Genomic DNA, 55,888 nt, shown 5'->3' with positions numbered 1-55,888 from the left:
CTGCCGGTCACACAGTGGACGACCCGGTAGGGCAGATGGATGACTGGATCGGTGGCGGATTCGGGTACGCTGTGATCGAACTGGGGCCGGGCTAGACGACGATAGGACAGCGGCGCTCATATGCCGCCATTACGGGTGAGTGAAAGACTGCCATGACACGGCTACCAATCGACAGATGCAAAGTCCCACAGGCCTTTTGGCGCGCTGTAGAGCGGGCTGGCATCTCACCAGCGGCATTGTTGAGGCAAGCTCGGTTGCCTGCGACCCTCCACATTTCCGAAGACGCTTGGGTCAATACCGCTCAATACTTCGAACTCTGGCAAGCACTGGAGGAGCTATCGGGCGACCCTGCGATCGGGCTGCATATCACAGTTGCGGCAGATACATCGGTCCATCCCCCCGCGACCATGTCGGCCTTCTTCGCCAAGGATTTCCGTGACGGCCTCAACCGTCTTGCCAGGTTCAAGCGGCTTTGCACCCCGGAAGAGCTGCACGTGATAGAACGTGATGGTGAGGCTTTTGTCAGCTTCGACTGGATCCACGCCGTTGGCACGGAGCCTGACGTAGCGGTCGATGTGACGTTTGCAGCAATCCTTGAACTGGGACGACGCGGAACAGGTCGTCACATCGTCCCGCTGCGAGTGGACATGACCCGAAAAGGCCCGACGACCCGAGCGCACAAGGAGTACCTCGGAGCGCCAATAACCTTCGGGGCGCCCAAGAACCAGCTGGTGCTGCGTGCCGATGATCTGGATCGACCGTTCGCTGGGCACAACCCCGAACTGCTCGCCATCCTTACACCGGCACTGTTGGCCTCGCTCGACGAGATCGATGCGCAAAGCTCGTTGCCAGAACAAGTGAAGATTGTCCTGAAGCGGCGGTTGGCCAGCGGCAAGCCCGAACTATCGGACGTGGCCAACGTCCTGGGGATGAGCGAACGCACGCTGCAGCGCCGTATTTCGGAATCTGGGACAAGTTTCAGGCTGCTACTGGAGGCTTCCCGCCAGGAACTCGGTCGCGAAATGCTGGCCAGCGGCGCGAACGCGGCTGATGAGATTGCCTATCTATTAGGGTATCAGGATACCAGCTCGTTCTATCGCGCCTTCCGCGAATGGGAAGGTGTCACCCCCGCACGGTGGCGCGAGCAGAACACCGAGGCCTCTCGCCTAAACTAGAGATTGGCGCCCATCGCCAGTTTTCTGTCGCAACCTGCAAATGAATTCGACAGGGGGCCTGCCTACCTCAAGAGAAGTGCCCAATGGCACGCAACCATGAGGTAGATCGATGTCGAAAGTCTGGTTCATTACAGGCGCCAACCGTGGCTTTGGTCGAGTGTGGGCGGAAGCCGCACTCGAGCGCGGCGACAGGGTTGCCGCGACGAGCCGGCAGCCTGAGGCCTTGCAGGATCTCGTCACTCAATTCCGCGATGCGGTCCTGCCCCTGCGGCTGGATGTGACCGATCGCGCCGCCGCAATTGCCGCTGTCGGACAGGCTGCCAAAACATTTGGTGGTCTCGACGTTGTCGTCAACAATGCGGGCTACGGCCTTTTCGGTGCGGTCGAAGAAGTCACGGAGCAGCAGGTGCGCGATCAGCTCGAAGTGAATTTCTTCGGTGTGCTGAACGTCACGCAGGCTGTCTTGCCCATCCTGCGCAAGCAGGGGCATGGCCATATCATCCAGGTGTCCAGCATCGGTGGCCTGATGTCCTACCCCAATCTGGGGGCCTATCACGCCTCCAAGTGGGCGGTCGAAGGCCTCACCGAGTCGCTGGCGCAGGAGGTTGCCCCGTTCGGCATCAAAGTGACCTTGGTGGAACCGGGCGGCTATGCCACCGACTGGGGCAGGGGCTCGGCCGTCCACGCCAACCCGGCGCCGCAGTATGACCCTCTGCGCCGTGGCCAGGCAGACATCTGGGCCAACCTGCCCGCGGAGTTCATTGGCGAACCGACGGCGACGGGTCCGGCGATCCTGCAGGTCGTCGATGCCGCCGAGCCCCCGACCCGGATCTTTTTCGGGCTCACCCCAACCAAGACCATCGTGGATATCTACGCCAAGCGCCTCCAGACCTGGAAGGATTGGGAGGCGGTTTCGATCGCGGCCAACGGCCACTGAAGCAGCAGCCTGCGGGGCCTGCCGATTGGCGGCCCCGCACAGGTCAAACGACCGCCACTGACCGCTTCCAATCGGGCATTGAGGTAGCTCCAACGTTCGCCTCCGCTTCGTTTCGTCCTGCGCGGGTCACGCTTTTTTCGTGGTCGGATAGCGGCGCGCGCCGAAGCTGCCACAAGCATTGGTCGGATCGGCTCGGGGTGCCTTGCTTTTGGACGCGCTATGATGCGCAGCAGACAGTTGCGGCGTTGCCCCGGCGAAAGAACGGCAGCTATTGGGAAGTCGCCGAGGCGGCTTGGACGGCCGAAATAGGGCGCTAACCCGCCGCCCCACTCCCCCATGGGCCATGGAAAGCGCCCTGCCCGTCGATGCGCTCGAAGCCGTGCGCGCCGAAGAAATCGCGTTGCGCCTGGATCAGGTTCGAAGTGCCGCGGCCCTGCCGGTAACTGTCGAAATAGGCAAGTGCCGATGACAGGGCCGGCACCGGCGAGCCGGCTTCGGCTGCCCTTGCCACGACACGGCGAAGCGACGGATGTGCCTCCTGCATCAATGAAACGAAAGCCGGCGCCATCAACAGGTTGGTGGCTGCGCCGCCGGCGCCGAAGGCCTCCGCCATCGTATCCAGCAATTGCGAGCGTATGATGCAGCCGGCCCGCCAGATCTTGGCGATGACCGGCATCGGCAGGTTCCAGTTGAATTCCTTCGACGCGCCGCTCATCACCGCGAAGCCTTGCGCGTAGGCGGCGATCTTGCCGGCAAACAGCGCCAGCTCGAGATCGGCGAGCAGGGCGTCCCTGTCTCCGGAAATCTTGCTCACGCCGCCGCCATAGACCTTTTCGGCGGCCAGCCGCTCGTCCTTGATCGACGACAGCACGCGTGCCGCCACCGCCGCCTCGATTGCGGTGGCCGGGATGCCGAGCTGCTGCGCTTCGATCACCGACCATTTGCCGGTGCCCTTCTGGCCGGCGCGGTCGAGAATGATGTCGACCACCGGTTTGCCGGTCTTGGGGTCGTCGGCGGCCAGCACCTTGGCGGTGATCTCGATCAGGTACGAGTTGAGCCTGCCCGTGTTCCACTGGGAAAACACCTCAGTGATCTCTTTCGGCCCCATGCCTAGCCCGTCACGCAAGATGCCGTAGATCTCGGCGATCATCTGCATATCGGCATATTCGATGCCGTTGTGGATGGTCTTGACGAAATGGCCGGCGCCGTCGGTGCCAAGCCACGCCGCGCAAGGCTCGCCCTTGAACTTGGCCGAGATTGCGGTCAGCACTCTTTCGACGCGCCTCCAGGACTCTTCGGTGCCGCCGACCATGATCGAGGGACCGTGGCGTGCGCCCTCCTCGCCGCCGGACACGCCCATGCCGATGAAGGTCAGGCCCGAATCGGTAAGCTCCGAGAAGCGCCGCATCGTATCGCGGAAATTGGCATTACCGGCGTCGATGACGATGTCGTTGGCCGACAGCACGCCGCGCAATGCCGTGATCTGCTCGTCGACCGGCTTGCCGGCCAGCACCATGATGATGATCGGCCGCGGCGGCCGGATCGCGGCGGCCAGTTCCTCGAGGCTATAGCAGGGCACCACCCTATCTCTGAGCGCGCCGGCATTTTCGACAAAGGCATCGGTGCGCGCCGCGGTGCGGTTGAAGACGGCGATGCGGTGCCCCTTCTCGGCGATATTGAGCGCCAGGTTGGAGCCCATCGTGCCAAGGCCGATCAGGCCGATTTCGGCTTTTTCCATCGTTTCTTCCCTGCTTTCGGATCTTGTTGGTTTGAGCCCGCGATTGGGTTGGATGCCCATTCTTGATGACGATGATTGACGGGCCTTCAAGGCCGCGTCAACCGTCTCGCCGAATTGTGTTGCGCAGACCAGCGCCGTCTTCATGGCCGGATATCGATCGGCGCTTCGATCTTCACCATCTCGAAATCCGAGACCAGGATATCGAGCCGCGCTGTCCACCGGCCGGCGACCGGAATGACGAGATCGTCGACGCGCCAGGTGCCGTCGCCGGGCTTCGTCGCAGGGCGTTTTATCGGCTCGATGCCGGAATCGGGCTTTGACAGCACCAGCGTCACCTGCTTGGCGTCGAGCGGGCCGAAATCGCCGCTCATGATGAAGATCGAAGCAGCAACAGGTCCGGTGTGGCCGGGCGCAATGCTGAGATCGGCCATCGCTTGCTGCGTGTGGATATGCACCGATGCCGGCTGTGCCGCGGCGATTGCCAGCGCCCGCGGCGGCGGCGTGAAGCGCCAGCCGGCGCCAACTCCGAAGATCGCCACCACGATCAGCACCTCGATGGCGATCGAGCGGGCCAGCCGCCGCTGGACTTCCGTATTTCCTGCCTCGGCCGAGGCCGTGAGCTTGAAGCGGTTGACGGCGGCGAGCGTGAACAGAAAGACGAGTAGCACGAGCTTGAGCAGCAGCAGCCGGCCATAAGCGGTGTGGACCAGCGCCGACGGCGTTTGCACCTGGATGACGGCGAGCACGATGCCGGCTGCCGCAAGCACGGCCACGACGAACAGGATCGCTCGCGAAAACCGTCGCAGCAATGGCCCGGCTTTGGCCGGCTGCCGTTTCAAGGCAAGACCAAGCGGCGCCAGCGCCCCGGCCCAGACGGCGATACCAGTTCCGTGCAGAAACACCATCGGCCTGGTCAGCCATTGCGGCTCGGCGGCACTGGCATGCCCGCTGGCGGCAAGTGCTGCGCCGACGCCAGCCAGTCCGGCCAAGGCGAGCGGCTTTGCGTCGGCGGGCGGCACGACCAGCGATAATAGGCTGAGGCCGAGCGCCATCAGCGCGATCAGCACCGTCCAGCCGAAGCTGGTGCCCAGCCCGGTCTGCCAGATGACCGGCTGCGCCAGCCGGGCAAGCGGCGCGCCAAGCGCATCCAGCCCCTGCAGGCCGAGCGACAGCGTTGCGGCGGCCAGCCCGCACAGGATTGCCGCGACGATCAGGCGCTGGCCGGATCGCCCGCCTTGCGCCAGCCAGGCCAGCGCAAAGGCACCCCCGACGCCGAAAAACAGGCCGATATATAGAAAAATCTTGCCGATCCAGATCGCCGTTCGAAGCACCCGGTCGACGGCTTCGGAGGCGGCCGGCGCAGCACTCGGTGCGCCGACCGAGAACAGCACCGAGCCGCCGACCGGATGCCCGTCGGCGGAGATCACTCGCCAGCTCAGCACATGCGTGCCGGATGTCAGCGCCTGCGGATTGTCGATCTCGACGGTCTGGCCGCTGAGCTGGAAAGAGCTCAGCGGGACCGCCGTGCCGTCGGGCCGCACCAGCGTCAGCACCAGCGGCGAAACCGGCTCGCTGAAGGTCAGCGACATCTGCGACGGGCTCTGCGCCAGCACCGCACCGTCAGCCGGCTCGGCCTTGATCAGCGCCGCATGGGCGAAGGCCGGATCAGGCATGGCAATTACGGCGAGCAGCACGATGGCGGCGAGCAGGCCAGCCACAAGCCGGCCAGAATGGTTGCCGGCCATGCAAGCTCGCCGCAGGAAGGATGCCGCGCTCATCTCACCGCCAAGAGCAGCGGCGCGCTCATCCGCCAAAGCGCGCCGCTGGAGCTCACTTCTTCGGCAGCAGCTTGAGGCCGGGCGCCGGAAATTCCAGCGCGTCCTCAGCCTGCCCGACCGCCGGAATTTCAATCCAGCGATCGGCGACGCCGTCACATTCCTGCACCACCGGGAAATGCAGCGTCTGGCCTGCCGGCAGGTCGGACGCCAGTGTCGTGCGAAAGACGAATTCGTCGTAGAATTCGTCCGGCAGGCTGCCGGCGCTCCAGTCGACCTCCTTGACGCCGCTGGTCACTGCCTGGCCGTAGAGCTGGTAGGACTTCTCGTATTTGCCGTTCTTGACCTGCAGCGTCCAGCCCGGCTTCGGCATCGGTTTGACCGAGAGCACCCCTTCCGGGATCTGCACGCGCAAGGCGGTCGTTGCCTTGCCCTCGCAGCCATGCGGCACCCGAAGAACCGCCTTGTAGGTCGAGCCGACCGCCGCCTCCGGCGTTTCGAGCGTGATGTGGGCGAAGGCCGCGCTGGTCCCGAGAACAAGAAGCACGCAGCCGGGCAAAAGAGATTTCTTCATGATGGTACCTCTCGAAGCGGCCAAGTCAGTCGTCGTCCTGGGGTGCCGCACTGCCGATGCCTTGCACGGCGAATTCAATCTGCACGGGCCCGGCTTTCTCGAAGGTCAGCGTGGCGGAGAACATTTCGCCCTCCTTGGGCCGCCGCTTCAAATCCATGAACATCAAATGATAGCCCTTAGGCGCCAGCGCGACCTTGCCGCCGGCCGGGATTTCGAGGCCGCCGGTGACCGGCCGCATGGTCATGACGCCATTGCTGACGCCCATCTCGTGCAGTTCGGCCTTAACCGAAATGTCGGAGGTGATCGACAGCAGGCGATCCGGCGCACTGCCGGTGTTGGTGATGGTGAAGTAGCCGCCGGCTACCTTGGCGCCGGCTGGCGTGGCGCGCGACCAGGGGTGCCCGATCTCGAGACCGCCAAGCTTGAACTCATGTGCCAACACCGTCTGGGCGTTGGCGAACAGGAGGGCAAGAACGCAAAGGGCGACGCCGAGACGCTGCTCGAAACTACCCAGTGAGAAGCGCCTGCGGCTGGATGCGGCAGCGCGAAAAGAGTGAGACATGATTGCTCCGTGGATTTTAAGAGATCGCGCCGATGCCGGTCGCGAACGATGTCGATAAACGCGCCGGCCAAGGGTGTGCGCGGCGCAAACCAGAACGGATCAGGCCGTCGCCGGTGGTGCGCGCGGATTGGACGGAGTGCGGGCGCGGGCGAAATCGCGATGCCGGAAGGCCGGCAGGAAAAAGGCGATGGTTTCGACGGAAGGGCTGCGAGACAGGCTCCCGGTGGCATCGGGCGGCGCGTAGACCGCCGAAACGAGGTTGCAGCCAAGCATGCAGCAAGCCGGCATGTGCTGCTGATGCGGATCCCCGGCCGGGAGTTGCGCCGCACCGTCATGGGTGCAGATCGTGTTGCCGAAAGCATCGAATTGCGAGGCGTTCGGCTCGATGCCGGAAGCAAACGCGCCGAACATCGACTGGAGCACGAAAAGCCAGGCCGCGGCGAACGCGACCGGCATGCTCCATCGTCTCCGGCGTATGGTCAAGAACCAGCCTCTTCACGCAGCAACGTCAGCTCTCTAGCACGGAGCCGGCGGCCGGAAAATCGCCAAAACGTTGCTGCGGCAACGCAACACAATCACGCGCGCAGCGGCTGCCTGCCCTCCGGGATCGACGTCAGCAGCGTGTGGCGGGCCGATTTCAGGTGCTTGCGGCAGGCGGCGTCGACCTTGGCGAGATCGCGCGATTTGAGCGCGGCGATATAGGCGAGATGCTCCTGGACCGCGACTTCGTTGCGCTCGCGCTCCTGCGCCTTGTTCCACTGGTAGTGGTAGTGGAAGATCATGGCGATGACGTCGTAGAAATCGACGATGAAGCGGTTGTGCGAGGCGCGGTGGATCAGCCGGTGAAAGCGCTCGTCGAGCTCGGAGAACGCGTTGAAGCGCACGGCGATCTCGCGCGCCAGCAGGCGATGCTCGTCTTCCAGGCTGTCGAGGTCGGCCCAGACCGGGCTGTCCTCGGGCAGAGCGGCAAAGGCGGCGGCCGAGCGCAGTTCGAACATCTCGCGGATTTCGGTCAGCTCCAGCGCGAAGGCGCGGGTAAAGCCTTTCAGCACCCAATGACTGTTGCGGCGCTTCTCGATCAGGCCGAAGCGCGAGAAGCGGATCAGGAATTCGCGCACGCTGGTGGTGCCGACGCCGATCTCGCGCGCCAGTTCGAGTTCGTTGATCTGCATGCCGGCCTCGGCGCCACCGGCAAGCAGCCGCCGCATGAAGGAGCGTTCGATGATCTCGGCCAGCGTGTCGGTCTCTTCCTCGGGAAAAAAATCGTCCGGCCGCGGCTCGCGCAGAACCGTCTTGCTGCGCTTGTTCCAATCGATCAGCCCGGTCTCTTCCATGCGGGCAAGGATGGTGCGGACGGTCGTGCGGCTGACGCCGAGCAGCGTGCCCAGCTCCGGCTCCGAAGGCAGGCTCCTGGTTTCGTCGAGCAGCCTAAGACCGCGATTATAGGCGTCCTTGTATACGTTGTTGCTCTTCGACATCCCCTGCCCCGTGGCGCGCCGGCGTTGCGGCCGGCGTGAAGCTTTTCTCGCGCATGAAATCGGAATCGCTTCGGAAAACATCATGCGCAACGCTAGTTTTGGTTGTAGAGCCTACGTCGCGCATCCAAAAGACGCGTCGCGCTCTGGCGAAAAAACAATTGACGCAAAAATGTTTTTTCACGATAAAAGACATTATATGTTAAGAGCGGCGTGTCAATCCGCTCGCGCACCCAGGAACATACCCAGGAAGCTCCCGTGAACGCCGCAAACAGCATTCTTCTGTCTCCCGCCGACAATGTCGCGGTCGCCAATGGCCGCATCGAGATCGGCACCGTACTGCCGGGTGGCGCCGTCGCCGCCGCGCTGATCGAGCCGGGCCACAAGGTGGCGATCAAGCCGATTGCCGCCGGCGAAGCCGTGGTCAAATACGCCCAGGCAATCGGCCGCGCCACGCAGGACATCGCGCCCGGCGAGCATGTCCATTCGCACAATCTGGTCTTCGAAAGCGGGCGTTTGCCGGTGGTGCCGCCGAGCGAGGCCGTGCACGCGACCGAGGCCGACCGCGCCCGCACCTTCATGGGCTACCGCCGTGCCGACGGCCGTGCCGGCACGCGCAACTTCATCGGCATTCTCGCCAGCGTCAATTGCTCGGCCACCGTCTGCCATGCCATCGCCGACGCGGCGAACCGCACGCTTCTGCCGCAATATCCCGGCATCGACGGCTTCGTCCCGATCGTCCACGGCCAGGGCTGCGGCATGAGCGCCACCGGCGATGGCATGATGGTGCTGCACCGCACGCTGGCCGGCTATGCACGTCATCCGAATTTCGGCGGCGTGCTGATGGTCGGGCTCGGCTGCGAGGTCAACCAGCTCACCCTCTATGGCCAGAAGGGCGTCGCCGCGGGAAAACGCCATTTCAACATCCAGGAAGCCGGCGGCTCGCGCAAATCGGTCGAGAAGGCGCTGGTCGTGCTGGCCGAGATCGCCGAAGAGGTCGGCAAGCTTCAGCGTGAGCCGATCCCGGTCAGCGAGATCGTCGTCGGCCTGCAATGCGGCGGCTCCGACGGCATGTCCGGCATCACTGCCAACCCGGCGCTGGGTGCGGCCGTCGACATTTTGGCCGGCGTCGGCGGCGTCGGCATCCTCTCCGAAACGACGGAGATCTACGGCGCCGAGCACCTGCTTGCCTATCGCGCCGCAACTCCCGAGATCGCCGCCAAGCTCGACGGCTACGTGAAATGGTGGGAAGACCATGTCGCCAAGCATGGCGCATCCATCGACAACAATCCCTCGCCGGGCAACAAGCGCGGCGGCCTGACCACCATCCTGGAAAAGTCGCTCGGCGCGGTCGCCAAGGGCGGCCAGACGCCGCTCAACGGCGTCTTCGGCTATGCCGAAAAGGTCACCGGGCACGGGCTGGTGTTCATGGACACGCCCGGCTACGACCCGGTCTCGGCCACCGGCCAGGTGGCGGGTGGCGCGAACGTCATCGTCTTCACCACCGGCCGCGGCTCCTGCTTCGGCTGCCGGCCGACGCCGTCGATCAAGGTCGCCAGCAACTCGACCATGTACCACACCATGGAAGAGGACATGGACGTGAATTGCGGCGTCATCGCCTCGGGCGAAAAGACCATTGCCGGCATGGGCCGCGAGATCTTCGAACTGATCGTCGAGACAGCTTCGGGCCGCAAGACCAAGAGCGAGGAATTCGGCTACGGCGACAACGAGTTCGTGCCGTGGCACCTCGGTGCGACGCTCTAAGCCGGACCGCTCGCGACAGTCGCGAACACCTGACGTGATCGCCAGGTGTCGCAGTTCGTACATCCCCGAAAAAAGAATGAACATTCCATATTGACTGAGTGATGGAATTAATATTCCATGCGACATATTGGAGGAGATTGGCAGCGGAGTTCCGACAGAAAAAACTCTTCCGCCCAGCCATCCGAGGCAGGCATCAAACAGCGCTTGCGCCTACCAAGATGATGCATTATCAAAATGCGGTAAATGTTTTTTATTGATAAAGTTCCGTTTCGGCCGCGCCATCCGAATGGAGCTTCCATAACATTCACCGGGCGACTTAGGGAGGACTCCTAATGAAATTCGTGACCAGCATTCTCAATCGCCGCGCCTTCGTGGCACTCACAGCCGCCTCGATGCTTGCCGGCGTGATGCATTCGGCCCCGGCATCCGCGGCCGACGTGACCATTCCGATCATCGTCAAGGACACCACGTCCTTCTACTGGCAGATCGTTCTGGCCGGCGCCCGCAAGGCCGGCAAGGACCTGGGCGTCAACGTGCCGGAGCTCGGCGCCCAGGCCGAGACCGACGTCAACGGCCAGATCTCGATCCTCGAAAATGCCGTCGCCGGCAACCCGGCCGCCGTCGTCATCGCGCCGACCGAAGCCAAGGCGCTCGGCAAGCCGATCGACGAGGCCGCCACCAAGGTCAAGATCATCGGTATCGACTCCGGTGCCGACTCCAAGGCCTTCACCTCGTTCCTGACCACCGACAACATTCAGGGCGGCCGCGTCGCCGCTGACGGCCTTGCCGCAGCCATCGGCGAAGCCAATGGCGGCAAGGTCGAGGGCGACGTCGCCCTGATCACCGCGCTTCCGGGCGCCGGCTCGCTCGAACAGCGCGCCCAGGGTTTTAAGGAACAGCTCGCCGCCAAATATCCCGGCCTCAAGCTGGTCGCCGACAAATACGCCGACGGCCAGGCCACCACCGGCCTCAACATCGCCACCGACCTGATCACCGCCAACCCCAACCTCAAGGGCATCTTCGCCTCCAACCTGATCATGGCGCAGGGCGTCGGTCAGGCGATCGCCGAGAACAGCCTCGCAGGCAAGGTCGGGCTGGTCGGCTTCGACAGCGACGAGAAGCTGATCAAGTTCCTCAATGACGGCGTCATTTCGGCGCTCGTCGTCCAGGATCCGTACCGGATGGGCTATGACGGCGTCAAGACGGCGCTTGCCGCCTCGAAGGGCGAGAAGGTCGAAGCCAATGTCGACACCGGCGCCAACCTGGTTACCAAGGCCAACATGAAGGATCCGAAGATCGACGCGCTGCTCAACCCGAAGCTCGACTGAGCATCGCCGCTGTGAACTGTTTCCGGGGCCTTTTCGCCCCGGAAACATCCCACTCGTGCCAATCGCGAGGCCAATCTTTGGGGGTCAATCTGGGAGGATTGTCATGATGTCGACGGCGCAGGAACTCCATCCGGCTCCAACGCTTGAACCGGGCAGGACCATCCTCGAACTCCGCGGGCTGGAAAAGCGCTATCCCGGCACTCACGCGCTGAAGCCGGTCGACCTCGCCTTCAAGGCCGGCGAGATCCACGCCATCGTCGGCGAGAACGGCGCCGGCAAATCCACCCTGATCAAGCTTCTGACCGGCGTCATGCCGCGCACCTCCGGCGACGTCATCTGGGAGGGCAAGCCTGCCGCATTGGCGACGCCGCATGAGGCGATGGCGCTCGGCATCAATGCCGTGCATCAGGAAGTCGTCCTGTGCCGCCATCTCACCGTCGCCGCCAACATGTTCCTCGGCGAGGAGGATTCCCGTTTCGGTATCCTGCAGCAGCGGGCGATGGTCAGGCAGGCGCAGAAGATCATCGACGATCTCGGCTTCGACCTGCCGGCGCATGTCAAGCTGGGTGACCTGACCATCGGTCAGCAGCAGTTGATCGCCGCCGCCCGCGCCACCGTGCGCGGCACCAAATTCCTGATCTTCGACGAACCGACCGCCTACCTCACCCGCAAGGAGGCCGACCAGCTGTTCACGCTGATCCGCCGGCTGAAGGGCGAAGGCGTCACCATCATCTACATCAGCCATCGCATGGAAGAAGTGTTCGAGCTCGCCGACCGCGTCTCGGTGCTGCGCGACGGCACGCTGGTCGGCACCAGGAATATCGCCGAGACCAATGACGCCGAGCTGGTCAAGATGATGATCAACCGCTCGATCGAGCAGGTCTACCACAAGGAGCATTTCACCCCGGGCGCGATGCTTGTAGAAACCAGGAACCTGTCCGGCAAGGGTTTCGAAAATGTCTCGATGTCCGTCCGCGCCGGCGAGATCGTCGGCCTCTACGGGCTGATCGGCGCCGGCCGCAGCGAGTTCGTCACCACGCTCTATGGCCGCCACCGCAAGGCGGCCGGCCAGATCCTCTGGGAGGGCAAGGAGGTCAAGGTCAATTCAGAACATGACGCGATCAGGCTCGGCATGGCGCTGGCCCCGGAAAGCCGCCGCGACCAGGGCCTCTGCCTCAACCTGCCGGTCGGGCTCAACCTCAATCTGCCGATCTACAAGCGCATCTCAAGCAATCTGCTGATCTCCCGCGCGCAGGAAAAAGCCCAGGCCGATCGCCAGATCGCCGACCTGCGCATCAAGACGCCGACGCGAAGTGCGCTGGCCTCCAGCCTGTCCGGCGGCAATCAGCAGAAGATCGTCATCGGCAAATGGCTCGCGCACGGCGCCAAGCTGTTCATCTTCGACGAGCCGACCGTCGGCGTCGATGTCGGCACCAAGGCCGAGATCTACCGCCTGTTTGGCGCGCTGTTATCCAAGGGCGCCGGCATCATCCTGATCTCGTCCTACCTGCCCGAGGTCTATGAGCTCGCCGACACGCTGCACGTGTTCCGGCGCGGCAAGCTGGTGGCCACGCATGGGTTTCATACCGCTGATCACGAGGAGATCCTCACCCAGGCGCTGGCCGAGAAACAAGAAAGACCGGGAGGACGGATATGAGCACCGAGGCGATCGCTGCCGAAAGGCCGAAACGCAACTACAACGCCCTGTTCGGGCTGACACTGCTGGCACTGCTGGTTCTTTTGTGGATCATCTTGTCGGTGGCGACGCCGAGCTTCGCCTCGGCCAACAACATCTCGAACCTGTTGCGGCAAGGGTCGATGATCGCCATCCTGGCGGTCGGCCAGACCTTCGTAATCATCACCGGCGGCATCGACCTTTCCGTCGGCGCCGTTGTCGGCTTCGCCACCGTCATCGTCGCGATGCTGATCAACGCCGGCGCACCGGTTTTCCTAGCCATCCTGATTACCTTGCTGGTCGGCGTCGCCATTGGCATGTTCCATGGCTTCGGCATCGTCAAGATGGGCTTGCCACCCTTCATCATCACCCTGGCGACGCTGACCTCGCTGCGCGGCATCGGCCTGTTGATGACCAACGGCAACTCGATCTCGATCAACAACGACGCCTTTCAGACGTTCTCGCGCAGTTCCTTCGTCGGCGTCCCCAATCTGTTCTGGATGGTGATCCTGGTCGGCATTCCGGCCTACATCTTCCTGCACCACAGCCGCTGGGGCCGTTACCTGTTCTCGGTCGGCTCCAACGCCGAGGCATCGCGTCTGTCGGGCGTCAACGTCCAGCGCACAATCTACATGGCCTATACGTTGTCGGGGCTGTGTGCGGCCTTCGTCGGCGTGCTGCTCGCGTCGCGCATCGGCATCGGCAATCCGACGCAGGCCGAGGGCTGGGAATTGCAGGCGATCGCTTCTTCGGTGATCGGCGGCACGTCGCTGTTCGGCGCTGTCGGCTCCGTGCACGGGCCGCTGCTCGGCGCCTTCATCCTTGCCACCATCAACAACGGCGCCAATCTGCTCAACGTCAACGCCTTCTGGCAGCGCATCATCACCGGGGTGCTGATCATCGTCATCGTCTATTTCGACGGGCTGCGCCGCCGCGGCAAATAGATCGCCCCCTAACAGCCGCCGGCCTCGCAACAGCAGAGCCGGCGGTGCCATGAACCGACTGGATTGAAGCATGAAAGCCGTCGTCTGCCGCTCGCCCGGCGAACTTGTCCTGGAAGATCGCCCGGCGCCTGGCGCGCCGCCCTCGGGCTGGGCGCTGGTCGCGGTCAACCATGTCGGCATCTGCGGCACCGATTATCACATTTTCGACGGCAAGCACCCGTTCCTCGCCTATCCCCGCATCATGGGCCACGAGGTTTCGGGCACCGTGATCGAGGTTGGCGAGGGCGTCGATCTCACCGTCGGCGAGCCGGTGATCGTCAATCCCTATCTCGCCTGCGGCAAATGCATCGCCTGCCGGCAAGGCAAGCCGAATTGCTGCGTCAGGATCGAGGTGCTCGGTGTCCATCGCGACGGCGCCATGTGCGAGCAGATCCTGGTGCCGGCGCAAAATCTTTATCCGGCAAACGGCCTGTCGCTGGGCGATGCGGCAGCCGTCGAATTCCTAGCGATTGGCGCCCATGCCGTGCGGCGCTCGCTGGCTGATCCAGGTGCGCGCACGCTGGTCATCGGCGCCGGCCCGATCGGGCTCGGCACGGCGCTGTTCGCCCGCATCGCCGGGCTCGACGTGACGCTGCTCGACATGAGTGCCGAGAGGCTGGGTTTCGCCGAAAGCGAACTCGGCTTCGCGACCCTCAACGGCTCGCAGGGCGCCGCCGCTGATCTGGTGCGGCAGGCGACCGACGGCGATGGTTTTGACGCGGTCTTCGACGCCACCGGCAACACCCAGTCGGTGCAGTCGGCCTTCGCCCATGTCGCGCATGGCGGCACGCTGGTGCTGGTCAGCGTCGTCAAGGACGACATCGCCTTTTCCGATCCCGAATTCCACAAGCGCGAGATGATGCTGATCGGCAGCCGCAACGCTCTGCGCGCCGATTTCGACCATGTCGCCGCTTCAATCCGCAACGGTGCGGTGCCGCTGGCAAAGCTAGTCACCCACCGCACCACGCTTGGCGAGACGCCGCGCGACCTCGCCCGCTGGGCACATGAGAAATCCGGGCTGATCAAGGCGGTCATCCAGGTCGGATGACACAACGATAGCCGCGTCTCAAAGCGCCGACAGTTTGAGTTCGATGCGCTCGGCCGGGAAGCGCGACTCCGAAAACTGGATCGGCTGACCGTCGGGCGTGACGTTGACGGCGACCGTCACCAGCACGATGGCGCCGGGCTGCAGGTCGAGGTCGGCAAGGTCGGCGGCATCGGCATGGCGCGCCGACAGCACGGTCGATTGCCGGAGATAGTCGTCGATGCCGAAACGTGCCAGCGATGCCGTGATCGAACCGGTTTCTGCCATGGCAGCATCGATGCCGGCAAAGCGCCTGGCATCGAACCAGCCGGCAGCGCGGGACACCGGCATTCCATCGGCTTCGCCCCGCGTTTCCAGGCGTATCACGTCGGCCCCCTGCGCAAGGCCTAAGCCCTCTGCGACACGACGGTTGGCCGGCTCGACCGATGAGGCGAGCAAGGTGATATGCCGCTCGGACGCCTGTCCTTGCAATCCCTCGGAAAAGCGGGTGCGGGCGCCGATCGGATAGGACAGCCGCTTTCGCGACAGCACGAAGGTGCCACGCCCTTGCTCCGCCTTGAGCACACCCTCCTGCACCAGGGCTGCGATAGCGCTGCGCACCGTATGGCGGTTGACGCCATAGCGTTCGGCAAGTGCCACCTCCGGCGGCAGCGCGGCATTCTCGGGAAAATCGCCAACGGCGATCGAGTGCAGGATCTGGTCGGCGATCTGCCGCCATAGCGCGACACCGCTGCGCCGCTCGATGCTGTTTGCTTGCCCGATCATTCCCGCCCCAATCTTTGCGCCGACCTTTTGGCCCGTGTCACGTACACGTCATAGACACGCGCTAGATAATAGATATAATTTGTATAGTTGTCTATATCAATCGACAAATGCACGCAGACGAGGAGTAGCGGCCATGCGAGGACGGGAAGCGCGAGAGCAGGCCGAGCGCAAGGCCGTAATGGCGACGCTGGCGCAATCGGCCGGGGACGACATTGTCCGCCTCTGGGACGAAGCCGGCCTGCCTTGTGAAGCGGAACTTCTGCGTGGCCCCGAAACCGGCCTGGTTACCGTGCGCGGCCGCATCGGCGGCAGCGGCGCGCCGTTCAATGTCGGCGAGGCGACGGTCACCCGTGCCACGGTGCGGCTTGCGTCCGGCCATGTCGGCCACTGCTATGCGCTCGGCCGCGACAAGCAGAAGGCAAGGCTGGCAGCAATCGCCGATGCGCTGTGGCAGGACCCGGCCCACCGCAACGGGGTCGAGACCAGGCTCGTCGCGCCCTTGCAGGCGGCACTGGCCAAGGCCCGTGACCAGCGCCGCGCCGAGACGGCGGCGACCAAGGTCGATTTCTTCACAATGGTGCGCGGAGAAGACTGATGGACCTCGCCACTCAATCGATCGAAGGCGGCTTCGCCGATCCGGTATTCAACGCGCAGACCGTATTCCGCGCTGTGATGGACGCGATGGCGCGGCCGGGCAGCGTGCAGCCCTTGCCGGCCCTCGCCCACCCCCCCGTGCCGCTGTCGGCCACCGCCGGTGCCATTGCTCTGGCGCTGTGCGACAACGACACGCCGCTCTGGCTCGACCCGGCTTTGCAGGGGTCGGCGGCGGTGAAATCCTGGCTTGGCTTCCATACCGGCGCGCCGCTGGCCAACACCCCGGCCGACGCACATTTCGCGCTGATTGCCACGCCGGCCGAGATGATGGCGCTCGACGGGTTTTCGCAAGGCACCCAGGATTATCCCGATCGTTCGACGACGCTGATCCTTGAGGTCGGCGATCTCGTCTCCGGCGCTCCGCTGCTGCTCGAAGGCCCGGGCATCGAGAAGACGGCGACGATCGCGCCGGCGCAAATGCCGCGTCATTTCGTCGAGCAATGGAAGCAGAACAATCAGCGCTTTCCGCGGGGTGTCGACATCATCCTCGCCACGTCCGACGCAATTGCCTGCCTGCCGCGCACGACGCGCATTAAGACGATGGAGGCGTAGGATGTATGTCGCGGTAAAAGGCGGTGAAGCGGCCATCCGCAACGCCCACAAATTGCTCGCCGACCGCCGGCGCGGCGATCGCTCGGTGCCCGCACTTCGGCTCGACCAGATCGTCGAGCAGCTGGCGCTCGGCGTCGACCGGGTGATGAGCGAAGGTTCGCTCTACGACAGGGAATTGGCGGCACTCGCCATCGTCCAGGCGCGCGGCGACATGATCGAGGCGATCTTCCTGGTTCGCGCCTATCGCACGACGCTGCCGCGCTTCGGCTATACCAGGGCGATCGAAACCGGCTCGATGCTGGTCGAACGGCGCGTGTCGGCGACCTACAAGGACCTGCCCGGCGGGCAGTTGCTCGGCCCGACTTTCGACTACACCCACCGGCTGCTCGATCCCGAGCTTGCCGCCGGCGGCGAAGTCGCCAAACCGGAGCAGCGTGCAGGCGAAGCGGAGGCGATGCCGCGCGTCTCGGCCATCCTCGCTCGCGAAGGCCTGATCGAGCCCGACGGCGACATGCCCGGGGATCATGTCCCCGGCGACATCACCCGCGAGCCGCTCGAATTCCCGATGGCGCGTGATATCCGCCTGCAGGCGCTGTCGCGCGGTGACGAGGGGTTTCTGCTGGCGCTCGGCTATTCCACCCAGCGCGGCTATGCGCGCAACCATCCTTTCGTCGGCGAGGTTCGTATCGGCGAGGTCGAACTGGAACTGGACGTGCCGGAACTGCCCTTTGCCGTGCCGCTCGGCAGCATCCGCGTCACCGAATGCCAGATGGTCAACCAGTTCAAGGGCTCGGCCAAGGCGCCGCCGCAATTCACCCGCGGGTACGGCCTCGTCTTCGGCCAGAGCGAGCGCAAGGCGATGGCCATGGCGCTATGCGACCGCGCTCTTCGTGCAACCGAATTCGGCGAAGATGTCGTCGCCGCCGCGCAAGACGAAGAGTTCGTCATCTCGCATTCCGACAATGTCCAGGCGACCGGCTTCGTCGAGCATTTGAAGCTGCCACACTATGTTGATTTTCAGGCCGAGCTCGACCTCGTGCGCCGCATGCGCGCCGCGCACGACGCCCGCGAAAACGCCGGCAAGGCCGACGAGAAAAGGCAGGCCGCGGAATGACCGGACAACCGACCGACATCGCCACCTACAACTTCGCCTATCTCGACGAGCAGACCAAGCGGATGATCCGCCGCGCCATCCTCAAGGGCATCGCCATCCCCGGCTATCAGGTGCCGTTCGCCTCGCGCGAGATGCCGATGCCCTATGGCTGGGGCACCGGCGGCGTCCAGGTCACGGCGTCGATCATCGGACCGGACGATGTTCTCAAGGTCATCGACCAGGGCGCCGACGACACCACCAATGCCGTCTCGATCCGCGCCTTCTTCAAGAAGGTCGCCAATGTCGCGGTCACCACCGAGACGGCCAAGGCGACCATCATCCAGACCCGCCATCGCATCCCTGAACATCCGCTGAGTGCCGGTCAGGTGCTGGTCTATCAGGTGCCGATCCCCGAGCCGCTGCGCTTCCTCGAGCCGCGCGAAACGGAGACGCGCAAAATGCATGCGCTTGAGGAATACGGCCTCATGCATGTGAAGCTCTACGAGGACATCGCCAGGCACGGCCGCATCGCCACCACCTATGCCTACCCGGTCAAGGTCGAAGGCCGCTATGTGATGGATCCGTCGCCGACGCCGAAATTCGACAATCCCAAGATGCACCGTTCGCCGGCTCTGCAGTTGTTCGGCGCCGGCCGCGAAAAACGCATCTATGCGCTGCCGCCCTTTACCGAGGTGGTCAGCCTCGACTTCGAGGATCATCCCTTCGAAGTGCAGACCTTCGACCAGCCCTGCGCGCTGTGCGCGGCCGAGAACGTCTATCTCGACGAGGTCATCCTCGACGACCATGGCGGCCACATGTTCGTCTGCTCCGACACCGATTATTGCGAGAAGCGGCGCGCCGAAGGCCACCGCGGCCATCTCGCGCCCGAGACCCATCTTGCCCCAGGAAAAATGGAGCCGGCTGAATGACCGACGAACCGCTGCTGCGCGTTTCGGCGCTGTCCAAATTCTACGGCTCGCGCGTCGGCTGCGAGAACGTCACCTTTGATCTGTGGCCGGGCGAAGTGCTGGCGGTGGTCGGCGAATCCGGTTCCGGCAAGACGACTTTGCTCAACTGCCTGTCGACTCGGCTGCTGCCCTCTTCCGGCACCGCCAGCTACCGCATGCGCGACGGCCAGTTCCGTGAGCTTTACCGCATGAGCGAGGCCGAGCGCCGCTTCCTGATGCGCACCGACTGGGGCTTTGTCCATCAGAACCCCGCCGACGGGCTGCGCATGACGGTGTCGGCCGGCGCCAATGTCGGCGAACGGCTGATGGCGGTCGGCGACCGCCACTATGGCAGGATCCGCGCGACGGCGGTCGACTGGCTGTCGCGCGTCGAGATCGACGAGGACCGCATCGACGACGAGCCGCGCGCCTTCTCCGGCGGCATGCGCCAGCGCCTGCAGATCGCCCGCAACCTGGTCACAGGGCCGCGGCTGGTGTTCATGGACGAGCCGACCGGTGGCCTCGACGTTTCGGTACAGGCACGCCTGCTCGATCTGCTGTGGGGGCTGGTCACCGATCTCGGCCTGGCGGCCATCGTCGTCACCCACGATCTCGCCGTGGCGCGGCTGTTGTCGCAGCGCATGATGGTGATGAAGGACGGCCGTGTTGTCGAAAGCGGCCTCACCGACCGCGTCCTCGACGATCCGCGCGCGCCCTACACCCAGTTGCTTGTCTCCTCGATTCTGCAGGTGTGACGATGATTGCTCCGGCGTACCCCCCTCTGGCCTGCCGACCATCTCCCCCTCAAGGGGGGAGATCGGCAGCTTTTATGTCCCGCCCGTTCTGCGACACAGGAGAATGGCGAAACCGAATGCGACAGCCAATCTCCCCCCCTGAGGGGGAGATGGCCGGCAGGCCAGAGGGGGGTGTTGGCCCGCAAACGACTGGCGAATGGAGCACCCTCTGATGGCAACCCCGCTCGTCGTCTCCGATGTCGCCAAGAGCTTCACCATGCATCTGCGCGACGGCATCAAACTGCCTGTCGTCGCCGGTGTCTCTTTCGCGATCAGGGCCGGCGAATGCTCCGTGCTCGGCGGCCCGTCCGGCGCCGGCAAGAGCTCGATCCTGAAAATGCTCTACGGCAATTATGCCGTCGACGCAGGCCAGATCATCGTCCAGCACGAGGACGGGCTCATCGATCTCGCCACGGCCAGCCCGCGCACCGTGCTAGCCGTGCGCCGGCTCACGATCGGCTATGTCAGCCAGTTCCTGCGCACCGTGCCGCGCGTCTCGGCGCTCGATGTCGTCGCCGAACCGCTGGTCGAGCGCGGCGAGGAGCGCGAAGCCGCGCGCGGCAAGGCACGCGACTTGCTGGCCCAATTGAACCTGCCGGAAAAACTCTGGGCGCTGCCGCCGGCGACGTTCTCCGGCGGCGAACAGCAGCGCGTCAACATCGCGCGCGGCTTCATCACCGAGCATCCGATCCTGCTGCTCGACGAGCCGACCGCTTCGCTTGATGCGAAGAACCGGGACGTGGTGATTTCCCTGATCGCTGCCAAGAAGGCGGCGGGCGTCGCTTTGCTCGGCATCTTCCACGATTACGACGTGCGCGAAGCCGTCGCCGATCGCATCATAGACGTGACCGCCTTCGCCGCTGGGAAAATCGCCGCATGACCAGGAAATTGTCGGAGGCCCCGCTGGTCCACGAGACGGCGGAGATCGAGAACTCGACGCTCGGCCGCTGGACCGAGATCGCCGACCGAAGCCGGGTTTCGGAAAGCATGATCGGCGACTATTCCTACATGATGCAGGACTGCAGCGTCTGGTGCGCGACAATCGGCAAATTCGCCAACATCGCCGCCAGCGTCCGCATCAATGCCACCAATCATCCGACCTGGCGGCCGACGCTGCACCATTTCACCTATCGCGCCTCCGACTATTGGGACGACGCCGAGCACGAGAGCGAATTCTTCGCTCAGCGCCGCGCCAAACGCGTCACCATCGGCCACGACACCTGGCTCGGCCATGGCTCGACCGTCCTGCCCGGCGTCACCGTTGGCGACGGTGCGGCGGTCGGTGCCGGCGCAGTGGTATCGAAGGACGTCGCTCCCTACACCATCGTCGGCGGCGTACCGGCCAAGCCGATCCGCGAGCGCTTCGACCGCCGCACCGCGGAGCGCTATCAGGCGCTCGCCTGGTGGGATTGGGATCATGCAAGGCTGCGCGCCGCGCTCGACGATTTCCGGGAGCTGTCGGCGGAGGCTTTTCTGGAGAAGTATGGTGGCTAAGGATCGTGAATGGTAATGGCGGGCAGCGAATAAATTTCGAGGCTCAGGAAAGCCTTTCTTATCACCATTCACCGTTCGAGCTTCTCGCGCCGAGTTGATCCCGCCCCGCTCCAGGCTGTGGGCGGTAACAAAACTGACATCAATCAGACACCGCAGGTTCACGTAGCTGCGCTAGCGAGGGTTAACAGACCTTCAATTGCGATTGGACTGGAGCCTGCACCATGTCAGCTACGCTCGAAATCCGCGGCGTCACCCGCCGGTTCGGCAAGAACACCGCCGTCAGCAATGTTCACATCTCGATCCCGCAAGGACAGATGGTCGGCGTCATCGGCCGCTCAGGCGCCGGCAAATCGACCCTTCTGCGCATGATCAACCGCCTCATCGATCCCAGCCAGGGATCCATCCTGTTCGACGGCGTCGAGGTTTCCGGGTTGCGCGGCTCGCCGCTCCGGCGTTGGCAACGCGACTGTGCCATGATCTTCCAGCAGTTCAATCTGGTGCCGCGCCTCGATGTGCTGACCAATGTGCTGCTCGGCCGGCTCAACCACCGCTCGACCCTGTCCAACCTGTTCGGCATGTTCTCCCGCAACGAATGCGCCGAGGCGGTTGCAGCCCTCGAGCGCCTGGACATCGCCCGCACCGCGCTGCAGCCCGCCGGCACGCTTTCCGGCGGCCAGCAGCAGCGCGTTGCGATCGCGCGTGCCATGATGCAGCAGCCGAAGGTGTTGCTCGCCGACGAGCCGATTGCCTCGCTCGATCCGCTCAACGCCAAAGTGGTGATGGATTCGCTGCAGGATATCAATTTGCGCGAGGGTATCACCGTCATCACCAATCTGCATACGCTGGATACGGCGCGCAACTATTGCAACCGCATCATCGGCATGGCCGCCGGCAAGGTCGTCTTCGACGGCCCGCCCGAAGACCTCAATCGCGAGGCGGTGCGCATGGTCTATGGCGCCGACAGCAATGGCGGCGAAATCTCCGAGGCCATCACCTCGACCAGTGTCGCCATCAAACAGAAAATCGCTGCATCCGCCGGACCGCTCGAGCCAGCGTTTCCTGGTTATTGAGAACGGCCTGATCGCCGCCCGCGTCAAAGGCACTCGTCAAAATTCGATCGCAACCGGCGCGAGGCCGGATCAAAGGAGAGAGACCCAATGTTCAGGAAGATGGTTTTTGGCGCGGTTTCATTGCTCGCCATCGCGGCCAGTGCCGCTCACGCCCAGGATATCAAGGAATTCCGCATCGGTATCCTTGGCGGTGAAAATGAAGCGGACCGGCTGCGCAATTTTCAGTGCCTCGCCGATCACCTGACGTCCGAATTCGGCTTCGAGAAGGTCTCGCTGTTCCCGGCCGCCGACTACGACGGCGTCATCCAGGGCCTGCTCGGCGGCACGCTCGATTTCGCCGAGCTTGGTGCGTCGGGCTATGCCAGCGTCTACCTCAAGGATCCGAACGCGGTGACCCCGATCCTCACCACCCAGCAGACCGACGGTGCGACCGGTTATTATTCGATAGGCCTGGCGCTGAAGTCGTCCGGCATCACCGACATCAAATCGGCCAAGGGCAAGAAGCTCGGTTATGCCGACCCGGATTCGACGTCGGGCTATCTGATCCCGCTGACCCAGATCCCGAAGGACACCGGCGCTTCGAACGAAACCTTCTTCGCCTCGACCCAGTTCAATGGCGGCCACGAGAACAACCTTCTCGCCGTCCGCGACGGCAAGGTCGACGTGGCGGTTGACGACTCCTCGGGCATCGGCGACTTCAAGAACGGTTACACGTCCGGCACCTTCCACAAGGAAGTCGCCAAGGGCGCCGTCGACCCCAACGACTTCGTCGAAGTCTGGCGCTCCGGCCTGATCCCGAATGGCCGCTGGTCGTGCGCACCGCGCTCGGCGGCGATATGAGCGCCAAGCTCGCCAACTTCTTCACCAGCTTGCCGGCCAAGGACAAGCCTTGCTTCGAAGCCATCGAAGGCGGCGATTTCACTGGCTACGTTCCAGTGAAGCCGGACTTCTACAGCGTCATCGTCGAAGCCCGCAAAGCCGCGATCGGCGGGTGAATGCAATTGAAAAGGGCGGCCTTACCAGCGCCGCCCTTTTTGCATGCCGATCATGACCATCTCAGCCACGATCCGTTCAGACGCGACCCGGCGGACGGCCGACACCTGGCGACGCCAGACGTCCTTGCGCCGGTTCTACACCGCGCTCGGCATCGGCTTGCTGCTTGTTGCCATGTGCACAGCCATGTGGTTCGCCGACGAGGCCAATGCCGGACATTTCTTCGATCGGCTGCCGCACATACTGGATTTCCTTAGCTGGCTTGTTCCCAAGGACTGGAGTGACGTCTGGCGCGCGCTGTTCGACATCGCATCGCCGCACGACAAAGGCAGCCAGGAGTTCAACTTCCCGCTTGGCCGCGTCTATCTCTGGCGCGGCTTTTATCTACCCGAATATTTCGAGCTGATGCTCACTACGCTCAACGTGGCGCTGGTTTCCACTTTCATCGGCTTCGTCTTTGCGGTGCCCTTCTCCTTCATCGCGGCGCGCAACTTGACGCCCAGTCCGGTGCTCAGGCTCGTCGTCAAGCGCTTCATGGAACTGCTTCGCGCCTTCCCGGAGATCGTCATTGCCGGCCTGTTCGCAGCCATCCTCTCGACCGGCCCGGTCGCAGCCATCATCGCCATCGGCCTGCATTCGATCGGCGCCCTCGGCAAGCTCTTCTACGAGATCAACGAAAACATCGACATGCGCGCCGAAGAAGGCCTGCGCGCCGTCGGCGCCAACTGGTTCGAGCGCATGCGCTTCGCTGCCCTGCCGCAGGTGCTGCCCAATTTCACGTCCTACACGCTGCTCAGGATCGAGATCAATGTCCGCATCTCGACCATCATCGGCGCGGTCGGGGGTGGTGGCATCGGCGAGGAGCTGAAGCTCTCCATCTCGCGCGGCTTCGGCGCCAAGACGCTGGCTCTGGTGCTGCTGTTGTTCACCACCATCTTCCTCGTCGATCAGTTCTCTGCCTGGCTTCGCCGCAAGCTCGTCGGCGAGCAGGCTTTCATGATGGGCGCCTGAGCATGGCCGCAATGACCGCCGATGAGATGCAGTCGATCGAGGAGCGCTTCCCCCATGTGTTCCGGCGGCCCCTGTACAAACGCTTCGGCCCGCTGGTCCTGTTCGCCGGCATCCTGCTCTACCTCGTCTACACCTTGTGGTTCTTCAGCCTGCCGCAAGTTCTGAGGGAATCCCACTGGGAGCGCCTGCCGCTCTTTCTGACGCAATGGATCAGCTACGATCTGCAGCCGGAATTCCGTCTCGATCAGCCTCAGATCACGCCCAAATACCCGCGTTTTTCCGCGCTGGGCGAAGATCCTCATCCCGACTGGGTTATCACCAATGCGAACGGCTCCTACACCATTCTGATCGCCGGCCGGGCCAAATCGGTTACCTTCGACAAGACCGAGGCGACGCTGGTCGCCAATGGCCAGACGGTGCCGGTGTCCTTGGCCAGCGGCAAGCCGGTGATATCCGGCCTGGTGCCGGACTGGATCACCGCACACGACGACGAAATCGTCGCCAGGATGGGCTTTGCCGGCGAGGTCCGCATAACCGTCGATCGCGTCAAAGTCCGTAAGCGCTTCCTCGGCTGGGCGAATTTCGTCTTCGACACACGCTCGCCCTTCTTCGGCAAGTCGCCCGGCGAGGTGGTCTCGTTGCTGATGTCCGGACCCCAGCTCAAGCCGGGCACATCTAACATCACGCTGGCCGCCGACAATATCTGGTACAACGCCCAGTGGCAGCATGGCGATGTCTGGACGAAGCTGTTCCAGACCATCGTCATGGCATTTCTCGGCACCTTGCTCGGCGGCATCGTCGCCTTCCCGCTCGCCTTCTTTGCCGCCCGCAACATCACCCCGAGCGGCGTGATCAGTCAGGTGCTCAAGCGCTTCTTCGATTTCATGCGTTCGGTCGACATGCTGATCTGGGCGCTGTTCTTCACCCGCGCCTTCGGCCCGGGCCCGCTTGCCGGCAGCGCCGCGATCTTCTTCACCGAGATCGGCACGCTCGGCAAAGTCTATTCGGAAGGCCTCGAGAACATCGACGACAAGCCGCGCGAGGGCATCCAGTCGACCGGCGCCAACGGCTTGCTGGTGCAGCGCTATGGCGTGCTGCCGGAAGTGATTCCGGTCTTCATCAGCCAGACGCTCTACCAGTGGGAATCCAACACCAGGGGCGCAACGATCATCGGCGCTGTCGGTGCCGGCGGTATCGGCCTGAAGCTTTGGGAAGCGATGCGCACCAACTCCAACTGGGCCAATGTCTTCTACATGGTGCTCTTGGTCCTGCTCGTCGTTTTCATCTTCGACAACATTTCCAATTTCCTGCGCCGCCGCTTGAGCAGGACGATCCACGACTACAACAGGATCCAGGCCGGCCAGGGGTGACGGCCGCGTTGCGCCGGCGGCAGTTAGGCCGCCTTCTTCCAGCCGCTCCTGATGTGCCTGTAGCCGTCGCGGTAAACAGCTTCCGGGCCTTCGGAAAAGTCGCGCCACACCTTGGTGGCCGCGGCCAGATCCTTCAGCGAGCGGCCGAACGCCTCGATCGTCAGCCAATCGTCATAGTCGCTCTCGCGGATGGCGGAGAAAGTCTCCTTCCAGGGGATGTGACCGCGGCCCGGCACGCCGCGGTCGTTCTCCGAAATGTGGATATGGACGACGTTCTTGCGGTTGCGTGTATAGGCGCCGATCGGGTCGGCCTCTTCGATGTTGGCATGGAAGGTGTCGTACATCGCCTTGATGTGCGGCCGGTCGATCGCGTCGATATGCTCCGACAAATCGTCCATCGTGTTGAGCAGATAGCATTCGAAGCGGTTGAGCGCCTCCAGCCCGATGGTGACGCTCTTGTTGCCGGCATGGTCGCCAATAGCGCGTTGCGAAGCGATCGAACGTTTTTTCTCGGCCGCCGTCGGCCCGCTGCCCGAGAAGGCCCCGAGCGTCGAATGCAACGGGCCGCTCAACGTGTCTGCGCCAAGCGCCTGCGCGCAGTCGATCGCCCATTTCATGTATTCGATACCGGCCTTGCGCGTCGAGGCATCCGGCGAGATCAGGTTCATCGCCGGATCGCCCATGGCCGAGACGGCGGTGCGTTGCAGCCCGATTCGGTCGAGCAGATCACCGAGCTTCTTGTAGCCGTCCGGCGCGCCGGAGAAGACCGGTATTTCGACGCCGTCGAAGCCGGTCGTCTTGATGTCTCTCAACAGCGGCTCGTGTTTTTTCGACACGGCCGTCGTCCACAACAGCATGCACATGCCGATCTTCATCGACGCCCCTCCCTTCATTCGCTCGATCGCCCCCGAGGAGTGGTAGATTCAGGTCAGGCCGAGCCGAAAATGGTAGGTTCCGAGAACCGGAGCGGAGCGTACTTTTGGTACGTGAGCACCGGAAGCGCAGGAAAACTGCCATTTGCAGGCCGGCCTCACCTGAATATCACCACCCCTTCAAAGCTTCGTCCACGCCCCATTCTTCTTAGACGACTTCACGCAGGCTTCGATGAAGGCCATGCCTTCGACGCCGTCTTGCACGGTTGGGAAGACGACATCCTTAGCCGGCTTGCCGCCCGTCCGGCGCGCCGCACGAATAGCCCGCGCGGCTTCCTGGTAGATGTTGGCGAAACCTTCGAGATAGCCTTCCGGATGCCCTGGCGGGACGCGGCTGACGCGCCCCGCGACGGGGAGCGCGCCGGCGCCATTTCGGGTAATCAACTGCTTCGGCTCGCCGAACGGCGTGTACCAGAGATAGTTCGGGTCGGCCTGCACCCATTCGAGCCCGCCCTTCGAGCCGTAGATACGCAATTTCAGCCCGTTCTCGTGGCCGGGCGCCACCTGGCTGGCCCAGACCATGCCCTTGGCCGGGTGCGACCCGCCGACCGGCTTGAAGCGCAGCAGCACATTGATGTTGTCGTCGAGCAGCCTCCCCGGCACGAAGGCATCGAGATCGGCCGACAACGAATCGAGCTCCAGCCCGGAGACGAAACGGGCAAGGTTGTAGGCATGGGTGCCGATATCACCCAGCGCACCGCCCGCACCCGCCTGCTTGGGGTCTGAGCGCCACGCAGCCTGCTTCTGGCCGGTGGCGGCCAGGTCCTCGGTCAGCCAGTCCTGCGGATATTCCGACTGCACGATGCGGATATCGCCGAGCTGCCCCTTGGCCACCATCTCGCGTGCCTGCCGCACCATCGGATAGGCGGTGTAGTTATGCGTCAGCACGAACACTTTGCCGGTCTTTTCGACCAGCGCCGCCAGCTTCTTTGCCTCGGCCAGCGTCGTCGCCAGCGGCTTGTCGCAGATGACGTGGATGCCGGCCTCGAGAAAAGCCTTGGCAGCCGGCACGTGCACATTGTTCGGCGTGACGATGGCGACCACCTCGATGCCGTCCGGCCGCTTGGCCTCCGCCTTGGCCATCTCGGCATAGGAGCCGTAGCTGCGTGCCGGATCGAGCCCAAGCTCGGCCGCCGAGGCCTTGGCGCGCTCCGGATTCGATGACAGCGCGCCGGCGACCAGCACGAACTCGTTGTCCATGCGCGCCGCGATGCGGTGCACCGCGCCGATAAAGGCGCCTTGTCCGCCGCCAACCATGCCGTAGCGGATCGGACCGCCCCCGGTTTCCGCCTTCGATGCGCCGACCATGATTTTCTCCCTCGTTGTCTGAGATACCCCTCCCCCTTGAGGGAGGGTGGCCCGAAGGGCCGGGAGGGTCGGTCAATGCCGAGCTCAACCCAGCGACCCCACCCCGATCCGCTGCGCGGATCGACCCTCCCCTCAAGGGGGAGGGAAAGCTGTGTTAGATCCCCATCATCCCGCGCAGCACCTTTTTGTCGGTCGTGCCGCCGGCGAAATCGTCGAATGCCTTTTCCGTAACCCTGATGATATGATGCTGGATGAAGGGAGCGCCCTCGGCAGCACCATCCTCCGGGTGCTTCAGGCAGCATTCCCATTCCAGCACCGCCCATGAATCATAGTTGTATTGGGTAAGCTTGGAGAAGATGCCGCCGAAATCCACCTGTCCGTCGCCGAGCGAGCGGAACCGCCCGGCACGGTTGGTCCAGCTCTGGTAGCCCGAATAGACGCCTTGCCGCCCGGTCGGATTGAACTCGGCATCCTTGACGTGGAACGCCTTGATCCGCTCGTGGTAGATGTCGATGAATTCGAGATAATCGAGCTGCTGCAGCAGGAAGTGCGACGGGTCGTAGTTGATGTTGCAGCGCTTGTGGCCGCCGACCGCATCGAGGAACATCTCGAATGTCGCGCCGTCGAACACGTCCTCGCCCGGATGGATTTCGTAGCCGACATCGACGCCGTTCTCGTCATAGACGTCGAGGATCGGCTTCCAGCGCTTGCCGAGTTCGGCAAATGCTTCCTCGATCAATCCCGCCGGCCGCTGCGGCCACGGGTAGAGGTAAGGGAAGGCCAACGCCCCGCAAAACGACACCGACGCCTTGAGCCCGAGATTCTTCGACGCCTTGGCGCCGAACTTCATCTGCTCGACCGCCCATTGCTGCCTGGCTTTTGGATTGTTGTGCACCGCAGGTGGAGCGAAGCCGTCGAATTGTGCGTCGTAGGCCGGATGCACCGCCACCAGCTGACCCTGCAGATGCGTCGACAGTTCAGTGATCTCGACGCCGGCATCGGCGCAGATGCCCTTCACCTCGTCGCAATAGGCCTTCGACGACGCTGCCTTCTCGAGATCGAACAGCCGGGCGTCCCATGTCGGGATCTGCACGCCCTTGTAGCCCAGACCGGCCGCCCATTTGGTGATCGAGGCCAGCGAGTTGAACGGAGCGGCGTCGCCCGCAAACTGCGCCAGGAACAGACCAGGCCCCTTCATCGTCGTCGGCATCGGCATCTCCCTATGTTTCGCGACCAAGCATAGCGCCGATTGAAAACAGGGCCAGCCTCTTTGGTCTCTTTGCACAGCGCGCTCGGCGCCGCTATTCTGGTATTACCAAATGCCGAAATCTGGTCAAGCCATTTGACGCGCGGCCGCAGTCCTGCAACCATGCCGAGCTGCCCAACATAATTCAACGTAATCAATGCTGTAAGCAAGAGACGGCGCTTGATGGTAGCACTTCTTGCCGTCCAGATGAAATTACTGTAGACCTCCCATCAAGCCCAATTGGTCGAACCAGTTTGCCAAAAAAATGCTGGGAGGCCTTGGGGAGGAATCATGCAGCGCACTTCGGCAGAGTGCGTCGCAGGCGAACTGGTACAGGCGATTCTGGGAAGGATAGACCATGCATCTTTCGACGCACAATTGGATGCGGGCGGAGCCGCTGGAAACGACGCTCAAGCGCATCAAGAAATTCGGCTATGAGTCGATCGAGATTTCCGGCGAACCCGAACAGTACAAGACCAAGGAAACACGCGCGCTGCTGAACGAGTACGGCATCCGTTGCTGGGGAGCGGTGACGCTGATGCTGGGCGAGCGCAATCTCGCCGCCAAGGACCAGGGCCAGCGCGAGCGCTCGGTGCAATATGTCAAGGACGTGCTGACCATGGTCAGCGAGCTCGACGGCGAGATCATCACGCTGGTTCCCGCCACCGTCGGCAAGGTCGTGCCGGACGGCACCGAGGAAGAGGAATGGAAATGGGTGGTCGACGCCACCCGGGAATGCTTCACCCACGCCAAGAAGGTCGGCGTCAAGATCGCGGTCGAGCCGCTCAACCGCTTCGAAACCTACCTGTTCAACCGCGGCGCCCAGGCACTGGCCCTTGCCGATGCGGTCAGCCCCGAATGCGGCGTCTGCCTCGACGCCTACCACATCCACATGGAAGAATTTAACGTCTATGACGCCATCCGGCAGGTCGGCAAGCGCCTGTACGACTTCCATGTCGCCGACAACAACCGCTTCGCTGCCGGCCTCGGGCAGATCGACTGGCCGAAGATTGTCGGCACGCTGAAGGAGATCGGCTATGACGGCGCGCTGACCAATGAATTCGTCGCCCCAGTCGACCGCACGCCGGCAGCCCCCTATCCCGACATGGTCGAACGCAATCCGGTCGACATCTCGCCAGAGCAGCTGAAATTCATTCAGGACCACGGCTCCAGCGTGCTCACGGAAAAATTCTACACTGACCAGATGCGCATCAATGCGGAAACGCTGCTGCCGCTGATCAAGTAGCCAAGCCGTTTGGAAAGAGCCCTTCCGCCTCACCGCGGCCGGGCCGAGGATGAACATGCGCATCAAGACGGTCCAAGCCTGGTGGGTTCGCATACCGATCGAAGCCGCGAAGCAGCACCGCAGCGACTTCGGTCAGGTGGCGACGTTCGACGCCGCCATCCTGCGCATCGAAACCGACGACGGGCTTGTCGGCTGGGGCGAAGGCAAGAACGCCGCCGGCAGCGCCGGCAGCTACGGCGCCCTTGTCCATTTGCTGAACCATGAGGTCGGGCCGCAGCTGGTCGGCCTCGACCCGGCCGACATCGGCGTCATCTGGGAGATGCTCTACAATGGCGCGCGTCACGACAGCGCCGCCCGCGCCGGCCACGCCATGCCGCAATTGGCACGACGCGGCATGAGCATCGCCGCTATCAGCGCCGTCGACATCGCATTGTGGGACATTCTCGGCAAATCGCTCGGCGTTCCGGTCTGGCGGCTGCTCGGCGGCCGCAAGCTGGACCGCATGCCGGCCTATGCTTCCGGCGGCTGGGCAACTGCGGAAGCCATCGGCGACCAGCTGCAGTCCTACATCGCCAAGGGCGGCTTCAAGGCGCTGAAGATGCGCGTCGGCGCCATGGACGGCGCCCCGCACGTCTCCGCCGCCCGCGTCCGCGCCGCAAGACAGGCGCTCGGTCCCGATATCGACCTGATGGTCGACGCGCACGGCACCTATACGGTGGCCGAAGCCAAGCGCTTCATCCATCTCGCCGGCGACCTCGATCTCGCCTGGTTCGAGGAGCCGGTGATCGCCGACGACAAGCCCGGCATGGCCGAGGTGCGCGCCTGCGGCTCGATCCCGATCGCCACCGGCGAAAGCGAGGCGACCCGCTATGCCTTCCGCGACCTCGCTGTGCTCAAATCCGCCGATATCTTCCAGCCGGATCCGGCCTTTTGCGGCGGCATCAGCGAGGCGATGAAGATCGGAACCATCGCCAGCGCCTTCAATCTGCGCTTTGCGCCGCATCTTTGGGCGGGTGCGCCCTGCTTTTTTGCCGGGCTGCATGTCTGCGCCGCTTCGCCGGCGAGCTTCACCGTCGAATATTCACTCGGCGCCAACCCGATGATCCACGATCTGATCGAAGAGACTGTCGAAGCAAAGGACGGTATGGTAGCGATCCCTGATAGACCCGGGCTGGGATTCACTATTTCGGAGCGGTTCCTGGAGGCGCACGCGCAACACGGCTGACATGAAAGAAAAGAACCTTCTCGCGGAACTCGCCGCCTACCTGTTCTCCCATTCGGACAAGGAGACGGGCCGCACGCCGTCGGAGCGCGAACTGGCAGAGCATTTCAGCGTCAGCCGCGGTCAGATCCGCGAGGCGCTGGCCATCCTCGAGGCCATGCGCATCGTCGAACGACGGGCGAAGTCCGGCATCTACATCGATACAAAGCAGGCGAGCGTCGAGGCGATGGCGCTGTTCGCCCGCGCCGGCCTGCCGCTCGATCCTGTCCAGATCTACGAGACGGTCGAGTTGCGCAAGATCCACGAGATCAAGGCCGCCGAACTTGCCTGTTCCCGCGCCACCGAGGAGAATTTCGAGCGGCTGCGCGAGATCCTGAAGGCCTCTGAGGATCGCATCGCGGCCGGTGAAGGCCTTGCCCGGGAAGACCGCGAGTTCCATCTCGAGATCGTGCGGGCGACCAAGAACAGTGTGTTCCACAATGTCTGCAGCGTCTACTACATGATGGGCGAGATGCGCCTGCCGATCTATTTCAACGATCCCGAACGCAGCGTGCGCTCGCATGCCGAGCACATCCAGATCTACGAGGCGCTGCTGCGCCGCGACGGCAACCTCGCCCAGGCGCTGATGAGCGCTCATCTGCAAGGCGCCGAAAGCTACTGGAAGGGGCTGATCGAGGGGCGTGAGGCGGAACCGCAAAGCCCAGCGCTCGAAAAGGCCTGAAATGCCCAAGATCCTGTCGACACACAGACTGCACCCCCGTGCCTCTTCCATGCTGACAGGGGCCGGCGAACTCGTCGTTGCTTCCGCTCTCGACGCGGCCACGCTGGCCGCCGAGGCAAGGGACGCCGATGTCATCATCGTTCGCGCTCCTTTGCCTGCGGCGCTTTTCGAAGGCGCGACCAAGCTCAGGGCCGCGATCCGCCACGGCGCCGGGCTCGACATGGTACCGATGGAAGCGGCCAACGCGGCGGGCGTGCTGGTGGCGAACGTTCCGGGAGTGAACGCGCGCTCGGTCGCCGAATATGTGATGTTCGCGGCACTGGCGCTGCTTCGGCGCTTTCGTGTGTTGGACCGCGACTTGCGGGCGAAGGGCTGGCTGGCCGGCCGCGAACACACCGTCGTGGCCAATGAGCTTGCCGGCAAGACGATCGGCATTGTCGGCCTCGGCGCAATCGGCCAGGCGGTCGGCCACATCGCCGCCCATGGTTTCGATCTGAATGTGGTGGCAACGACGCGCAGCATGCAGCCGGCGCCGGACAGCGTCGGCTTCTTGTCGATCGATGCGCTCATCGAGCAGAGCGACATCATCGTTCTGTGCTGCCCGCTGACGCCCGAAACGCGGGGGCTGATTAGCCGGGAACGTATTGACCGGATGAAGCCGGATGCGCTGCTAATCAATGTTTCGCGCGGGCCGGTGATCGACGACGACGCGCTGATCGAGGCCTTGCAGAAGGGCCGCATCGGCGGCGCCGCGCTCGACGTTTTTGCGACACAACCGCTGCCGCCCAACCATCCCTACTTCGGCTTCGACAACGTCATCGTCACCCCGCACATGGCCGGGATCACCGAACAGTCGATGATGCGCATGGGCGTCGGCGCGGCTGGCGAAGCCTTGCTGGTGCTGGCCAACAGATTGCCGATCAATCTGCGCAATCCCGAAGTGGTCGAGCACTACCGGCGGCGGTTCCCTGCCGATTTCTAAGCAAAGGCTACGCCTCAATTTTCCCGAATTCGCCAGCGACGTTGCCGGTATGGGAAACACCACAAAATTCCTGCTGACCGCCAGTGTCTGCATGGCGGCGGCGCATGCCTTGGCCAACGGACAGGGCAGCTACGTGTTCTGCGACAACGGCTTGCGCTGCGTGATGGCACCCTGTCCATCGAACAGCGCGCTCGACCTCGACACCGGCAAGTTCGTCAAAGGCGTTTCGATCGACATCGATCGCCTGCCGCAGCAAGACAAGGGCCTCGATCTTTCGGACAAGCTCTATGCCGGCAAGGTCGTTGTTGTCGGCTCGATCGAGAACCGCACCCGGACCTTCAACGGCAAGCGATACACCCTGCCTTGGCTGGTTGCCACCAGCATCGAGCGCACCGCCAAGGACAACGAGCGCGGCCACTGCTCGTCGCGCTGACACGCGCTATCGGATCAATTTGCAAGCAGTGCCTCGACCGCAGCGGCGATCCGCAGCAGGTGGTGGTCATGGCCATTGCGCGCCACCAGCATCAGCCCGGCCGGACGCATCATTCCGGGCATCGGCAGCGAGATGGCTGAAAGATCGAACTGGTTGGCGACCTGCGTGTTGCGCAGCAGAAGGCCTTCCGTCCTGTCGCACAGGGCCTCGTCGCCGGTCATCGAGACGATCGTCGGCGCGGTCATCGGCGTGGTCGGCAGGGCCAGCACGTCGACCGACGCCAGCCGGTCATCCATCGCGGCGGCAAGTGCTGCGCGACGGCGCATTGCTTTGATATAGACCGTGGCCGGAATGGCGGCGGCGCGCGACAATGGCCCGCTTACCCGCGGGTCGACCGGCATCGTCGCTCCCGTCGCCAGCCAGTCGGCATGGATCTCCGCCCCTTCCATTGCCGCGATCGAGGCGCGTTTGGTTGCCGCGCGCAGATCGACAAGCAGGTCGTCGATCGACAACTCCACAAGCCGTGCGCCGCTAAGCTCCATCTTGCGAAGACACCGGTCGAACGTCGTCGCGACCTCTTCCTCCGTATCATCGAACAGCACGCCGCGCGGAATACCGATGCGCAGGCCGTCCAGCGGAAGCGGCAACAGTGCCGCCAGGTTTTCGCCCGCCATCACTGCGTCGGCCGCCGCACATTCGGCGACGGTGCGGGCCAGCGGACCGATCGAGTCCAGCGTGGCCGACAGCGGAAACGCACCCGCGAGCGGCACGCGCCGCGCCGTCGGCTTGAAACCGACGACGCCATTCAACGATGCCGGAATGCGCACCGATCCGCCGGTATCGGAACCGATGGAGATTTCGCTGGTGCCTTCGCCGACCGAAACCGCGGCGCCTGAGGACGAGCCGCCCGGAATACGGCGGGCATCACTTGCATTGCCGGGCGTGCCGTAATGCGGATTGACGCCGATCGCGGTGAAGGCGAACTCGGTCATGTTGGTCTTGCCGAGGATGACTGCACCGGCCTGGCGCAACCGTTCCACGACAATGGCATCCCGCAACGCCGGCGCTGCCGTGGCGAGCAGCAGCGAGCCCGCCGTCGTCGGCTCGCCGGCGACATCGAACAGATCCTTGATCGAGGTGATCGCCCCATCGAGCGGCCCGAGCGTGACGCCGGCTTTTCGCCGCGCATCGGCGGCGTCGGCCGCCGCCCGTGCTGCTTCAGGATAGAGCTTTGCGAAAACGCTCTCATCGCCCACGCGAGCAGCAAGACGCGAAACAATTGCTTCGAGGCGATCACGGGCTGATTGCATTTTCGGTGTCGGACTCCGCACGCTTGCAACGTCTTAATGTAGCAGCCACAAACTGGCCGCAGGAGACATAGCCCGGCACGGTCAGGTTTGCACCTGTCGAACCGAAGGAGGAAGGCCCGATGCTCTACGAAGGCAGCTGCCACTGCGGCAAGGTCGCGTTCGGGGTCGAAGGCGAGCTGACCGGAGCCGTACGGTGCAATTGCTCGATCTGCTCGCGCAAGGGTGCACTGCTATGGGCAGTGCCGCATGAGAGCATGCGGGTGCTTGCCTGGGGCGATGATCTCGGCCGCTACAGCTTCGGCAACCATGTCATCGCCCACCGCTTCTGCCGCAGCTGCGGCATTCACCCCTTCGCCGAGGATGTCGGCGAAGGGAGCGGGCGAAGTGCCTATATCAACATCCATTGCATCGAGGCGTTGGACGTCGCCGCCGTGCCGGTCTTCGACTTCGACGGCCGTTCCGTTTAGGAATTGGGGTCGTCGATCGGCTTGGGGCCAAGGAAGAACGCCGCCAATGCCGCAAGCAACGTCGCCGCCGCGCAATAGGCGAAGGCGCTGGCAACGCCGGTATTGTCGACCAGCAGGCCGCCGAAGACGGCGCCCAACGCGATGGCGACCTGGAACGTCATGACCATCAGCCCGCCGGCGCTTTCCGCCTGATCGGGGGCGGCTCGCACCAGCCAGGTCTGCAGCCCGACTGGGACGGCGCCGAAGGCAAAGCCCCAGCTGGCCACCGCTATTGCAGCCACGACGGGTGAGCCTCCGACCACCAGCAGCAGGAGCGCCGAAAACGCGATCAGCAGAGGCGCCAGGCTGACGGCTGCCTTGAGGCTGCGTTCCGCCATGAAGCCGCCGGCAAAATTGCCGAAGAAGCCACCAATGCCGTAGGCGAGCAGCACAAGCGAGATCGTCTCGATGTCCAGCGCGGGCACCTTCTCGAGAAACGGGCGGACATAGGTGAAGCCGGCAAAGTGTCCCGAGGCGACCAGCAGCACCACCAGCAGTGCCACCCTGATCATCGGCCGCTTCATCACCTCCAGCAGCGTGCGAAAACCTGCCGTACCTGCCGGCGGCAGCTTCGGAATGGTAGCCACCTGCACGAGCAGCGCTAGCGCGCCCACCACGGCGGCGATCATGAAGGCCGTCCGCCATCCCCAGATGTCGCCGACATAGGCGCCGACCGGAGCCGCACAGACCGTCGCCACCGAAACGCCGGTGAGGATGATCGACATGGCGCGCGGCATCAGCCGCATCGGAACGAGCCGCATCGCCATGGCTGCTGACATCGACCAGAAGCCACCGAGACTAATGCCAAGCATGATACGGGCGATCAGAAGAACGGGAAGCGACGACGCAAACGCGGCTACCAGATTTGACAGCACAAGCAGCACCGTCAGCGCCCACATGACCAGCCTGCGGTCCAGCCGCTTGGTGACAATGGCCATTGTCGGCGCCGCAATCGCGCCAATGACGGCGGTGGCCGTTACCGCCTGCCCTGCGGCGCCTTCGGTGATGCCGAGATCCTGCGCAAGCGGCGTCAGCAGGCTGGCAGGCAGAAATTCCGCGGTCACCAGGCCGAAGACTCCGAGCGCCAAGGAGACCACCGCCCCCCATGCGGGCTCGGATCGTTCGCCGGTTTCCGTCAGGTCGAGAACGGCGTCCATGACGCCTGTCGCGGGTTCGGTCATGAGGGATCTCCGATCTGGTTGCAGCGCAGCATCTGGCTGCAGTGCAACATAGGGAGTGACTGTCCGGAGTTTCCATGCTAGAAACACCATTATGCTTGACCGTTCGTCCAAAATCCCTGTCACCGGTGATCCGCTGACAGACATATTGCGCGGATTGCGCCTCGAAGGCGTCGATTACGGCCGTTGCGAGATGAAGGAACCCTGGGGCATCCATTTTCCGGCTCAGGCGGCGGCACGGTTTCATTTCATCGGTCGCAAAGGCTGCTGGTTGCTGCAGCCGTCCGGCGAATGGGTCGAGCTCAAGGCGGGCGACGCGGTGTTGTTGCCGCGCGGTTCAGCCCACACGCTGGCGAGCGAGCCGGGTATCGAGGCGGCGCCGATCCACGGCTATGAGGTCGAGGAGATCTGCAAGGGTGTCTATTGCATGTCGAACGACGGCGTGCCCGGCTGCCGTCCGGGCACCTTGCTGTTTTTCGGCAGCATGTATTTCAATCTCGATGGCTTGCACCCCTTGCTCGGCATGATGCCGGACGTGATGCGCGCGCATGAGTTGGAAGCCTATGAGCCAGGTATCCCGCATTTGCTGGAGGCGATGGCCCGCGAGGTGACGATGGAGCGCGTCGGCTCCGGCGGCATCCTGGCGCGGCTGGCCGATGTGCTCGCCGCGACCGTCATCCGCTCATGGGTCGAGCGCGGCTGCGGCGACTCTTCCGGATGGATCGCGGCGGTGAGGGACCGCGAGATCGGCCGGGTGCTGGCCGCGATCCATCTGGAACCGAGCCGCGACTGGACGGTGGACGCTCTGGCGAAGATGATGGGCGCCTCGCGATCAGGTTTCGCCGAGCGCTTCGCAACCATTGTCGGCGAAACACCGGCAAAGTACGTTACGCAGGTACGGATGCACCAGGCGCGGCAATGGCTGGTCCGCGACCGGCTCAAGATTTCCGTCGTCGCGGCGCGCCTCGGCTACGAATCCGACGCCTCCTTCAGCCGCGCCTTCAAGCGGGTAATCGGATCGCCGCCCAGCCATTTCCGGGCCGAGGAACAGGCGGAGATCCGCCAGGCCGGCTAAACGTTGGCCGGGTTATTGCTCGGTGATGCAGGCCGAGCCGGCGCTGCTCTTGCAATATTTGCCGGAAGCCCCGCACCTGCCATCCGAGACTTCGACAACGGTGCCGCTCAACAACAGCTTGCAGTCACTGGTGGACAGATTGACCGTGCCGTTGAGATCCTTGATCTTCTTGGCGTCGACCTTCGCACCGGCGACAACTTTCTTGGCTGCCTGCGCCTCGCTCAGATGCACCGCCGACAATCCCATACCCGCGACAAGCAGGATCGTCGCAAAGCTGCGTAACAGATTTCCCATAGCCAACCCTCCGTTTTGGGTCTCCAAATTGGGCGTGCAAAGCCCGTTTGGGACCAAAGGATCAGCCTATTCGACAAATCGGAGCATCCGCATCCCCCGTACGGGGGATGACGGGAAGACTCGAGCATTTCGCAGCCAAGTGGAATCACACGGCGTCGCACAAATGCGACTAAAATAGATAGCTAGAGCGGGATGCACGGTCAATTTGAACGCATCCCGCTCTAGCTGCAGTAAAGAGGCTTGTACTTAGCCGGCGTGACGCAGGCTTATTCCGCTGCCCTTGTCGAACAGCACCACCTTGTCCGGGTTCCAGGCAAAGCGCACCGGCTGCTCTATCTGCACGTCGGTCCTGGCCGGCACAGTGGCGCGCAGCATGGCGTCGCCGACCCGCAGCGTCAGGATCTTCTCGACGCCATGGTTCTCGACGTCATGGACCCGCGCCTCGACCGGCGCGCCGGTCTCGAGATAGACGTCCTCGGGACGAATACCGAAGACGAGCGGGCGACCGTCGGTCGCCGCGCCCGTCTTGGCACCCCCCGAAGTCTTGGCACCCCCCGCAAACGGCAATTCGAAATTCAGCGGTGCCATCACCGCACGTCCGTTAACAAGCTTGCCATCGATGAGGTTCATCGGCGGCGAGCCGACGAAGCTCGCCACGTAGGTGTCGCGCGGATTATTGTAGATCTCGTACGGCGTGCCGGTCTGGACGATGCGGCCATGGTTGAGCACGCCGACCTTGTCACCCATCGACATCGCCTCGATCTGATCGTGCGTCACGAACAGGAAGGTGGCGCCGAGCTGCATCTGCAGGTTCTTCAATTCGGTGCGCAGCGCCTCGCGCAATTTGGCGTCGAGCGCCGACAACGGCTCGTCCATCAGGAATACCCGCGGCTTGCGCACGATGGCGCGGCCGATCGAGACGCGCTGCATCTCGCCGCCTGAAAGCCGGTCGGTCTTGCGGTCGAGCAGATGCTCGATCCGCAGTGTCCTGGCAGCGCGGTCGACACGATCCTTGATCTCGGCATCGGGCAACCGGCGGATCTTCGGCTTCAGCGGAAATTCGAGGTTTTCGCGCACCGTATAACGCGGATAGAGCGAATATTGCTGCAGCACCAGCGCCACGTCGCGCTCGGCCGCGCCCCAATCGGCGACATCGACGCCGTCGATAAAGACCTGGCCTTCGCTCGGTTTTTCCAGGCCGGCAATCATGCGCAGCGTCGTCGTCTTGCCGGCGCCGGTCTCGCCGAGCAGGACGAAGAACTCGCCGTCGGCGATGTCGAGGTCGAGCCCGGTCAAAGCGGTGTGGTTGCCGAATTTCTTCGAAATGTTCTTGAGCTGGATGTGGGCCATCAGAGTCTCACTCCCAGCGATTTGCCGCTCGCCGTGTCGAAGAAATGCGCCTGGCTGGGATCGATTCTGACGAAGACCCTTTCGCCGGGGCCGCCGATGAAGCCGCTCTTGGTGCGTGCACGCAGCATCTTGGAGCCGACCTTGAGGTCGACGATATCGAAGGAGCCGAGCGGCTCAACGATCTGCGTCTCCACCGGCAAGAACCCCTCGGCGGCTTCGCGGCGAACGAGAACGCCTTCCGGCCGGATGCCGAGCGCGAGCTGGCCGCCGGCATGGCCGTTGAGCTTCGACAGCAAGGTGCGCGGGAATTCGAAGCCGGCGGCCGCATCGCCGACCGTGACCGAGGCCGACGAGGCTTTCTCGGTCACCGAAGCGTCGGCGACGTTCATCACCGGGCTGCCGACAAACTGCGCGACGAAAAGATTCGCCGGATGCGAATAGACCTCGTCCGGCGAGCCGACCTGCTGCAGTACGCCCTCATGCATGATGACGATGCGGTCGGCGAGGCTCATCGCCTCGATCTGGTCGTGAGTGACGTAGATGCTGGTCGAGCCCTGCTTGATGTGCAGCCGCTTGATCTCGGCCCGCATCTCCTCGCGCAGCTTGGCATCGAGCGCGCCGATCGGCTCGTCCATCAGCATCGCCTTCGGCCGCCGCACCAAGGCTCGGCCGATCGCGACGCGCTGCATGTCGCCGCCGGACAGGGCCGACGGTTTCTTGGCGAGGAGATCGCTGATCTGCAGCGTCTTGGCGACCGAGCGCACCTCGCTGTCGATCTCGGCCTTGCTCTTGCGCGTCGCCCTCAGTGGAAAGGCGATGTTCTCGTAGACGCTCATATGCGGATAGAGCGAGAACGATTGGAAGACCATGGCGATGTCGCGGTCGGCGGCCTTGAGGTGCTGGACCGGCTTGCCGTCGATGAGGATGTCGCCGCCGTCGATCGTCTCCAGTCCGGCAACGGCCCTGAGCGTCGTCGTCTTGCCGCAGCCCGACTGGCCGAGCAGCACGATGAACTCGTTATCGTCGATCTTCAGGTTGAGGTCCTTGATGACCTGGACGGCGCCGAAATATTTCTGGACGCCGCGAAGCTCGATCTGGGTCAATGCTGTGCCCCCGGGTTTGCCCCTTGCCCGGTGCCGGCCTTCTCCTCCGGCGCGATCTTGGAGGTGATGTTGAAGCCGATCAGGCCGATCAGGATGATGGTCACGCCGTAGCTGTGCAGCAGCATGTGCCATGGCTGGCAGAGCGCGATGATGCCGAGCACCATCAGCACCTGGCTGCCCGGTTCAAGATATTTCTGATTGATGTCGCGAAAACTCATTTGCGGATCGCTCCGAAGGACATGCCGCGCAAGAGGTGGTTGCGGAGCAGGAAGGTGAAGATCGCAACCGGCAGCAGGAACAGGAAGGTTCCGGCGGCAATCACCGTCCAGTCCGGCAGGCCGGCGCCGACCTGGCTGGGAATGAAAGGCGGCGCCGTCTGGGCACGGCGGCTGGTCATGATCAGTGCGAAGGCATATTCGTTCCACGCCGTGATAAAGCAGAACACGGCGGTGGCGGCGATGCCGGTGGCGGCCTCGGGCAGCACGATCTTGAAGAAGGCCTCCATGCGCGTATAGCCGTCGACGAGGGCCGCCTCCTCATACTCCTTGGGGATCTCGTCCATGAAGCCTTTCATCAGCCACACCGAGAAGGACAGGTTGAAGGCGGTGTAAAGGATGATCAGGCCGACATGGGAATCGTTGAGGCCGACCGCCCGGTACATCAGGAACATCGGAATGGCGACGACCACCGGCGGCAGCATGCGCGTCGACAGGATGAAGAACAGCAGGTCCGCCTCGCCTTTCACCTTGAAGCGCGAGAACCCATAGGCGGTGAAGGTGCCCATGCCGACGGCCAGGACGGTCGAGGTTATGGCAACGATCAGCGAGTTCATGAAACGGCTCGGATAGCCCGACCACTGCACCTGGCCCTTGCCGTCGCGCACGATCTTTTCGCCGCCATTGAAGACGACGCGCTCCCACCACGGCGCAGCCGCGTACTCCTCCGGTGATGGCGGGCTGCGCAGCTGCGAACGCTTGGTGAACAACTTGACGAAGGGCGATATCTCCGGCTGGAAAACCACCGTCGGCGGAATGGTGGTGGCGAGGTTGCGCGGCTTGAACGCCGTCGAGGCTATCCAGTAGATCGGCGCCAGGAAGATGATCGTCACCAGCAGGACGGCGACGATGGCGACCCGGTTGAAGGTGATTTCGGAAGAAGTGCGGACTGCGGCCATCTCAGCGCTCCTTCACCTTGTTGAGGTATTTGACATAGATGTTGGTGATCGCCAGCACCATGATCAACACGATGTAGGCGAGCGCGCAGGAGCGCCCGGTCTGCCATTCCTGGAACGCCATCTTGTAGAGCCGGATCGAGATCAGCTCCGCCGTCGGCTGGCTGGTCAGGATATAGGCGAGGTCGAAGGTCTTGAACGCTTCCATGGTGCGGAAGATGACCGCGATCATCAGGATCGGCGCGACCAGCGGCAGCGTGATGCGGAAGAAGGTGTAGAACGGCCCGGCCCTGTCGATCGCGGCGGCCTCGTAGAGATGCTTGGGCACGGCCGACAGGCCGGCCAGCGACAACAGCATGACGAAGGGCGACCACATCCAGATATCGGTCAGCGCGACCGCATAGAGCGCCATTTTCGGATCCGACAGCCATTCGAAGGTGCCGAGGCCCAGCGCATAATTGATGATGCCGAAGGACGGATCGTAGAGCAGTTTCCAGAACAGGCCGACGACGGCCATAGACAGCATCATCGGCAACAACAGGAGCGTCGTCAGCAGGCCCTTGAGCGGAATGTCGCGGTTGAGCAGCATGGCCACGCCGAAGCCGACGAGCAGCTGGCCGGCGACCGAGATGATGACGTATTTTGCGGTGATGGCGAAGTTGGACCAGACATAGGGATCGCTGAGCAGGTCGCGATAGTTTTGCAGCCCGACGAAATTCGCCGCCGCGCTGGTCGAGGCGCGGAAATCGGTGAACGAATAGCCCAGCGAATAGATCAGCGGGAAGATGTTGAAGACGATCAGAAACAGGATCGTCGGGATGATGAAGAGATTGCGGATCGAAATGTCGCTTAGACCGCGAGCAGCGGCCCGCGAGGACCCGTCCAGCGTGGTGATCATCGTGGTCGCCAAGACCCTGCTCCCGGTTCAAGAATCAGAAAAAGAAACGGAGGAGGCACGAACGCCCCCTCCGTGAAGCTTCATACTTATTGGCCGCGGCCGTATTTCTTGAAGGTCGCGTTCCAGTCGGCTGCCAGTGCGTCCAGCGTCTCCTTGGCGGTGCCTTCGCCGCCGATCATGTAGGGGTAGATGCGCTGGTTGAGCTGCTGCAGCAGTTCGGCATATTCCGGAACCGCCCAGAAGTCCTTGACCTTGAACATGGTCTCGTAGAACGCCTTGTTGTAGGGCGTGGCGTTCTGGAATTCGGGCGACTTGAGCACGGCGGCACTGCAGGTGTAGCCGCCAAGCGCTGCCCATTTCTTCTGGGTCTCGTCCTTGATGAACCATTCCAGGAACTTGGTCGCCTCTTCCTGCTTCTGCGAGTAGGAAACGATGGAGATGCCCTGACCGCCGAGTGCGGCGAACTGGTCCCCGTTCGGGCCGGGAGGATTGGCGAAGAAGCCGGTGTTCTTGGCGTTCGGGTTCGACGCCTCGTTGATCAGCGAGGGGAAGAACGCGAAGTAGTTCATGCTCATCGCCGCCAGGTTTTCAGTGATCGCCTGGTTGTCCTCGACGAAGAACGACTTGGCCCAGCCCGGAGGCGTGAACTTGTAGAGTTCCTTGTAGGCGTCGAGCGCCGCGATCGCCTTGTCGGAGTTGATGAAGCCATCGACCTTGTAGGTCTTATAGTCACCCAGCTCGCCGCCAAAGGAGAACAGCGCGTTTTCGAAGCCCATCGCCATCGCGTCATAGGAATTGTCGGTGTAGATGGCGATGCCGTATTTTTTCTGGTCCGGCCGGTAGAAGAACTCGGCGATGTCGCGCAGCGCCTTGAAATCCTTCGGCACGTCGAGATCGTAGCCATACTTGGCCTTGAAGGCTTCCTTTTCCTTCGGATCCTCGAACCAGTCCTTGCGGTAGGACCAGCCGACAGCGTCGCCTTCAAGCGGGATGGCCCAGTACTTGCTGCTGCCGCCCGGATATTCGGCGTAGTACTTCACCGTCGCCGGTGCCATCACGTCGCCGACCTTGTGCTTGTTGAAGAAGTCGGTCAGGTCGACATAGTGGCCACCGGTCGAGCCGGCACCGAGCCATTGCGAGTCGCCGACGACCATATCATAGGCGTCGCCATGGGCGTTGAACTCGGTGAAGGCTTTGGTCTGGAAGTCGGGCCACGGTGTGGTTTCCACCGTGATTTTGACGCCGGTTTCCTTCTCGTACTCGTTGCCGAGTTCCTGCAGGTAATTGGCCGGATCCCATTCCGCCCAGAAGATTGTAAGTTCCTTTTCCTGCGCGTAGACGGACGTTCCGCAGGCTAGCACTAAGCCGATACCAGCAAGCAAGCTGGTCATTGTCTTGCGCATAATGATTTCCTCCCTTGTGCGCATTCTACCGCGTCATGCGAGCCGGCGGCGAGGCCGGCCCTGGTAGTCCTCCCGTGACGGCACCGTTCCGGTTTTTGAGCCTCCTCGTTCGACCGAAACGGATATTAGCCTTCACCCTTTGATCCGCTTTATTTGTCCTGATCTGGTATTACCAATTTCAGACGAACGTCAAGCCCTTTCTTGGACGGCGGCGGACACGCAGACAAGTTGGTTTCTGCGATATCTGCCTGTTTTCCCTGAATTTTCCTACTCCTTGATACAGAGGGGCCTTGCCTCGGCCGCTGCATCGCCAATAGTATGAGTAGGCAGGGTGCAAATCTGGTCGAACCAGATTGGCGTCATCTAGCGGCTGTCATCGGTGCGATCCCATCTCCTTCAATCATCGATTCCGTCACAGCTGCGCGTACCAGCGCGCTGGCGGCCCATTGCGCGACCGACATCATACTGCGGCTGTCCAATCCCCATATATCCTTCAGTACGATCAGCATCTCAACACCGAAGATCAATGACAGCGCCTGCGCGAGCCGCTTGAATTCGCGCGGCGGCAACCGGCCTTTGAGTGGCGCAATCGCATCTTTCAAAAGATCGACGCGATGGCCGCGCGTGAACGCCGGTTCGCCGTCAAACGTGCCTGCCTGTCGCTGCGCCCACTGGTCGAGCGACAGTTTCAGCGCCGCCTTGAACGTCGCTTCGAAGGCCTCGATGCGCGGCATGGCGGTCTCGAACAGCTCGGCCACCCGGCGCTCGGGATCGGCAGAGCTCGATTTCCAGGTAAGGATCGGTCCGAGCCCCTCATCGACCACCGCCTGCACCAGCGCCGCCTGGCTCGGAAAATACCGATAGGCGGTGGCGCGTGAGACTTCCGCCGCCTCCGCCACCTCGCTGACCGACGGCGTGGCGCCCGCCTGCATCAGCTTTGTCGCCGTCTCCAGCATCAGCCGCCTGGTGCGCGCGCGGGCCCCGCGCTCTACCCGCGGGTTCGGCCCCTGGCCGGCATCGTCGTCCGTTGCCGCTTGTTGACGTGAGACATTCATGTCAATACGATACGCGCGTCTCAAAAAATTGCAATGGCCCTTCGCGCCGTCGAATGGCCGGGCAAAGGGGCGGCAGCGTCGAACACGCCCAGGACCGGGGAAACGCGATGAAGCGCATCTATGTGGTGGGCACCGCCGACACCAAGGGCGAGGAACTCGCTTTTCTGGCCGATGCGGTCGCCGCAACCGGCGCTTCGATTGCCCGTGTCGACATCGGAACACGCGGCGCGACCGTGCCGGTCGATGTTTCGGCAGACGAGGTCGCCAGCCACCATTCAGAGGGTCGCAATGCCGTGCTCGGCGTCGACGACCACGGCACCGCAGTGGCGGCGATGGCTGCCGCCTTTGCCCGATTTGTTCAATCGCGTAGCGATATTGCCGGGATTATCGGCATCGGCGGTGGCGGCGGCACCTCGATCATCACCACAGGCATGCGCACGCTGCCGCTCGGCCTGCCCAAGATCATGGTTTCGACCTTGGCCTCCGGCGACACCGCGCCTTATGTCGACGTCTCCGACATCGTCATGATGCCGTCGGTGACCGACATGGCCGGCCTCAACCGGCTTTCCCGTGTCGTGCTCCACAATGCCGCCCAGGCGATATCAGGCATGGCGGCAAAGCCGGCGCCGCCGGCCGACGGCAGACCCTCGATAGGCCTCACCATGTTCGGCGTCACCACGCCGTGCGTGACCGCCAACGCCGACGAACTTCGTTCGACTTATGACTGTATGGTATTTCATGCCACTGGAACCGGCGGCCGCACCATGGAAAAATTGGCCGACAGCGGCTTGTTGTCCGGCGTCATCGACATCACCACGACCGAAGTCTGCGACTTGCTGTTTGGCGGCGTGCTGCCGGCGACGGACGATCGCTTTGGTGCCATCGCCCGCACCGGGCTGCCTTATGTCGGCTCGGTCGGCGCGCTCGACATGGTCAATTTCTGGGCGCCGCCAACAATTCCGGAACGCTATCGCGGCCGGCTATTCTATGAGCACAATCCAAACGTCACACTGATGCGCACCACCGCCGACGAAAGCAGAATGATCGGCGAATGGATCGGTACAAGGCTGAGCCTCTGCCAGGGTCCGGTTCGTTTCCTCATTCCGGAGAAAGGCGTGTCGGCGCTCGACATCGAAGGCGGCGCCTTCTTCGACCCTGAAGCCGATGCAGCTTTGTTCGAGGCGATCGAGCGCACCATCAAACCCGCCAAAACGCGGCGCGTTCTGCGCCTGCCGCTGCATATCAACGACCCCGAATTCGCCTGGGCCGCCACAACGGCCTTCCTCGACATCGCCAGACAGTGAGACACCAAGATATGGCCGCCATACCGCGCAAGAAAATCCTGGAGAAATTCCGCAAGATGATCGCGGACGGCGTTCCGATCGTCGGCGGCGGTGCCGGCACCGGCCTGTCGGCCAAGGCAGAGGAAGCTGGCGGCATCGACCTGATCATCATCTACAATTCCGGCCGCTACCGCATGGCCGGGCGCGGCTCGGCCGCCGGCCTGCTCGCCTATGGCAACGCCAACGAGATCGTCAAGGAGATGGCCTACGAAGTGCTGCCGGTAGTGAAGAAGACGCCGGTGCTGGCCGGCGTCAACGGCACCGATCCCTTCGTCATCATGCCGCTGCTTTTGGCCGAGTTGAAGACGATGGGCTTTTCCGGTGTGCAGAACTTTCCGACCATCGGCCTGTTCGACGGCCAGATGCGGCAGAGTTTTGAAGAAACCGGCATGGGCTTCGGGCTCGAGGTCGACATGATCGCCGAGGCTCACAAACTCGACCTGTTGACCACGCCCTACGTCTTCAATCCAGACGAGGCTCGCGCCATGACACAAGCCGGCGCCGACATCGTCGTCGCCCATATGGGGGTGACCACCGGCGGTTCGATCGGTGCGACCTCGGCTAAATCGCTGGACGACTGTGTGAAGGAGATCGACGCCATTGCCGAAGCGGCACGCTCAGTGCGCGAGGATATCATCCTGCTTTGCCATGGCGGGCCGATCTCGATGCCGGACGACGCCAAATATATTCTCGAGCGCTGCAAGGGCCTGCACGGTTTCTACGGCGCGAGTTCGATGGAACGGCTGCCGGCGGAAGCTTCGATCGCCAGGCAAACGGCGGATTTCAAGGCCGTCACGTTCGGCGCTGCGTAGAAGAAGGGGTGAGACGATGACCGACAACAGCAAGGTGTTCGTATACCCAAAAGACGTCAGCGCCTTCGGCTTCGACTGGGGCAGGCTGTCGCTGACGGTCGCTCCCGAAGTGAACGGCGCGAAGCGCTTTTCCGGTGGTGTCGTCGACCTGCCGTCGGGCAAGGGCCATACGCGTCATAACCATCCGGGTGCCGAGGAGATCATTTTCGTCATCTCAGGCAATGGCGAGCAGATGGTCGAAGACGAGAAGGGCAATCCGGTCGTCGAGAAGGTCGGCCCCGGTTGCACCATCTATGTGCCGGAAAGCCGCTTCCATTCGACGCTCAATACCGGCGACGCGCCGATGCAGCTTTTCGTCGTCTATTCGCCGGCCGGGCCGGAATTGGCACTGCGCGACCTGCCGGATTTCAGGCTGCTGCCGTCAGGTGGGAATTGAGATAGACGGCGCCTAAGCCCCGCCCCTGTTCCAGCCCCTACCCCGATCGCCGAACATAATGTAACCGGCGCCGGTCACCGCCACCGTGTCCTCCAGCTTGATGAAGCCGCGCGTCGGGTGGAGCATGGTCGTCTCGACCGAAAGCACCATGTTCTTCTCCAGCGGCTTTGCGGCATAGGTGCCTTCATAGGTCACCGGATGGTTGGTCATCAGGAACGGCGCTTCGTGCGTGATCAGCCCCATGCCATGCGCGAAGAAATCGGTATAGGCCGCAACCTTGGATTTCTTCAGCACGCCTTCGGCATGAGAAATCATGTCACCGCCCAGCGTGCCCGCCTTTACCTTGGAGAAGGCCGCCTGCTGCACCGTCTCGATCTCGGCCAGCAGATCCTCGAGTTCGGCGTCAGGCTCACCCAGCACGCCCATGCGGCAAAGGTCGCCGATATAGCCGTGGTAGTTGCCGCCGGAATCGATCGACATCACCTCGCCCTTCTTCCACGTTTGCGGCGAGGCCGCGCGGTTGTGACTGGAGCCTAGCGTCAACAGGCAATATTCGAAATGCGCGCCGCGATTGGTCTCCTCGCGCCTGAGCTGTTCGATGATCTCGCTCTTGGTTGTGCCTTCGCGTGCCCAGCCGATGGTCGCCAGCATGGAATCGGTGATCAGCTCCGAAGCAATGCGCAGCTTCTCCAGCTCGGCTTCGGTTTTGATTGCTCGCATGCGCTCCAGCATGTGCGTGGCGTCGATCAGCTTGGCGTCCGGCAGCGCGTTGCGGATCAGCATATAGGCGTCGGACGGCAGGAAGGCGGGCTCGATGCCAATGCGGGCATTGCCCTTGCCGATCTTCCGCAAATGCTCGACCGCCAGGTTGGCGGCATCGAGCGTGCCCCAGCAGGCGGCATGCAGTGTCGGCGTCCAGAACGGATGGTTCTGGTGCTCGCCGCCCTCCATGCGGTTGCCGATATAGGCGGCATGCTCCGGCCCGCCTTTCTCGTAGACGACGACAGGCAGATAGCGGCTATGGCCGATCGCATCCATGGCGGCGAAGAAGATGAACTTGTAGCCGCCAAGCAGATATTGCGTGTTGTGCTTGGAGGTGGCGAGCAGCACGTCGATGCCGGCTTCCTCCATCAGCCCGTCCACCCTGGCCTGGTCGAACGGCACGCTGCCGACGACATTCTTGCCCGGAGCAACGTTCATTGTCTCTCTCCCTGAAGTGCCATGACCGACCGCACGTGGCGCCGGCCTTTCTGGTTTTAGAGCCTTGGCTCCCCTCAAATCTGCATCATTTTGCCCGGTCTGGTCCAGCCAGAATGGGTCGAGCGGGCGCCAAAAGCTCATTCCGCTACCGGCATGGTCTAATCTGGTCCGGCCAGATCAGCGCATTGGACCGCTTCCCTGTAACTGGTCCAGCGGACGGAAATTTCAAAGCCACGTGAGGATGCGCCAATTCCGTCTCTGGCGAAACCCCGGACAAGGGCCATAATCAGCTTTGCAGGATGCTCACGAGCGTCCGAGGGGTACGGCGCACCCGGCCGGGTCGCGGAGAGGACGGAGTTCGATCATGCCAGAGTTCACCATTTCCAGGCGTACGATACTTGCGGGTTCGGCATTGCTGCTGGCCTCCACCGCCATGCCGACGATCGGCTGGGCGCAGACGCCGAAAAAGGGCGGACGACTGGTTGTCGCCGCTGATTCCGAGCCGCGCAATCTCAATCCGGCGATTGTCGCCTCGAACGGCGTCTTCTTCATCTCGAGCAAGATCGTGGAAACCTTGGCCGAGGCCTCCTTCGGCGGCAAGGACGGGCTCGAGCCACGGCTGGCGCTCAGCTGGGAAGGCGCCGCCGACGGCCTGTCGGTGACGTTCAAACTGCGCGAGGCCGTCAAATGGCATGACGGGAAGCCCTTCACCTCAGCCGATGTCGCCTTCTCGGCGCTGCAGGTCTGGAAACCGCTGCAGAATCTCGGCCGCACCGTGTTCAAGGATCTGGAGGCGGTCGACACGCCGGACGAGGCGACCGCCGTGTTCAAATTCGCCAAGCCGACCCCGTTCCAGCTGATCCGCAACGCCTTGCCGGCGCTGAGCAGCGTGGTGCCCAAGCACATCTACGAGACCGGAAAGATCGAGGACAACCCGGCCAACAACGCCCCGGTCGGCACCGGACCGTTCAAATTTGCCGAATACAAGCCCGGCGAATATTACCGGCTGGAGAAGAACACCGACTATTGGGGCAAGGACGAGCCCTATCTCGATGAGATCATCTATCAGGTGCTGCCGGACCGCACGTCGGCGGCCAGCGCGCTCGAGGCCGAAGAGATCCAGCTCGCCGCCTTCTCCGCCGTGCCCCTGGCCGATCTCGACCGCATCTCCAAAGTGCCCGGCCTCAAGGTGATCACCAAAGGATACGAAGGGCTGACTTACCAACTGGTCGTCGAGATCAACCATCGCCGCAAGGAGCTGGCCGACCTGAAAGTGCGCCAGGCGATCGCTCACGCTATCGACAAGGATTTCGTCGTCAAGACGGTGTTTCTCGGCTATGCCGCCACCGCCACTGGCCCGGTGCCGAAAAACGACCCGCAATTCTACACCGCCGACGTGCCGACCTATGCTTTCGACGTCGCCAAGGCCAACGCCTTGCTCGACGAGGCCGGCTACAGCCGAGGCGATGATGGCAAGCGCTTTTCGCTGAAACTGCTGCCGGCGCCCTATTTCAACGAGACCAAGCAGTTCGGCGACTATCTTCGTCAGGCGCTCGCCGCCATCGGCATCGACGCCCAGCTGGTCAACAACGACTCTGCCGCGCATATCAAGGCGGTTTACACCGACCACGCCTTCGACCTTGCGGTCGGGCCGCCGGTGTTCCGCGGCGATCCGGCGATCTCGACCACCATCCTGGTGCAGAGCGGCATTCCCGACGGGGTGCCTTTCTCCAACCAGGGCGGCTACAAGAACGCCGATCTCGACGCTCTGATCGCCAAGGCATCGGAGACGCTTGACACCGCCGCCCGCACCGAACTCTACAAGGAGTTCCAGAGAAAAGTTGCCGCCGACCTGCCACTGATCAACGTCGCCGAATGGAGTTTCATCAGCGTCGCCCGCGATACGGTCAAGAACATCGCCAACACCCCGCGCTGGGCGGTGTCGAACTGGGCGGACACCTATTTAGAATCGTGACACATTCTGGCGGATGAAAATTCGCGCCGAAATCCGTGTGGAAACTTGGTCAAATACCGAGTTCCTTCACACCCCCCTCTGTCCTGCCGGACATCTCCCCCGCAAAGGGGGAGATTGGCTGGCCGCAACGTCGGCTTATTTGCCTGCTGCGTTGAAGATTGGCGAAATCGCTAATGACATCCGATCTCCCCCCTTGCGGGGGAGATGTCCGGCAGGACAGAGGGGGGTGGGAAGAAACACCGCATCTCCTAATTGCCACTGCGCCAAGCACCCGGCGCCGCCGTGAGCCGCGCCCTCACCCTCCTTCGCCGTCGCCTCGTCGGCAGCATCTTCGTGTTGCTGATTGTCGTCATCGGCACCTTCCTGTTGCTCGAAGCCGCTCCCGGCGATGCGGTCGATGCCTACATCGTCTCGACCGGCGGCGACGCCGGCATGATCGAGCTGTTGCGTCACCGCTGGGGGCTCGACCAATCTGAGCTGACGCGGCTGGCCAATTACCTTTGGGCGCTGCTGCATCTCGACCTTGGCCAGTCCGTCACCTTTTCGCGGCCGATCCGCGATGTCATCACCGAGCGCCTGCCCAACACGCTGCTGTTGATGGGCAGCGCCACTGCGCTCTCCTTCGGACTCGGCTCGGTGCTCGGCATCTATGCCGGCGCCAGACCCGGCAGCGTCCGTGATCGCTTCCTGTCTATCGGCTCGCTGGCGGTCTATGCCATACCGGGCTTCTGGCTCGGGCTGGTGCTGATCATCGTCTTTGCCGTCGACCTGCGCTGGTTTCCGATCGGCGGCATCGAGAGCATCGCCTCGGCCAGGACCGGCCTTGATCGCGCTGGCGACATCGCCCGCCATCTCGTCCTGCCGGTCTCCGCGCTCGGCTTCATTTATCTCGCGCTCTATCTGCGCATGATGCGCGCCGGCATGGCCGAGGTCTGGCGGCAGGATTTTGTCCTCGCCGCTCGCGCCAGGGGACTTTCCCGCCGTCGCGTCGTGCTCGCCCATGTCGCCCGCAACGCGCTGTTGCCGCTGGTCACCATGCTTGGCCTGCAGTCCGCGCAAATGCTGGGCGGCAGCGTCGTCATCGAAAGCGTCTTTTCGGTGCCAGGCCTTGGCCGATTGGCGCAGGAAGCGGTGGCGGCACGCGACACGCCGTTGCTGCTCGGCATCATTCTCGTCAGCGCCGTTCTGGTCGTCATCATCAACCTTCTCGTCGACATCGCCTACGCCGTCCTCGATCCGCGCGTCAGAGCCAATGAGGCCGGCGCGTGAACCCGCTTCGCCGTTTTCTCCGGACGCCGGAAGCGATCGCCGGCATTGTCATCCTGGCGGCGCTGTTTGCCGTGGCGCTTGCCGCACCTTTGTTCTTTCCCGGCGATCCGCAGGCCATTGCCGGGCCGGCATTGCTGCCGCCGTTCCAGGACTGGTCGCTACCACTAGGCACCGACCGCCTCGGCCGTGACATGCTGGCCGAGCTTTTCCACGGCGCCCGCACCTCGCTGGCGGTCGGCCTGGCGGCCGCCGCCGCCGCCCTTGCCGTCGGCGCAGTGATCGGCACGCTGGCCGGCTTTGCCGGCGGCCTTATCGACGAAGTGCTGATGCGCATCACCGACGCTTTCCAGACCGTGCCAGCTTTTCTGCTGGCTTTGGCTTTCGTCAGCATCGTCGGGCCGTCGCTCGGCGTCGTCGTCGCGGCGATCGCACTGGGCGCCTGGACCGGACCGGCACGCGTGGCGCGAGCCGAAGTGCTGTCGATCCGCGAGCGCGATTTTGTAGCGGGCGCCCGCGTCATCGGCATGCATCCGCTGGAGATCGCCTTTCGCGAGGTGCTGCCCAACGCATTACCGCCGGTACTGGCATTGTCGTCGGTGATCGTCGCCGCGGCGATTCTCACCGAAGCGGCATTGTCCTTTCTCGGCCTCGGCGACCCCAACCGCGTTACCTGGGGCGGCATGATCGCCGAAGGCCGTGCCGTGCTGCGCACCGCGCCGTTCCTGTCGATCGTTCCGGGAATAGCACTCGTGCTCACGGTGCTAGGTGTGTATCTCGCCGGCGAAGGCGTCGTCGAGACGACGGCGGTGAGGAGGGGCCTGTCGTGACGGCGCTGCTTTCGATCCGCAATCTGACGGTGACCTATCGCCGCGATGGCTCCGAGGTGACGGCACTAAAGAGTGTCAGCCTCGACATTCCCGCCGGCGAGCGCTTTGCCATCATCGGCGAGAGCGGTTCGGGCAAGAGCACGCTGGCGCTTGCCATTGCCGGGCTGCTGCCGGGTTCTGCCAGGATCGAAGGCCGCATCGATTGGCTCTTGCGCCCGCCGCCAATGTCTGGTGCCAAGACACCCCCCTCTGTCCTGCCGGACATGTCCGGCAGGACAGAGGGGGGTGCGACGGGACGTCAGCCTGCAAGTCTTCGCGACCATGCTTCAATCGGCGGCCGTGACATCGGCTTCATCTTCCAGGATCCATCGGCGAGCCTTGACCCGGTGATGCCAATTGGCAAGCAGATCGCCGAGGTCGCCTACACCCACCTCGGCCTCAATTGGCCGCAAGCCTACGCGAAGGCCCAAAACTTGCTTGAACGGGTCCGTCTGCCCGACCCCAATGCGGCTATGCATGCCTTTCCACACCAGCTTTCCGGCGGCCAGAAGCAGCGCGTCGCCATCGCCGCGGCAATCGCGTCCGGCCCGAAACTGCTGATCGCCGATGAGGCGACCAGCGCGCTGGACACCATCGTGCAGGCCGAGATCGTCGCGCTAATTCAGCAATTGGTGGCCGAGGACGGCATGACGCTGTTGTTCGTCAGCCACGACATCGCGCTGGCCGCTGAGCTGGCGGGGCGCATCGCCGTGTTCCGGAATGGCGAATTGATCGAACTCGGTGCGACGGCGCAGGTCGTCAGTGCGCCGCGGCACACTTACACTCGGGCGCTGCTTGACGCTCATCTCGGCCTCGACGCCGAGCCGCTGTTGCAGCGAACATGACCAGTCCTCTGCTCGCCGTTTCCGGCCTGACCAAACGATACCCTCGCGGCGGCAAGATCATTGCCGCGGCAGATAACGTTTCCTTCCACATCGAAGCTGGCGAGACGCTGGCGCTGGCCGGACCTTCAGGCAGCGGCAAGTCGACGATAGCCCGGCTGATGCTGCGGCTCATCGAACCCGACGCCGGCCATATCGAATTTGAAGGCAGCGACTTCCTGTCAATGAACGGCGCTGCCTTGCGCCACCGGCGCGCTCGTCTGCAGATGGTGTTTCAGGATCCGCTCGCCGCCTTGAACCCGCGCGCCACGGTGGCGCGCGTGCTCGATGACCCCTTGCGCATCCATCACATTGCCTCTCGTGCCGAGCGCCCGCGCCGTATTGCCACTCTGCTGGAACGCGTCGGCCTCAGTCCCGGTCTCGCCGGCCGCGCCATTCACGAAATTTCCGGCGGCCAACGCCAACGCGTCGCAATCGCCCGCGCGATCGCCACAAAACCGTCGCTGGTCGTGCTCGACGAGGCCGTGTCGGCGCTCGACGTTTCGGTGCGCGGGCAGATCCTGCGGCTGCTGCTCGACCTTCAACGCGAGGAGCGCATCGCCTATCTGTTCATTTCGCACGATCTCGGTGTCGTCCGTGCCATCGCCCACCGCGTCGCCATTTTGGACGCCGGGCGCATTGCCGAGAGCGGCGATGCCCGTACCGTCATCGACGCGCCGCAATCCGCGATCGGCAAGGCGCTGGTGGCGGCAGCGCCAAGACTGTCAAGGATCGAACAGGACGCATCATGACCGACGTCGAAGCCCGAGCCGAAAAACTGTCGCGCGAACTCGATTCCGCCTTCCGTAACCGCGCCGATCTCTATCGTCTGTTGCTCGACGAGCTAACCGCGGAAGTTGGCGCGGAAAAGGCTGAGGCTATCATGATCCGCACCATCGAACGGCGCGGCAAGGAGGTTGCGGCGTCGGCCTTCGCCGATTTCGGCCCGAACGACGCACCGGCAATCGGCGAGGCGTTCCTCGCCGTCAGCCCGGATGGCGGCCGCATGTATCCGACCGACGTCGAACGCGGCCAAGGCCGCATCGCCTTCAAGGTCAAGCGCTGTCCGCTGAAGGACGCTTGGGTCGAAGCCGGCGTTGGCGACAAGAAGCTCGCCACGCTCTGCCGCATCGCCGGCGCCTTCGACCGCGGCCTGTTCGAGGCCACCGGAGTGCGCTTCGACAACGTCACCTGGACGCCGGGCCACGGTTCCGGCTGCTGCCACATCGCTTTGACCAACCGGGATGCCGGCTAGAGCTGCAGTTCGAGCCATGTCGGCGAAGACGTAAAGTTCCGTTTCGTAACCGGCGCCATAAGGCAAGCGGGGGTTTTGATGTGTGCATTGCAAGGAATTGGTGCCGGCCGGAGGCGTCTTTGTGGGTTCACGGCTGTGGCCTCGAGCCACGGCAATCAAATCAATCCGAGATTTTGTCGGATTGCGGCATTCTTATTCGTCTTCAGTAGGGGAGTTCCTGGAGGTGAATTATGAGCGAATTGCCGGTGGTCAGAACGCGACTCAAAGGCAAAAACCTTACGCAGAGCATGCTGATCCCAACGGAGAACATGGTCGCAGACGAGCTCCGGGCTGCGCGACCTGGCCACTTGTCGGACCTTGCAGAGTTACGACGTAAGCTCGCGGCAAAATACGGAGCAGACGCCTGCTGCCCAGTGACTGTGCGGCGGCACTTGGTGCATATCAGTCAAGACGGCAGCGCGCCCTTTTGGCGCGTCGTAAATCCCGATCGGCCATTCGCCCGACGTATGAGAGGTGGATCGGAACACATACGCGAAAAATTGTAAGCGCCAAGCTGACCCCATCTGGCGCGGCTTGAGGTGATGAGCGAGACATACTGACACTGAAGCAAGGAGCCGAGGAGCTTGCAGTGTCAATTTCTATGT

Annotated in this window: 55 protein-coding genes and 1 pseudogene (1 of these 56 cut by a window edge); 35 read left to right on the top strand and 21 right to left on the bottom strand. The window is 63.4% G+C overall.

Translation table 11 applies throughout. The features are described 5' to 3' along the window. From NKH89_RS25220 to NKH89_RS25210, 3 genes are all read left to right on the top strand, one after another. Window positions 1-30, top strand: partial view of a type 1 glutamine amidotransferase family protein gene (locus NKH89_RS25220; protein WP_352495506.1) — the end only. Its footprint begins 1,053 nt before the window's first position; 30 of the gene's 1,083 nt are visible here — the last part of the coding sequence; its start codon lies off the left edge, out of view; it ends in the stop codon at window positions 28-30. Window positions 31-152: 122 nt separating this feature from the next. Beyond that, complete coding sequence (locus tag NKH89_RS25215; protein ID WP_352592771.1) at window positions 153-1,175, top strand: AraC family transcriptional regulator; 1,023 nt, start codon at window positions 153-155, stop codon at window positions 1,173-1,175. A 109-nt stretch (window positions 1,176-1,284) separates the two neighbouring features. Beyond that, entirely contained in the window at window positions 1,285-2,112 is an 828-nt protein-coding gene (locus tag NKH89_RS25210; RefSeq protein WP_352495508.1) for an SDR family NAD(P)-dependent oxidoreductase, read from the top strand. A gap of 313 nt (window positions 2,113-2,425) precedes the next feature. Here the strand turns inward: NKH89_RS25210 and gnd are convergent, their stop codons facing one another. The 6 genes from gnd to NKH89_RS25180 all read right to left on the bottom strand — a co-directional run bounded on the left by gnd (window position 2,426) and on the right by NKH89_RS25180 (window position 8,239). After that, complete coding sequence (gnd, locus tag NKH89_RS25205; protein ID WP_352910463.1) at window positions 2,426-3,850, bottom strand: NADP-dependent phosphogluconate dehydrogenase; 1,425 nt, start codon at window positions 3,848-3,850, stop codon at window positions 2,426-2,428. A gap of 140 nt (window positions 3,851-3,990) precedes the next feature. Further along, the gene (locus tag NKH89_RS25200) at window positions 3,991-5,628 is read right to left on the bottom strand and encodes a copper resistance CopC/CopD family protein (protein ID WP_502896942.1); all 1,638 of its coding nucleotides are present in this window, start codon (window positions 5,626-5,628) and stop codon (window positions 3,991-3,993) included. A gap of 52 nt (window positions 5,629-5,680) precedes the next feature. Then, a complete protein-coding gene (locus tag NKH89_RS25195; protein ID WP_023721958.1) occupies window positions 5,681-6,199 on the bottom strand; it encodes a YcnI family copper-binding membrane protein in 519 nt (172 codons plus the stop codon). A 25-nt stretch (window positions 6,200-6,224) separates the two neighbouring features. After that, window positions 6,225-6,761 carry a copper chaperone PCu(A)C gene (locus NKH89_RS25190; protein ID WP_352483617.1) on the bottom strand — a complete coding sequence of 179 codons (537 nt, stop codon included), beginning with the start codon at window positions 6,759-6,761 and terminating at the stop codon, window positions 6,225-6,227. A 99-nt stretch (window positions 6,762-6,860) separates the two neighbouring features. Beyond that, the gene (locus NKH89_RS25185) at window positions 6,861-7,217 is read right to left on the bottom strand and encodes a DUF2946 family protein (protein WP_352483618.1); all 357 of its coding nucleotides are present in this window, start codon (window positions 7,215-7,217) and stop codon (window positions 6,861-6,863) included. A 119-nt stretch (window positions 7,218-7,336) separates the two neighbouring features. Next, window positions 7,337-8,239, bottom strand: coding sequence for a GntR family transcriptional regulator (locus NKH89_RS25180; RefSeq protein WP_352483619.1), 903 nt, complete (start codon window positions 8,237-8,239; stop codon window positions 7,337-7,339). Between the two features lie 255 nt (window positions 8,240-8,494). Here NKH89_RS25180 and NKH89_RS25175 point away from each other — a divergent pair, with 255 nt between their 5' ends. From NKH89_RS25175 to NKH89_RS25155, 5 genes are all read left to right on the top strand, one after another. Next, window positions 8,495-10,000 (top strand): UxaA family hydrolase, encoded by a 1,506-nt coding sequence (locus tag NKH89_RS25175; protein ID WP_031194923.1) that lies wholly within the window; start codon window positions 8,495-8,497, stop codon window positions 9,998-10,000. A gap of 332 nt (window positions 10,001-10,332) precedes the next feature. Continuing rightward, window positions 10,333-11,328: an ABC transporter substrate-binding protein gene (locus NKH89_RS25170; RefSeq protein ID WP_352910455.1), complete on the top strand. Its 996-nt coding sequence runs from the start codon at window positions 10,333-10,335 to the stop codon at window positions 11,326-11,328. A gap of 103 nt (window positions 11,329-11,431) precedes the next feature. Continuing rightward, window positions 11,432-12,985 carry a sugar ABC transporter ATP-binding protein gene (locus tag NKH89_RS25165; protein WP_023721964.1) on the top strand — a complete coding sequence of 518 codons (1,554 nt, stop codon included), beginning with the start codon at window positions 11,432-11,434 and terminating at the stop codon, window positions 12,983-12,985. Then, entirely contained in the window at window positions 12,982-13,947 is a 966-nt protein-coding gene (locus tag NKH89_RS25160) for an ABC transporter permease (protein ID WP_352910452.1), read from the top strand. Before NKH89_RS25165 ends, NKH89_RS25160 begins: the two co-directional genes overlap by 4 nt. Before the next feature lie 70 nt (window positions 13,948-14,017). Next, the gene (locus NKH89_RS25155; protein ID WP_352495512.1) at window positions 14,018-15,034 is read left to right on the top strand and encodes a zinc-binding alcohol dehydrogenase family protein; all 1,017 of its coding nucleotides are present in this window, start codon (window positions 14,018-14,020) and stop codon (window positions 15,032-15,034) included. 18 nt (window positions 15,035-15,052) lie between these two features. Here NKH89_RS25155 and phnF read toward each other — a convergent pair whose 3' ends face one another. After that, window positions 15,053-15,796, bottom strand: coding sequence for a phosphonate metabolism transcriptional regulator PhnF (phnF, locus tag NKH89_RS25150; protein ID WP_352483624.1), 744 nt, complete (start codon window positions 15,794-15,796; stop codon window positions 15,053-15,055). A 133-nt stretch (window positions 15,797-15,929) separates the two neighbouring features. Between phnF and phnG the strand changes: the two genes are divergently transcribed. From phnG to phnE (NKH89_RS25095), 11 genes and pseudogenes are all read left to right on the top strand, one after another. Then, window positions 15,930-16,391 (top strand): phosphonate C-P lyase system protein PhnG, encoded by a 462-nt coding sequence (phnG, locus tag NKH89_RS25145; RefSeq protein ID WP_352495513.1) that lies wholly within the window; start codon window positions 15,930-15,932, stop codon window positions 16,389-16,391. Continuing rightward, a complete protein-coding gene (phnH, locus tag NKH89_RS25140) occupies window positions 16,391-17,002 on the top strand; it encodes a phosphonate C-P lyase system protein PhnH (RefSeq protein ID WP_352495514.1) in 612 nt (203 codons plus the stop codon). Before phnG ends, phnH begins: the two co-directional genes overlap by 1 nt. A gap of 1 nt (window position 17,003) precedes the next feature. After that, entirely contained in the window at window positions 17,004-18,116 is a 1,113-nt protein-coding gene (locus NKH89_RS25135; RefSeq protein ID WP_352495515.1) for a carbon-phosphorus lyase complex subunit, read from the top strand. Then, entirely contained in the window at window positions 18,113-19,024 is a 912-nt protein-coding gene (locus NKH89_RS25130) for an alpha-D-ribose 1-methylphosphonate 5-phosphate C-P-lyase PhnJ (RefSeq protein ID WP_352483628.1), read from the top strand. Before NKH89_RS25135 ends, NKH89_RS25130 begins: the two co-directional genes overlap by 4 nt. Further along, entirely contained in the window at window positions 19,021-19,797 is a 777-nt protein-coding gene (phnK, locus tag NKH89_RS25125; protein ID WP_352495516.1) for a phosphonate C-P lyase system protein PhnK, read from the top strand. The genes NKH89_RS25130 and phnK overlap by 4 nt, the downstream gene beginning before the upstream one ends. 211 nt (window positions 19,798-20,008) lie before the next feature. Continuing rightward, on the top strand, window positions 20,009-20,716 hold the full coding sequence (gene phnL, locus NKH89_RS25120) for a phosphonate C-P lyase system protein PhnL (RefSeq protein WP_023721973.1): 708 nt from the start codon (window positions 20,009-20,011) through the stop codon (window positions 20,714-20,716). Beyond that, entirely contained in the window at window positions 20,713-21,330 is a 618-nt protein-coding gene (locus NKH89_RS25115) for a DapH/DapD/GlmU-related protein (protein WP_352483629.1), read from the top strand. The genes phnL and NKH89_RS25115 overlap by 4 nt, the downstream gene beginning before the upstream one ends. Before the next feature lie 221 nt (window positions 21,331-21,551). After that, entirely contained in the window at window positions 21,552-22,400 is an 849-nt protein-coding gene (gene phnC / locus NKH89_RS25110; protein WP_023721975.1) for a phosphonate ABC transporter ATP-binding protein, read from the top strand. A gap of 87 nt (window positions 22,401-22,487) precedes the next feature. Beyond that, a pseudogene (gene phnD / locus NKH89_RS25105) lies at window positions 22,488-23,395 on the top strand (phosphonate ABC transporter substrate-binding protein). Window positions 23,396-23,447: 52 nt separating this feature from the next. Continuing rightward, complete coding sequence (gene phnE, locus NKH89_RS25100; RefSeq protein WP_352910444.1) at window positions 23,448-24,404, top strand: phosphonate ABC transporter, permease protein PhnE; 957 nt, start codon at window positions 23,448-23,450, stop codon at window positions 24,402-24,404. A gap of 2 nt (window positions 24,405-24,406) precedes the next feature. Then, a complete protein-coding gene (gene phnE, locus NKH89_RS25095; protein WP_352910441.1) occupies window positions 24,407-25,774 on the top strand; it encodes a phosphonate ABC transporter, permease protein PhnE in 1,368 nt (455 codons plus the stop codon). Window positions 25,775-25,797: 23 nt separating this feature from the next. Here the strand turns inward: phnE (NKH89_RS25095) and NKH89_RS25090 are convergent, their stop codons facing one another. From NKH89_RS25090 to NKH89_RS25080, 3 genes are all read right to left on the bottom strand, one after another. Next, window positions 25,798-26,649, bottom strand: a complete 852-nt coding sequence (locus tag NKH89_RS25090; RefSeq protein ID WP_352910439.1) for a sugar phosphate isomerase/epimerase family protein — start codon at window positions 26,647-26,649, stop codon at window positions 25,798-25,800. Between the two features lie 177 nt (window positions 26,650-26,826). Further along, the gene (locus tag NKH89_RS25085) at window positions 26,827-28,014 is read right to left on the bottom strand and encodes a Gfo/Idh/MocA family protein (RefSeq protein WP_023721980.1); all 1,188 of its coding nucleotides are present in this window, start codon (window positions 28,012-28,014) and stop codon (window positions 26,827-26,829) included. 154 nt (window positions 28,015-28,168) lie between these two features. Next, window positions 28,169-29,224: a sugar phosphate isomerase/epimerase family protein gene (locus NKH89_RS25080; RefSeq protein WP_031194931.1), complete on the bottom strand. Its 1,056-nt coding sequence runs from the start codon at window positions 29,222-29,224 to the stop codon at window positions 28,169-28,171. A gap of 394 nt (window positions 29,225-29,618) precedes the next feature. Between NKH89_RS25080 and NKH89_RS25075 the strand changes: the two genes are divergently transcribed. From NKH89_RS25075 to NKH89_RS25055, 5 genes are read left to right on the top strand one after another with little or no spacing between them, the layout of a single operon-like run. Continuing rightward, entirely contained in the window at window positions 29,619-30,506 is an 888-nt protein-coding gene (locus NKH89_RS25075; protein ID WP_023721982.1) for a sugar phosphate isomerase/epimerase family protein, read from the top strand. A 55-nt stretch (window positions 30,507-30,561) separates the two neighbouring features. Continuing rightward, complete coding sequence (locus NKH89_RS25070; RefSeq protein ID WP_031194933.1) at window positions 30,562-31,731, top strand: mandelate racemase/muconate lactonizing enzyme family protein; 1,170 nt, start codon at window positions 30,562-30,564, stop codon at window positions 31,729-31,731. Window position 31,732: 1 nt separating this feature from the next. Further along, window positions 31,733-32,449 (top strand): FadR/GntR family transcriptional regulator, encoded by a 717-nt coding sequence (locus NKH89_RS25065; RefSeq protein WP_352483633.1) that lies wholly within the window; start codon window positions 31,733-31,735, stop codon window positions 32,447-32,449. A gap of 1 nt (window position 32,450) precedes the next feature. Then, window positions 32,451-33,431, top strand: a complete 981-nt coding sequence (locus NKH89_RS25060) for a hydroxyacid dehydrogenase (protein ID WP_352910436.1) — start codon at window positions 32,451-32,453, stop codon at window positions 33,429-33,431. A 49-nt stretch (window positions 33,432-33,480) separates the two neighbouring features. Next, window positions 33,481-33,864 (top strand): hypothetical protein, encoded by a 384-nt coding sequence (locus NKH89_RS25055; protein ID WP_023721986.1) that lies wholly within the window; start codon window positions 33,481-33,483, stop codon window positions 33,862-33,864. Window positions 33,865-33,878: 14 nt separating this feature from the next. Here NKH89_RS25055 and NKH89_RS25050 read toward each other — a convergent pair whose 3' ends face one another. Continuing rightward, window positions 33,879-35,174: an amidase gene (locus tag NKH89_RS25050; RefSeq protein WP_352910433.1), complete on the bottom strand. Its 1,296-nt coding sequence runs from the start codon at window positions 35,172-35,174 to the stop codon at window positions 33,879-33,881. Between the two features lie 119 nt (window positions 35,175-35,293). On the opposite strand from NKH89_RS25050, the gene NKH89_RS25045 reads away from it, so the two are divergent. Next, the gene (locus tag NKH89_RS25045; RefSeq protein WP_352910431.1) at window positions 35,294-35,641 is read left to right on the top strand and encodes a GFA family protein; all 348 of its coding nucleotides are present in this window, start codon (window positions 35,294-35,296) and stop codon (window positions 35,639-35,641) included. Here NKH89_RS25045 and NKH89_RS25040 read toward each other — a convergent pair. Further along, window positions 35,638-36,861, bottom strand: coding sequence for an MFS transporter (locus NKH89_RS25040; RefSeq protein ID WP_352515841.1), 1,224 nt, complete (start codon window positions 36,859-36,861; stop codon window positions 35,638-35,640). The genes NKH89_RS25045 and NKH89_RS25040 overlap by 4 nt on opposite strands. A gap of 91 nt (window positions 36,862-36,952) precedes the next feature. Between NKH89_RS25040 and NKH89_RS25035 the strand changes: the two genes are divergently transcribed. Continuing rightward, window positions 36,953-37,933 carry an AraC family transcriptional regulator gene (locus tag NKH89_RS25035; protein ID WP_023721991.1) on the top strand — a complete coding sequence of 327 codons (981 nt, stop codon included), beginning with the start codon at window positions 36,953-36,955 and terminating at the stop codon, window positions 37,931-37,933. A gap of 12 nt (window positions 37,934-37,945) precedes the next feature. Here the strand turns inward: NKH89_RS25035 and NKH89_RS25030 are convergent, their stop codons facing one another. The 8 genes from NKH89_RS25030 to NKH89_RS24995 form a co-directional block, all read right to left on the bottom strand. Continuing rightward, window positions 37,946-38,227, bottom strand: coding sequence for a hypothetical protein (locus NKH89_RS25030; protein ID WP_352483638.1), 282 nt, complete (start codon window positions 38,225-38,227; stop codon window positions 37,946-37,948). A gap of 246 nt (window positions 38,228-38,473) precedes the next feature. After that, window positions 38,474-39,577, bottom strand: a complete 1,104-nt coding sequence (locus NKH89_RS25025) for an ABC transporter ATP-binding protein (protein WP_023722319.1) — start codon at window positions 39,575-39,577, stop codon at window positions 38,474-38,476. Beyond that, window positions 39,577-40,680: an ABC transporter ATP-binding protein gene (locus NKH89_RS25020; protein ID WP_352484972.1), complete on the bottom strand. Its 1,104-nt coding sequence runs from the start codon at window positions 40,678-40,680 to the stop codon at window positions 39,577-39,579. Before NKH89_RS25020 ends, NKH89_RS25025 begins: the two co-directional genes overlap by 1 nt. After that, entirely contained in the window at window positions 40,677-40,898 is a 222-nt protein-coding gene (locus NKH89_RS25015; RefSeq protein ID WP_023722317.1) for a hypothetical protein, read from the bottom strand. The genes NKH89_RS25020 and NKH89_RS25015 overlap by 4 nt, the downstream gene beginning before the upstream one ends. Continuing rightward, a complete protein-coding gene (locus NKH89_RS25010; RefSeq protein ID WP_023722316.1) occupies window positions 40,895-41,854 on the bottom strand; it encodes a carbohydrate ABC transporter permease in 960 nt (319 codons plus the stop codon). The genes NKH89_RS25015 and NKH89_RS25010 overlap by 4 nt, the downstream gene beginning before the upstream one ends. A 1-nt stretch (window position 41,855) precedes the next feature. Next, window positions 41,856-42,761 (bottom strand): carbohydrate ABC transporter permease, encoded by a 906-nt coding sequence (locus tag NKH89_RS25005; protein ID WP_352858374.1) that lies wholly within the window; start codon window positions 42,759-42,761, stop codon window positions 41,856-41,858. Window positions 42,762-42,835: 74 nt separating this feature from the next. Then, entirely contained in the window at window positions 42,836-44,152 is a 1,317-nt protein-coding gene (locus tag NKH89_RS25000; RefSeq protein ID WP_023722314.1) for an ABC transporter substrate-binding protein, read from the bottom strand. 359 nt (window positions 44,153-44,511) lie between these two features. After that, complete coding sequence (locus NKH89_RS24995; RefSeq protein ID WP_023722313.1) at window positions 44,512-45,207, bottom strand: TetR/AcrR family transcriptional regulator; 696 nt, start codon at window positions 45,205-45,207, stop codon at window positions 44,512-44,514. A 107-nt stretch (window positions 45,208-45,314) separates the two neighbouring features. Between NKH89_RS24995 and NKH89_RS24990 the strand changes: the two genes are divergently transcribed. From NKH89_RS24990 to NKH89_RS24980, 3 genes are read left to right on the top strand one after another with little or no spacing between them, the layout of a single operon-like run. Beyond that, the gene (locus NKH89_RS24990; RefSeq protein ID WP_352910427.1) at window positions 45,315-46,511 is read left to right on the top strand and encodes a Tm-1-like ATP-binding domain-containing protein; all 1,197 of its coding nucleotides are present in this window, start codon (window positions 45,315-45,317) and stop codon (window positions 46,509-46,511) included. Between the two features lie 11 nt (window positions 46,512-46,522). After that, window positions 46,523-47,362 (top strand): phosphoenolpyruvate hydrolase family protein, encoded by an 840-nt coding sequence (locus NKH89_RS24985; RefSeq protein ID WP_352484966.1) that lies wholly within the window; start codon window positions 46,523-46,525, stop codon window positions 47,360-47,362. A 16-nt stretch (window positions 47,363-47,378) separates the two neighbouring features. Beyond that, window positions 47,379-47,798, top strand: coding sequence for a cupin domain-containing protein (locus tag NKH89_RS24980; RefSeq protein ID WP_023722310.1), 420 nt, complete (start codon window positions 47,379-47,381; stop codon window positions 47,796-47,798). Between the two features lie 12 nt (window positions 47,799-47,810). Here NKH89_RS24980 and NKH89_RS24975 read toward each other — a convergent pair whose 3' ends face one another. Further along, the gene (locus NKH89_RS24975) at window positions 47,811-48,998 is read right to left on the bottom strand and encodes a M24 family metallopeptidase (RefSeq protein WP_352484965.1); all 1,188 of its coding nucleotides are present in this window, start codon (window positions 48,996-48,998) and stop codon (window positions 47,811-47,813) included. 364 nt (window positions 48,999-49,362) lie between these two features. Between NKH89_RS24975 and NKH89_RS24970 the strand changes: the two genes are divergently transcribed. The 6 genes from NKH89_RS24970 to NKH89_RS24945 all read left to right on the top strand — a co-directional run bounded on the left by NKH89_RS24970 (window position 49,363) and on the right by NKH89_RS24945 (window position 55,244). Then, on the top strand, window positions 49,363-50,973 hold the full coding sequence (locus NKH89_RS24970; protein WP_352592826.1) for an ABC transporter substrate-binding protein: 1,611 nt from the start codon (window positions 49,363-49,365) through the stop codon (window positions 50,971-50,973). A 282-nt stretch (window positions 50,974-51,255) separates the two neighbouring features. Next, complete coding sequence (locus NKH89_RS24965) at window positions 51,256-52,242, top strand: ABC transporter permease (RefSeq protein ID WP_352484963.1); 987 nt, start codon at window positions 51,256-51,258, stop codon at window positions 52,240-52,242. Next, entirely contained in the window at window positions 52,239-53,069 is an 831-nt protein-coding gene (locus NKH89_RS24960; protein ID WP_023722306.1) for an ABC transporter permease, read from the top strand. The genes NKH89_RS24965 and NKH89_RS24960 overlap by 4 nt, the downstream gene beginning before the upstream one ends. Further along, a complete protein-coding gene (locus NKH89_RS24955; protein WP_352910422.1) occupies window positions 53,066-53,953 on the top strand; it encodes an ABC transporter ATP-binding protein in 888 nt (295 codons plus the stop codon). The genes NKH89_RS24960 and NKH89_RS24955 overlap by 4 nt, the downstream gene beginning before the upstream one ends. Next, the gene (locus NKH89_RS24950; protein WP_352910419.1) at window positions 53,950-54,741 is read left to right on the top strand and encodes an ATP-binding cassette domain-containing protein; all 792 of its coding nucleotides are present in this window, start codon (window positions 53,950-53,952) and stop codon (window positions 54,739-54,741) included. The genes NKH89_RS24955 and NKH89_RS24950 overlap by 4 nt, the downstream gene beginning before the upstream one ends. After that, window positions 54,738-55,244, top strand: a complete 507-nt coding sequence (locus tag NKH89_RS24945) for an L-2-amino-thiazoline-4-carboxylic acid hydrolase (protein WP_023722304.1) — start codon at window positions 54,738-54,740, stop codon at window positions 55,242-55,244. The genes NKH89_RS24950 and NKH89_RS24945 overlap by 4 nt, the downstream gene beginning before the upstream one ends. Window positions 55,245-55,888 lie beyond the last annotated feature (644 nt).

It is taken from the genome of Mesorhizobium sp. M0923 (assembly GCF_040319365.1).
Taxonomy (GTDB): Bacteria; Pseudomonadota; Alphaproteobacteria; order Rhizobiales; family Rhizobiaceae; genus Mesorhizobium.
This window is presented reverse-complemented; position numbering and strand designations above follow the sequence as displayed.

Coding starts and splice junctions, on each gene's coding strand:
- NKH89_RS25215 (WP_352592771.1), top strand. CDS start 153: ATGACACGGCTACCAATCGACAGATGCAAAGTCCCACAGGCCTTTTGG.
- NKH89_RS25210 (WP_352495508.1), top strand. CDS start 1,285: ATGTCGAAAGTCTGGTTCATTACAGGCGCCAACCGTGGCTTTGGTCGA.
- gnd (WP_352910463.1), bottom strand. CDS start 3,850: ATGGAAAAAGCCGAAATCGGCCTGATCGGCCTTGGCACGATGGGCTCC.
- NKH89_RS25200 (WP_502896942.1), bottom strand. CDS start 5,628: ATGAGCGCGGCATCCTTCCTGCGGCGAGCTTGCATGGCCGGCAACCAT.
- NKH89_RS25195 (WP_023721958.1), bottom strand. CDS start 6,199: ATGAAGAAATCTCTTTTGCCCGGCTGCGTGCTTCTTGTTCTCGGGACC.
- NKH89_RS25190 (WP_352483617.1), bottom strand. CDS start 6,761: ATGTCTCACTCTTTTCGCGCTGCCGCATCCAGCCGCAGGCGCTTCTCA.
- NKH89_RS25185 (WP_352483618.1), bottom strand. CDS start 7,217: ATGCCGGTCGCGTTCGCCGCGGCCTGGCTTTTCGTGCTCCAGTCGATG.
- NKH89_RS25180 (WP_352483619.1), bottom strand. CDS start 8,239: ATGTCGAAGAGCAACAACGTATACAAGGACGCCTATAATCGCGGTCTT.
- NKH89_RS25170 (WP_352910455.1), top strand. CDS start 10,333: ATGAAATTCGTGACCAGCATTCTCAATCGCCGCGCCTTCGTGGCACTC.
- NKH89_RS25165 (WP_023721964.1), top strand. CDS start 11,432: ATGATGTCGACGGCGCAGGAACTCCATCCGGCTCCAACGCTTGAACCG.
- NKH89_RS25160 (WP_352910452.1), top strand. CDS start 12,982: ATGAGCACCGAGGCGATCGCTGCCGAAAGGCCGAAACGCAACTACAAC.
- NKH89_RS25155 (WP_352495512.1), top strand. CDS start 14,018: ATGAAAGCCGTCGTCTGCCGCTCGCCCGGCGAACTTGTCCTGGAAGAT.
- phnF (WP_352483624.1), bottom strand. CDS start 15,796: ATGATCGGGCAAGCAAACAGCATCGAGCGGCGCAGCGGTGTCGCGCTA.
- phnG (WP_352495513.1), top strand. CDS start 15,930: ATGCGAGGACGGGAAGCGCGAGAGCAGGCCGAGCGCAAGGCCGTAATG.
- phnH (WP_352495514.1), top strand. CDS start 16,391: ATGGACCTCGCCACTCAATCGATCGAAGGCGGCTTCGCCGATCCGGTA.
- NKH89_RS25135 (WP_352495515.1), top strand. CDS start 17,004: ATGTATGTCGCGGTAAAAGGCGGTGAAGCGGCCATCCGCAACGCCCAC.
- NKH89_RS25130 (WP_352483628.1), top strand. CDS start 18,113: ATGACCGGACAACCGACCGACATCGCCACCTACAACTTCGCCTATCTC.
- phnK (WP_352495516.1), top strand. CDS start 19,021: ATGACCGACGAACCGCTGCTGCGCGTTTCGGCGCTGTCCAAATTCTAC.
- phnL (WP_023721973.1), top strand. CDS start 20,009: ATGGCAACCCCGCTCGTCGTCTCCGATGTCGCCAAGAGCTTCACCATG.
- NKH89_RS25115 (WP_352483629.1), top strand. CDS start 20,713: ATGACCAGGAAATTGTCGGAGGCCCCGCTGGTCCACGAGACGGCGGAG.
- phnC (WP_023721975.1), top strand. CDS start 21,552: ATGTCAGCTACGCTCGAAATCCGCGGCGTCACCCGCCGGTTCGGCAAG.
- phnE (WP_352910444.1), top strand. CDS start 23,448: ATGACCATCTCAGCCACGATCCGTTCAGACGCGACCCGGCGGACGGCC.
- phnE (WP_352910441.1), top strand. CDS start 24,407: ATGGCCGCAATGACCGCCGATGAGATGCAGTCGATCGAGGAGCGCTTC.
- NKH89_RS25090 (WP_352910439.1), bottom strand. CDS start 26,649: ATGAAGATCGGCATGTGCATGCTGTTGTGGACGACGGCCGTGTCGAAA.
- NKH89_RS25085 (WP_023721980.1), bottom strand. CDS start 28,014: ATGGTCGGCGCATCGAAGGCGGAAACCGGGGGCGGTCCGATCCGCTAC.
- NKH89_RS25080 (WP_031194931.1), bottom strand. CDS start 29,224: ATGCCGACGACGATGAAGGGGCCTGGTCTGTTCCTGGCGCAGTTTGCG.
- NKH89_RS25075 (WP_023721982.1), top strand. CDS start 29,619: ATGCATCTTTCGACGCACAATTGGATGCGGGCGGAGCCGCTGGAAACG.
- NKH89_RS25070 (WP_031194933.1), top strand. CDS start 30,562: ATGCGCATCAAGACGGTCCAAGCCTGGTGGGTTCGCATACCGATCGAA.
- NKH89_RS25065 (WP_352483633.1), top strand. CDS start 31,733: ATGAAAGAAAAGAACCTTCTCGCGGAACTCGCCGCCTACCTGTTCTCC.
- NKH89_RS25060 (WP_352910436.1), top strand. CDS start 32,451: ATGCCCAAGATCCTGTCGACACACAGACTGCACCCCCGTGCCTCTTCC.
- NKH89_RS25055 (WP_023721986.1), top strand. CDS start 33,481: ATGGGAAACACCACAAAATTCCTGCTGACCGCCAGTGTCTGCATGGCG.
- NKH89_RS25050 (WP_352910433.1), bottom strand. CDS start 35,174: ATGCAATCAGCCCGTGATCGCCTCGAAGCAATTGTTTCGCGTCTTGCT.
- NKH89_RS25045 (WP_352910431.1), top strand. CDS start 35,294: ATGCTCTACGAAGGCAGCTGCCACTGCGGCAAGGTCGCGTTCGGGGTC.
- NKH89_RS25040 (WP_352515841.1), bottom strand. CDS start 36,861: ATGACCGAACCCGCGACAGGCGTCATGGACGCCGTTCTCGACCTGACG.
- NKH89_RS25035 (WP_023721991.1), top strand. CDS start 36,953: ATGCTTGACCGTTCGTCCAAAATCCCTGTCACCGGTGATCCGCTGACA.
- NKH89_RS25030 (WP_352483638.1), bottom strand. CDS start 38,227: ATGGGAAATCTGTTACGCAGCTTTGCGACGATCCTGCTTGTCGCGGGT.
- NKH89_RS25025 (WP_023722319.1), bottom strand. CDS start 39,577: ATGGCCCACATCCAGCTCAAGAACATTTCGAAGAAATTCGGCAACCAC.
- NKH89_RS25015 (WP_023722317.1), bottom strand. CDS start 40,898: ATGAGTTTTCGCGACATCAATCAGAAATATCTTGAACCGGGCAGCCAG.
- NKH89_RS25010 (WP_023722316.1), bottom strand. CDS start 41,854: ATGGCCGCAGTCCGCACTTCTTCCGAAATCACCTTCAACCGGGTCGCC.
- NKH89_RS25000 (WP_023722314.1), bottom strand. CDS start 44,152: ATGCGCAAGACAATGACCAGCTTGCTTGCTGGTATCGGCTTAGTGCTA.
- NKH89_RS24995 (WP_023722313.1), bottom strand. CDS start 45,207: ATGAATGTCTCACGTCAACAAGCGGCAACGGACGACGATGCCGGCCAG.
- NKH89_RS24990 (WP_352910427.1), top strand. CDS start 45,315: ATGAAGCGCATCTATGTGGTGGGCACCGCCGACACCAAGGGCGAGGAA.
- NKH89_RS24985 (WP_352484966.1), top strand. CDS start 46,523: ATGGCCGCCATACCGCGCAAGAAAATCCTGGAGAAATTCCGCAAGATG.
- NKH89_RS24980 (WP_023722310.1), top strand. CDS start 47,379: ATGACCGACAACAGCAAGGTGTTCGTATACCCAAAAGACGTCAGCGCC.
- NKH89_RS24975 (WP_352484965.1), bottom strand. CDS start 48,998: ATGAACGTTGCTCCGGGCAAGAATGTCGTCGGCAGCGTGCCGTTCGAC.
- NKH89_RS24970 (WP_352592826.1), top strand. CDS start 49,363: ATGCCAGAGTTCACCATTTCCAGGCGTACGATACTTGCGGGTTCGGCA.
- NKH89_RS24950 (WP_352910419.1), top strand. CDS start 53,950: ATGACCAGTCCTCTGCTCGCCGTTTCCGGCCTGACCAAACGATACCCT.
- NKH89_RS24945 (WP_023722304.1), top strand. CDS start 54,738: ATGACCGACGTCGAAGCCCGAGCCGAAAAACTGTCGCGCGAACTCGAT.